Source organism: Vibrio sp. B172a (assembly GCF_030248355.1).
GTDB lineage: Bacteria > Pseudomonadota > Gammaproteobacteria > Enterobacterales > Vibrionaceae > Vibrio > Vibrio owensii.
In genome coordinates this window covers 1-57,671 of sequence record NZ_JAHGAC010000032.1, presented here as the reverse complement: position 1 = coordinate 57,671, position 57,671 = coordinate 1, and the positions used below count along the sequence as shown (strand labels likewise).

The following is a 57,671-nucleotide window of genomic DNA, read 5'->3' as shown; positions in this document are numbered from 1 at the left end:
TAAAGCAAGGCAATGTACCTGTTTTTGGTCGTCGTATTGTATGGTTAGTTCTTTTCCTAGGCTGTGCTGGTTTCATCGCTAAAGGCCTGATTCAGCTCAGTTGGGAAGGCACAGGGCTAGGTTAAGCTCCTCTCCCCATCGCCAGTAACAAACAATGTAAAGGTATAGACTCTATGGCAAGTGTAGGTATCTTCTTCGGTAGCGACACAGGTAATACTGAAGCCGTTGCAAAGATGATTCAAAAGCAACTAGGTAAACAACTAGTTCACGTTCAAGACATCGCAAAAAGCAGCAAAGAAGACATTGATAACTTTGATCTTCTACTTCTAGGTATCCCAACTTGGTACTACGGTGAAGCACAATGTGATTGGGACGATTTCTTCCCAGAGCTTGAGCAAGTAGACTTCTCTACGAAGCTTGTTGCTATCTTCGGTTGTGGTGACCAAGAAGATTACGCAGAGTACTTCTGTGACGCAATGGGCACAGTACGTGACATCGTTGAAGCAAAAGGCGGCACTATCCTGGGCCACACTTCAACTGAAGGTTACGAGTTCGAAGCGTCTAAAGCACTCGTAGAAGGTGACGATAGCCAGTTTGTTGGTCTATGTATTGACGAAGACCGTCAACCAGAATTGACTGACGAGCGCGTTGAAAACTGGGTTAAGCAAATCTACGAAGAGATGTGCCTAGCTGAGCTTGAAGGCTAATAACGTATTCATTAAAAAGACCTCCTGTTGGAGGTCTTTTTGTATCTGTCTATCAAGAAGCTTGCGTAGCTACCTCTTCCTCTCTGTATTGAGGTTTCTTCCTCACATACAACTTGCGCTGCACTTCGGATACAACATTGCCGTCTTTGTCTTTCACATGGGTAATAAATTCCGGAAAGCACTTTTCGCCATTACGAGTCATTTGGTAAATATCGTCTAACATGCCTTCGGTTACTTCAAACTCGGCAAACAAATCACTCTGTCCAGGTTTAATGAAATTGATGCTGGCTTCTTTGTCCCAGACGTAATATTCCTCACGCAGAATCCCCATCAACATCAGTGAGTAGATCGGGTCGGTCAACGAGAAAATGCTGCCACCATATTGGGTTCGATTGGCGTTTTTGTTCCACCAGCGAAGCTTCAAGCGGACTTTAACCGTTCGAAAATCTTCAGAAATATGTAAGATTTTGATACCTGCGCCCCAAAATGGCGGCCAAATATTGAGCGCAAACTTCACAAATCCCGGTTTATATATCTTAGCAAGTCGCTTATTCATAACTATCCGTAGTCTTTGCGTTCTAATGTTATCAATTTGTAACTGGTCTGATCTGTAATATAATCGACCTGTTTCCAATTTACAAAAAGAATCTATTAACCCTTTGAAGTTCGTGGTTTAATGTTCAGTACGCTTCGCCTATAATGGTAGGAATATTGAATTCTGTTAAATCGCTGCAGATGATCCAACGGGAAAGTATATGTCAGATAATAATCAGGCGCTGAAGGATGCGGGCTTAAAAGTAACCCTTCCAAGGCTAAAAATTCTAGAAGTACTTCAGCAGCCAGACTGCCAGCACATCAGTGCTGAAGATTTGTACAAAAAGCTGATTGATCTAGGTGAAGAGATCGGTCTAGCAACCGTTTATCGTGTACTAAACCAGTTCGATGATGCTGGTATTGTAACTCGCCACCACTTCGAAGGTGGTAAGTCAGTATTTGAACTGTCTACTCAACACCACCACGATCACCTAGTGTGTCTAGACTGTGGTGAAGTGATTGAATTCTCTGACGATGTGATTGAACAGCGTCAAAAAGAAATCGCAGCTAAGTACAACGTGACGTTAACTAACCACAGCTTGTACCTATACGGCAAATGCACGGACAGTTCTTGTAAAGACAATCCAAACGCGCACAAGCCAACAAAGTAAGAAGTATTTCTTTTTACTCATAAACATAGTAAAACGTCAGCTAAGGCTGGCGTTTTTTTATGGAGAAAAACGATGAAGAAAAGGAATTCTAAAGGCTTTACCCTACTTGAGCTGATTATTGCGATTGTTATTCTTGGGATACTTGCCGTATTTGTGGCCCCACGTTTTTTAAACTTACAAGACGATGCTCGCGAAGCAAAAATTGCGGAAACTTTTGGAGCCTTTGAAAGCGCTCTTAAATACGCACATTCAAAATGGCAAATCAATGGCGGCGGCTCCGCAGGAATGAACAACATGCCAGGATATGGTCCAACGGACAATAATGGCAATTACATGTTGGACATGAATGACGTAGGCTACCCACTTGGTATCAACAAGGGTGAGCCGATGGGACAACCCCATAACATAGGCCAAGGAGACCAAGGTTGTTATGAACTGTTTACCGCGATAGTTAATACTGACTATACGTTTTCAAGCAACGCAGCAGAATCAGATTCCGTCGACTTTATTACAAAGCGTAGAAATTTAACGTTTCAAGATGCAAACGGCGTAGTTCAAAGAAAGCTAGCCCTCTGCTACTTTATCTATACCAAACAAGGTTACAACAGCAACCCTGACAATGCCGAGATTGTCTATTGGTATAACTCTAGGAACGGTTCAGTGACAACATTTGAACCAAATTAAGACATAAAAAATGCCAGCAATGATGCTGGCATTTTTATTAGCGAAGAATAGAGATTATTGGTTCTCGATTTTCGCCCAAGTATCACGTAGACCAACCGTACGGTTGAATACTAGGTTATCTGCTGAAGAATCTTTTGAATCTGCACAGAAGTAACCCATACGCTCAAACTGGTAACCTGTTTCCGCTTCTGCGTTTGCTAGGCTTGGCTCAACAAAACCGTTTAGAACCACTAGTGATTCAGGATTGATTGTCGCAGCAAAGTCATCCGCAGCAGCTGGGTTTGGTACTGTGAACAAACGATCGTACATGCGGATTTCTGCAGGCAATGCTTTGTCTGCTGATACCCAGTGAATTACGCCTTTCACTTTACGGCCATCTGCTGGGTTCTTACCTAGCGTTTCAGCATCGTAAGTACAGAAGATTGTTGTGATGTTGCCTTCCGCGTCTTTCTCGATGCGTTCAGCCTTGATCACGTATGCGCCACGTAGACGAACTTCTTTACCTAGAACAAGACGCTTGTATTTCTTGTTAGCTTCTTCACGGAAGTCTTCGCGCTCGATCCAAACTTCACGAGTGAATGGCACTTCACGCTCACCCATCTCAGGTTTGTTTGGATGGTTAGCAACAGTCAGCGTCTCTACCGCGCCTTCTTCGAAGTTCTCGATAACGATCTTAACTGGATCTAAAACAGCCATCGCACGTGGTGCGTTTTCGTTTAGATCATCACGAATACAAGATTCTAGTGAACCGAACTCAATCATGTTCTCTTGCTTCGTTACGCCAATACGCTTACAGAATTCACGAATAGATGCAGATGTAAAGCCACGACGACGCAGACCAGAGACTGTTGGCATACGTGGGTCATCCCAACCATCAACCAATTTCTCAGTCACTAGTTGGTTTAGCTTACGCTTAGACATCACTGTGTATTCAAGGTTTAGGCGGCTGAATTCGTACTGGTGTGGACGACAATCAATCGTGATGTTGTCTAGAACCCAGTCGTACAGACGACGGTTATCCATGAACTCTAGAGTACAGATAGAGTGCGTAATGCCCTCTAGCGCATCAGAGATACAGTGCGTGAAGTCGTACATTGGGTAAATGCACCACTTATCACCAGTCTGGTGGTGAGTCGCGAAACGTACACGGTAAATAACTGGGTCACGCATTACCATGAATGAAGAACCCATGTCGATCTTCGCACGTAAACACGCTTTGCCTTCTTCGAATTCACCTGCGCGCATTTTTTCAAATAGCGCTAGGTTTTCTTCTACTGGACGGTCACGGTATGGGCTTGGTTTACCCGGAGCCGTTAGCGTACCGCGGTATTCACGAATCTGCTCAGGACTTAGCTCATCAACGTACGCTAAGCCTTTATTAATCAATTCAATTGCATATTCGTAAAGCTTGTCGAAGTAGTTTGATGAGTAACATACTTCACCATCCCACTCAAAGCCCAACCAGTTTACATCTTTCTTGATAGACTCAACGTATTCGATGTCTTCTTTTTCAGGGTTTGTATCGTCGAAACGTAAGTTACATTGGCCCTGGTAGTCCTGAGCAATACCGAAGTTCAAACAGATAGACTTAGCATGACCGATGTGCAGGTAGCCATTCGGCTCCGGCGGGAATCGAGTATGCACGCTAGTGTGTTTACCATCCGCTAGATCTTTATCAATGATCTGGCGAATAAAGTTTGATGGACGAGCATCAGCTTCACTCATCTATAGCACCTCAAAAATATTAGTATTGTCAGAGAAAACAGTACTCCGTAGCCTTACTCGGTTTACAGAGTGCATTGTTCCTAATGATCCACAATTCTTAGCGATTAGACAACAAGAACCGTCGTTAAAACGGCAATATTTCTCTTCTTCGCTTGAAAGCGCAGCATATTAGATCCGCACAAACAAAAAAAGACCTCCCGAGGGAGGTCTTTATAGAGAGTCAGTAAGATGTAATTAAGGAAGTTTTACATCTGATAGGTCTTCACCTGCACCGATTGCTTTCATTTCACCAGCAACGATTTCTGCAAGAGGGCCAAGGATAACTTGAAGGTTGTTTTCGCCAAGCTTAACCACACCTTTCGCGCCTAGTTTCTTAAGAACAGCTTCGTCAGCAACAGAGCGGTCTTTAAGTGTTAGACGTAGACGAGTGATACACGCGTCGATTGAAGTTAGGTTATTGTGACCACCTAGCGCTTTTAGGTATTGACGAGCTAGGTCACCTTTTGCTGCATCACCAGCTGGAGCTGCAGACGCTTCTTCGTCGTCATCTTCACGACCTGGTGATTTCAGGTTGAAAGCGCGGATTGCGAAGCTGAATGTGAAGAAGTATAGAGCACCGAAGCTTAGACCTAGAGCAAGAAGCACTAGAGGCTTAGTTGCTAGACCGTAGTTCAGTACGAAGTCGATTAGACCCGCAGAGAAACCAAAGCCGTGTAGCGTGCCAAGCATGTTTGCAAGTACTAGAGATAGACCTGTAAATACTGCGTGGATTGCGTATAGAGCAGGTGCTAGGAATACGAACATGAACTCTAGAGGCTCAGTGATACCTGTTAGGAATGAACAGAATGCTACTGAGAATAGTGCGCCACCAACTTGGCTACGTTTCTCAACTGGTGCTGCTAGGTACATAGCAAGTGCCGCACCTGGTAGACCGAACATCATTACAGGGAAGAAACCGTTCATGAATACACCAGCGCTCTTATCGCCGCCGAAGAAGCGGTGTAGGTCACCAGATTTCAGCGTTTCAGTTACTTCTTTAACTGTTGCTGTGATTTCTGGAGTTACAGAGTTAGCGAATTCGAATGTGTGAGTTTGACCAGCAACAAGAGTCTTAGCTAGAGCTGGGTCAACACAAAGCTGTTGTAGAGCAGGAAGCGCTTGACCAGCAGCAGTTGCGCCAGATACTAGAACTTCTTGACACGTGCCCATACCGAACCAGAAGTATGAGTTTAGTACGTGGTGTAGACCTACAGGGATAAGTGCACGGTTAAGAGTACCGTATACGAACTGACCGATAGCACCAGAAGTAGAAACTGCGTGCGCCAGCGCGTCAAGACCGCCTTGGATTGTTGGCCATACAACACCAGCAATTGCACCTGCAACTAGCGAGAATAGACCCGCCATGATTGGTACTAGACGTTTGCCAGAGAAGAATGCCAACCACTCAGGAAGACGAGTAGCGTGGAAAGCGTTGTAAGAGTGACCAGCGATGATACCAGCAATGATACCGCCGAAGAATGACATGTTAACGCTTGCATCGATTGTCGCTGCTGTTGCAGTAAGAACGAAGTAAGCAACTGCACCAGCTAGACCAGCAGCACCTTGACCGTCTTTAGAAAGACCGATCGCGATACCTAGACCGAATAGTAGTGGTAGTTGACTAAAGATTGCGTTACCAGCAGATGCCATAAACGCGATATCTAAAAGGTCAGGCTGACCCAAACGTAGTAAAAGCGCTGCAACTGGAAGCGTTGCGATAGGAAGCATAAGAGCTTTACCTAACTTCTGCGCGTATCCAAGAATATTCACCTTAAGTTCCCCCTATAGGATTTTATGTTTTGTTGAATAACTTATTTCAGTCGTTCAATTTAGTCGCTACCAGTTTATGATATTAATTTTGCTCCGCAAATTAAAACCTCATTGTTTGTGATCATAATCACCAGAAATTGGTCATTCAGAAGGTTTTTGCTAGCGAGATCATAAAACTTATTTTATTATACGAAAAAATGGCGTTTTAGAGATAAGATTCTCGTACTTTATGCAAGACAGAATCAGTGTTATTTTGGTATCTCTACAGATGATTCGCAGTAACTTTGCTCTGGAAAACAATCATAAAAACTAATTCATTTATTATTTTTCAGTTAGTTACTCTGATAATGACATCGATAAAACGCGACTTGCTGTATGTGACTCGTTATCTAATTCAGTGATACAAACTAAGTACCAGCCCGACTCGCAGAGTCGCCAGTTAGATAACGGAACAGAAAATGAATTCTCATCTATAAGGACTAGCTGACTATGTACGCGCTAAGTAACTGTAAAATCTATACCGGTAGTGATGTTCTTACCGATCATGCTGTCATCATCGACAATGACCAGATTCAATCAGTTGTGCCAGTAACTCAACTACCAGAAGGTATTGAAGTTAAAGATCTGGACGGTGCTAACCTAAGCCCTGGTTTTATCGACCTACAGCTAAACGGCTGTGGTGGTGTGATGCTTAACGACGAAATCACACCAGAAACAATGCAGATCATGCACGAAGCTAACCTAAAATCGGGTTGTACAAGCTTCCTACCAACTCTTATCACTTCTTCAGACGAAGACATGCGCGCTGCAATCTCAGCGGCTCGCGAGTACCACAACAAATACCAAAACCAATCGCTAGGTCTGCATCTTGAAGGTCCGTACCTTAACGTAGCGAAAAAAGGTATTCACAGCGTTGACTTCATCCGCCCTTCTGACGACGGCATGATTGACTTGATCTGCGCGAACGCTGACATCATCGCAAAAGTTACACTTGCACCAGAACAAAATGACCCTGAGCACATCTCTCGTTTGAAAGCAGCTGGCATTGTGGTTTCTATCGGTCACACCAACGCAACATACGCAGAAGCTCGCCAAGGCTTTGAAGCAGGTATCTCATTTGCGACTCACCTATTCAACGCGATGACACCAATGGTTGGTCGTGAACCAGGTGTAGTTGGTGCTATTTACGATACACCAGAAGTTTATGCAGGCATCATTGCTGATGGTTTCCACGTAGACTACGCAAACATCCGAATTGCTCATAAAATCAAAGGTGAAAAGCTTGTTTTGGTGACGGATGCCACAGCTCCAGCAGGTGCTAACATTGATCACTTTATTTTTGTCGGTAAGAAAGTATATTACCGAGATGGTAAGTGTGTTGATGAAAACGGCACACTAGGCGGCTCAGCTCTGACTATGATCGAAGCAGTTCAGAACACAGTTGAGCACGCAGGCATCGCTTTAGACGAAGCTCTACGAATGGCTACACTGTACCCAGCAACCGCAATTGGTGTTGAGGAACAACTAGGCCGAGTTCGAAAAGGAATGGTAGCGAACCTGACTATTTTCGATCGTGACTTCAATGTAAAAGCGACGGTTGTTAACGGACAATACGAGCAAAATTAAGCATGAATGGCGGACAGATTGGTAATGTAGATTTAGTAAAACAGCTTAACAGCGCTGCGGTATACAGGCTGATTGACCAACAAGGTCCAATCTCCCGTATTCAGGTAGCGGATGTTAGTCAGCTCGCCCCAGCGAGTGTTACCAAAATAACCCGCCAACTTTTAGAGCGCGGCTTAATCAAAGAAGTCGCGCAACAAGCTTCTACCGGTGGTCGTCGAGCTATCTCGCTGACCACTGAAGTAAAACCCTTCCACTCTATCGCAGTTCGATTAGGTCGTGACTACGTGCAATTCTGCTTGTATGACCTAGGCGGCACAGCACTAGCTGAAGACCAGCACGAGCTTCACTACACCAACCAAGCGGACTTAATCGCCGGTTTGATTGATTTATTGAAAGACTTTGTGAATCGCTGCCAAGACAAAATCGACCAACTTATCGCTATCGGTATCACATTGCCTGGTTTGGTAAACCCAACCACTGGTGTCGTTGAATATATGCCGAATACCGACATTGATAACCTAGCGCTGGGCGAAATCATTCGCGAGAAGTTCAACACAGCATGTTTTGTCGGTAACGACGTTCGTGGTATGGCGCTGGCTGAACACTACTTTGGCGCGAGCCAAGACTGCCAAGATTCGATTCTGGTTAGTGTTCACCGTGGTACTGGTGCGGGCATCATCGTGAATGGTCAGGTATTCCTTGGCTTCAACCGCAACGTAGGTGAAATCGGTCATATCCAAATAGATCCACTTGGCGAGCAATGTCAGTGTGGAAACTTCGGCTGTCTAGAAACGGTTGCAGCAAACCCTGCCATCGTACAACGTGTGAAAAAACTGATTGCTCAGGGCTACGAATCGAGCCTGACTCAACTTGAGCACATCACTATTGATGACGTTTGTACGCACGCGATGAACGGTGACGAGCTGGCGAAGCAAAGCCTTGTGCGCGTAGGCAACCAGCTTGGTAAAGCTATCGCGATTACAATCAACTTGTTTAACCCTCAGAAGATCGTCATTGCCGGTGACATTACTGCCGCTGAAGAAATTGTGTTCCCTGCAATTCAGCGCAATGTAGAAAACCAATCTCTGAAAACTTTCCATAACGAGCTTCCAATTGTTGCCTCTCACATTGACAAGCAACCAACGATGGGCGCATTTGCGATGATCAAACGCGCTATGTTGAACGGAGTTTTGTTACAAAAGTTACTAGAAGACTAAGTTTATACAACCAATTGAGTTACAATCTCGGGCTGTGGTTTCACAGCCCGTTTTTGTATATCAGGAATATAGCTCAACAGTATGGAAATTATTCTAATTACAACGGCGTTCCTCGCCGGCTTCATCGCTCTAAAATGTAACCTGCCCCCTTTGGTCGGTTTCCTACTCGCTGGTTTCGGCCTTCACGCGTTTGGCTACCAAAGTAATGACGTCATTGTCACGCTTGCTGACCTTGGTGTGACTTTGCTGCTTTTCACCATCGGTTTAAAGCTGGATGTAAAAACGCTGCTTTCCAAAGAAATTTGGGGCGGCGCTACCGCGCACAATATTCTCTCTACTCTTTTCTTCGCGCTGGTTCTCGTTGGTCTAAAACTGCTAGGGTTGTCATCACTCTCCACGATGGATCACAGCCAGATTCTGCTTCTCGCCTTCGCCCTCTCCTTCTCCAGTACGGTATTTGCGGTTAAGACACTGCAAGAAAAAGGTGAGATGAACGCGACTTACGGCACACTAGCGATCGGTATTCTGGTTATGCAGGATATCTTTGCCGTAGTATTCCTTACTGCTTCCACCGGTAAAATTCCAGAGTGGTACGCCATTGGGTTGTTTGCCCTACCACTTGCTCGACCTCTGTTTTACAAGTTGTTGGATAAAGTAGGCCACGGGGAAATGCTGGTGCTGTTCGGCATTTTCTTCGCATTAGTAGTTGGCGCAGGCTTGTTTGAACTGGTGGGAATGAAGCCAGATTTAGGCGCGCTGATTTTAGGCATGCTTCTAGCTGGCCACCGCAAAGCGTCCGAGCTATCAAAATCGCTCTTTAATATGAAAGAGCTATTCTTAGTTTGTTTCTTCCTCAATATCGGTTTATCAGCATCCTTGAGCTTTACGGGGGTTGGCCTAGCTCTACTATTTATCTTGTTATTGCCAATCAAGGGGCTGCTGTACTTCCTAACCATCAACCACTTTAAGTTCCGTGTGCGCACTTCATTGCTGACGTCGCTATCACTTTTCAACTACAGTGAGTTCGGTCTGATTGTTGGTGGTCTAGCTTATAAGATGGGGTGGATGCCAAGTGACATGCTGGCAGCGATTGCCGTTGCCGTTTCTATCTCGTTTATCATCTCAGCACCACTTAACCGTTTGGGCCATCAGATTTACCAACATTCAGGTAAATGGCTGCAAGAAACCGCAGCAGAGAAACTGAACCAACGCGACCAGCTCATAAACCCAGGTCATGCTCAAGTACTGATCCTCGGTATGGGTCGAATTGGTACCGGCGCATACGATGAACTGCGTTCTCGTTACGGTAAGATTTCACTTGGTGTGGAGGTTCGTGAAGAAGCTGCGCATAAACATCGCTCGGAAGGTCGTAACGTGATCTCGGGAGATGCAACTGACCCAGATTTCTGGGAGCGCATTTTGGATACGGCTAACGTGAAAATGGTGCTTCTGGCAATGCCACATCACCAAGGTAACCAAACGGCACTTGAACAGCTTCAAAGCCGAAACTACAAAGGGCAGATTGCAGCGATTGCCGAGTATCCAGATCAACTTGAAGGTTTATTAGAGGCGGGGGTCGATGCCGCATTCAACATCTACAGCGAAGCTGGTAGTGGTTTCGCACGTCATGTTTGCGAGCAACTTCAACCTCAATTTACACCGATGAAATAAGCATAAAACGCAACCATCTTTATTGAGCCCTCTTCTAATAAGAGGGCTTTTTTGTGCATTTTTTAAACCAAACCTTGATCTCATTCACCAAATCAAAGTTATTTTTAAACAACATCTAACCATCAAGCCTTTTTATCATTTTTTTAATCATCAAACGTTGCTTTTTTTACTCAGAATGGCAAATTGAACCCATACCGATTAAAAATTGTTTAGTTTAAAAAGGATGTTGTATGTGTTCAGTATTTGGCATTTTAGACATTAAGAGCGATGCAGCAGCATTGCGCCCTATCGCCCTTGAGATGTCGAAAAAGCTTCGTCACCGCGGTCCAGACTGGTCTGGTATTTACTCATCAGAGCGCGCAATTCTAGCGCATGAACGTCTAGCGATCGTTGGCCTAAATAGTGGTGCGCAACCACTATACAGCCCTGATAAAAAACTCATCCTTGCTGTAAACGGTGAAATCTACAACCACAAAGAGATTCGTGCTCGCTACGAAGGCAAATACGAGTTCCAAACCGATTCAGATTGTGAAGTTATCCTAGCGCTATACCAAGACATGGGCGCAGACCTTCTTGAAGAACTAAACGGTATTTTCGCATTCGTACTTTACGATGAAGAAAAAGACGAATACTTAGTAGGTCGTGACCACATCGGTATCATTCCGCTTTACCAAGGTTACGATGAGCACGGCAACTACTACGTTGCTTCAGAAATGAAAGCACTAGTACCAGTATGTAAGACCGTGAGCGAGTTCCCTCCAGGTTGTCACTACGGCAGTGCAGATGCAGAGCCTCAACGCTACTACATCCGCGACTGGAACGAGTATGCAGCAGTACAAGGCAACAGCACTAGCAAAGAAGAATTGACTGAAGCGCTAGAAGCAGCGGTCAAGCGCCAACTGATGACTGACGTGCCTTACGGTGTACTTCTCTCAGGCGGTCTAGATTCTTCTATTACATCTGCGGTAGCAAAACGCTTTGCAGCGATGCGTATTGAAGATGATGAGAAGTCTGAAGCTTGGTGGCCACAACTGCACTCTTTTGCTGTCGGTCTAGAAGGCGCACCTGATCTGAAAGCTGCTCGTGAAGTTGCCGACCAAATTGGTACGGTTCACCACGAAATGACGTACACCATCCAAGAAGGTTTGGACGCGATTCGTGACGTGATTTACCACATTGAAACTTATGATGTAACGACGATTCGAGCTTCAACACCAATGTTCCTAATGGGTCGTAAGATCAAAGCGATGGGCATCAAGATGGTACTGTCTGGCGAAGGTGCGGATGAGATCTTCGGTGGTTACTTGTACTTCCACAAAGCACCAAACGCTCAAGAGTTTCACGAAGAGACTGTACGTAAGCTTCTAGCTCTAAACATGTTTGACTGCGCACGTGCTAACAAATCACTAGCAGCGTGGGGGGTAGAAGGCCGTGTACCTTTCCTAGATAAAGAGTTCATTGATGTAGCAATGCGCTTGAACCCAGCTGACAAGATGTGTGGCAACGGCAAGATGGAGAAACACATTCTTCGTGAGTGTTTCGAGCACTACCTGCCAGAATCGATCGCATGGCGTCAAAAAGAGCAGTTCTCTGATGGCGTAGGCTACAGCTGGATCGATACGTTGAAAGAAGTAGCAGAACAGAAAGTGACGGACCAGCAAATGGAAACAGCGCAATACCGTTTCCCTTACAACACACCAACAACAAAAGAAGGTTATGTATACCGCGAAATCTTTGAAGAGTTGTTCCCACTGCCATCTGCGGCAGAGTGTGTTCCTGGCGGCCCTTCAGTAGCGTGTTCTTCAGCGAAAGCGATTGAATGGGATGAGTCGTTCCAAAACTGTGTTGACCCATCAGGCCGTGCAGTACAGACCGTTCACAACGATTCATACTAGTTTTAAGCGACATCAATAAGGGTTGGCTCCACCAGCCCTTTATGAAAGACATAATAGATACGATCAAAAAGAGGTGCTTTCGCACCTCTTTTTTATGTTTGATGAAATTAGACTATTTTAAATCTAAATCGCTGTTGTCTATGCTGACAGGCACACGCTTGGTGATCATCTGAACCAGCATAATTGAACGTTTCTCACCATCTTGTTCTTGGAAGATGGCATCAATACCCGCAAACTGCCCGCTCTTCACACGAACCTGATCGCCAGGTTGAGGCATGCATTCATCACTTGCCTGCTCGTCTACGCATTTATCAAGCTGTTTGAGCTCATAGACCAAATCGCCCTGTATCTCTTTAGGCTGAGCGCCAAAACGAACAAAGTCTACTACACCTCGCGTAGAGCGAACTGAAGTAAAATTAGGGCCCTGTTCGTAGTCAAATCGGGCAAAAACATAACAAGGGAACAAAGGTTCTTCGACTTTCTGTCGCTTACCTCGCAAGATTTTTTCAACCTCGAAAGTTGGGTAAAAGCACTCTACGCCTTGGTTTTCAAGGTGTTGCTTAGCCCTAACTTGCTCTCCTCGTTTACAATACAATAAATACCAACGTTTCATTTTATTACTAGCCAATTATGTTTTTGTTTCATCCTAGCATTAAGGCCAAGATGAGTCATGGATATTCAAGCAACCTATCAATAAGCCACTTTATATTGCACATACAACTTACACCTTTTCATAAGGTTAAGAAAATAAGTCTATAGACAAAAATGAAAAGTAAGTTTGTAACACGACCAATTCACCGACGAAAAGCCCACCAAATCAACGCAGAACCATCATTTAATAAGGCAAACGAATCGTCACATAAAATTTTATTGTTTGTAAGTCATCAAAATGACATGTATACGTAGATTTCGTTAAAAAATGTAATAACTACTATTAGAAGAGCTTATGTCAAACCAACATCAATACTTTGGTCACCCACGTGGCTTGTTCCTTCTGTTCGGTACAGAACTATGGGAACGCTTTTCTTACTACGCAATGCGCGCCATTCTAGTACTGTATTTAACTGACACAACAATGAATGGTGGTCTTGGCTGGTCGACTAAAGATGCCCTAGACCTTTACGGCATCTATACTGGACTTGTCTACATCACGCCTCTTATCGGTGGTTACCTTGCGGATAACTACTTGGGTCAACGCCGTTCAATCCTGATTGGTGGTGCGTTAATGGCTATTGGCCAGTTCACACTAGCAATGCCAGCAGATGCACTAGGTCTTGGCTCTCTACACACTTTCTACCTAGGTCTTGCTCTGCTTATCTGTGGTAACGGCCTATTTAAGCCAAACATTTCAACCATGGTTGGTGACCTTTACAACGAAGGCGATAACCGTCGTGATGGCGCGTTCACTATCTTCTATATGGGTATCAACCTAGGTGCGCTACTTGCTGGTGTCGTTTCAGGTTCAGTAACCAATGAATTTGGTTGGAAAGCAGGTTTCATTGCCGCTGGTGTTGGTATGATTATCAGCCTTGTGATGCAAATGACTATGGCGCAATCTTGGTTAGGTGACATTGGCCGCGTACCTGCAGCTAAACGTGACTTAGCAATTAAGAAATCTGCGAAAAAAGAGCCTCTAACGAAAGAAGAAGTCGACCGTATCAAGGTTATCCTTGTGATGAGCCTATTTACTATCGTTTTCTGGGCAGGCTTCGAGCAGGCTGGCGGTCTAATGAACATCTACACGCAACAATACACAGATCGTATGATCGGTGGCTTTGAAGTTCCTGCTGCGTGGTTCCAATCACTAAACCCATTCTTCATTATTACTCTTGCACCTGTATTAGCCGTTCTATGGGTGAAACTGGGTAAGCGTGAACCTAACTCACCAATGAAGTTCGCTTTTGCGATGTTCTTCCTAGCACTGGGCTTCCTATGTATGGTTGGTGCTGTTATGGAGCAAGGTGGTGATACTGCGGTTAAAACATCAATGCTATGGCTAGTAGGTGCGTTCTTCTTCCATACGTTGGGTGAACTGTGCCTATCTCCTATTGGTCTATCTCTAGTAACTAAGCTAGCTCCGCTACGTCTTGCATCACTAATGATGGGTGCATGGTTCGGTTGTAACGCAATCGCAAACTACGTTGCTGGTTATGTTGGTTCTCACGTAGGTGAACTAGGCGCACTAGCAATCTTCAGCGGTATCGCAGTAACAGCGACTGTATCTGGTGTGATTCTATTGTTGTTCTCTAACACACTCGTTCGTTGGATGCATGGCGCTGAAAATACGCACAGCACAGCGGAACAAATTGAAGAGCAACAAACTCAAATCGCTTAATATAAAGTGCAAATAAAAACAAAGGGTCGCAATCGCGACCCTTTTTGTTGTCTTTTATCCGCGCCACTTGAAGACGCGTTCGAATCAACGGTTACAGCTTAGAGCGAACTAACTCTACCATCATTTCGATGTGGTCATCGTTGTCGTTCAGACATGGAATGTAGCTGAAGCTCTCGCCCCCAGCTTCTAGGTAAATCTCTCGGCACTCTTCTGAGATCTCTTCTAACGTTTCTAAACAGTCTGCAGAGAACGCAGGAGTCAGCACGTTGAGCTTCTTCTTACCCTGACTTGGTAGCACTTCTAGTGTCTTGTCCGTGTATGGTTGTAGCCACTCTTCTCGACCAAAGCGAGACTGGTAAGTCATGCCGATCTGGTCGTCACTCAAACCTAGCGCTTCTCCAAGCAAGCGTGTTGTCTCTGCACAATGCTTAGGATAGATATCTCCGTTGTCTGCATAGCGCTTAGGGATACCGTGGTAAGAACAAAGCAGGTAATCACCTTGACCATGCTCTGCCCAATGATCACGAACTGATTGAGCGAGTGCAGCGATGTACTTAGGATGATTGTGGTAGTCGCGGATAAAGCTAAACTCTGGCATTACTGGTATGTTTTTGAATGCTTTCGTCATGCCATCAGAAACAGCCGCTGTCGTAGTACCTGAGTATTGCGGATAAAGCGGCAATACAATCACTTCTTCTACGCCTTGAGCTTGCAACGCTTCAAAGCCTGATTGCAGACTTGGGTTGCCATAAGTCATGCCCAACTCAACCGGCATATCAAGAGCTGCAGCAAGCTTCTGAGCTTGTCGTTTTGAATACACCATCAAAGGTGAGCCCTCTTCCAGCCATACCGATTGATAAAGCTTGGCTACTTTTGGAGAGCGGATTGGTAGAATGACACCGTGAAGAATTGGACACCAAAGCCAACGCGTCATATCAACGACACGGTGATCATGAAGAAACTGACTTAGAAAGCGTTTAACGGCCGGTGCGGTTGGCTCATCAGGCGTACCTAAGTTAACCAGTAACACGCCCTGTTTATTATTGTTGTTTTTCATAACATCCTATTCATGGTAAACGGCTTGGTTTGTACGGCGCATCGAACCAAATGGTTCAGCGTACTTACAGGCTAAATAAAAAAGCGACCCGAGGGTCGCTTTTAAATATATCAAAATATTAAATTTTGCCGTTAGCAAATTATGCTAGCGCTTTCTCAATATCTGCGCTTACTTCTGCAACTTGCTTAGTACCGTCGAATTTAAGGTACTTAGTGTTACCTGCTTCAGCTTCTTTACCGTAGTAGTTGATAAGCGGAGCAGTTTGCTCGTGGTAAACACCTAGACGTGCACGTACTGTTTCTTCTTTGTCGTCATCACGAACAACAAGGTCTTCACCAGTAACGTCATCTTTACCTTCCACTTTAGGTGGGTTGTAAACTACGTGGTAAGTACGACCTGAAGGAAGGTGAGCACGACGACCAGCCATACGCTCAACGATTACATCGTCAGCTACGTCGAATTCGATAACGTAATCTACGTCAACGCCCATTTCTTTTAGGCCATCAGCCTGAGGGATAGTGCGTGGGAAACCATCTAGTAGGAAACCTTTTTCGCAATCGTCTTGAGCGATACGCTCTTTGATTAGGCCAAGGATGATTTCATCAGAAACTAGCTGACCAGCGTCGATAACAGCTTTAGCTTGTTTGCCAAGTTCTGTACCTGCTTTGATAGCAGCACGAAGCATATCACCAGTAGAGATTTGTGGAATACCGTATTTATCCATGATGAAGTTTGCTTGTGTGCCTTTACCTGCACCTGGAGCACCTAGAAGAATGATGCGCATGATTTATCCTCTTTAATATTTAAGATTTATACCGAAGCTCACAATAACTGGACTTCTAGGTCATTAACCCTACGAAGTGCTCACAACGATAAGTTTCGGTATAACGTTTAGGCGAGCCAAAATACACGCCTTATTACTCACATTCAAGTGTTGCGATTCTAACACAGGTTCACTGCGCAATGAGCAGATTAAGACTAAAGAATGTTAGCAATGCCTGCTTTCGAGCTTTATTGATTACTAACTCAACACTCAAAGTGTGAATCTATGCGTTTACAAACAAAAAGCTCGCATTTCGCGAGCTTTTTATTGATGTTTGGTTATTAAACCTTAGTCAAAAGCTTGTTGATGGCACCAACAAATTGCGTTGGATCTTCCATCGAACCGCGCTCTGCTAACATCGCTTGGCCTAGTAGCACTTCAACCCAACGTCCGAATGCTTCTTCATCCGCTTCGTCCGCCATGCGCTTCACTAGCTCATGCTCTGGGTTGATTTCAAAGATGTATTTCACTTCTGGTACCGCTTGACCCGCAGCTTCAAGAAGCTTCGCCATCTGCGTGCCCATTTCGAAATCATCCGTCACGACAACGGCTGGCGTAGTCGCAAGCTTGAACGTCGTACGAACCTCTTTTACTCGGTCACCTAGGTAAGACTGGGTGCGCTCAACAACAGATTTGAACTCTTCTTCCGTTTCTTTCTGCTTTTCTTTTTCCGCTTCGTCTTCAAACTTACTTAGGTCTAAGCCTGCTTTAGTAATCGACTGGAACTGCTTACCATCAAACTCAGTCAGGTAGTTCATCAACCACTCATCAATGCGGTCAAACATCAAGATAACTTCGATGCCTTTCGCTTTAAACTGCTCTAGGTGAGGGCTATTCTTCGCGGCTGCGTAACTGTCTGCCGTTAGGTAGTAAATCTTATCTTGGCCTTCTTTCATGCGTTCAATGTAAGAAGCCAAACCAACGGTTTGTTCAGCAGAGTCCACTTCAGTAGACGCAAAGCGCAATAGACCAGCAACTTTCTCCTTATTTGCCATGTCTTCTGCAACGCCTTCCTTCATGACAAGGCCGAACTCTTTCCAGAATGATTGGTATTTCTCTTCATCATTCTTCGCCATACGCTCAAGCATAGTAAGTACACGTTTGGTACATGCGTTGCGAAGTGACTGAGTGACCTTGTTATCTTGCAGAATTTCGCGTGATACGTTCAAAGGCAGATCGTTTGAATCAATCAAACCACGAATAAAGCGCAAGTAAGAAGGCATAAACTGCTCAGCGTCATCCATGATGAATACGCGTTGTACATACAGTTTTAAGCCTGATTTATGATCGCGGTTCATCATGTCCCATGGTGCTTTCGCAGGGATGTAAAGCAAGCTCGTGTAATCGTTCTTACCTTCTACACGGTTATGACTCCAAGTAAGAGGATCAGCGAAATCATGAGAAACGTGTTTGTAGAACTCTTGGTACTCTTCATCCGAGATATCGGATTTATTGCGTGTCCAAAGTGCTTGAGCTTTGTTGATTTGCTCCCACTTCTTCTCACCCGTTTCTTTGCCTTCGTCATCGCGAACCGCAGTTTGGATAGAAACAGGGATACCAATATGGTCAGAGTATTTGCTGATCACATCACGTAGACGCCATTCGTTTAGGAACTCTTTGCCCTCTTCACGCATGTGAAGCACGATGTCAGTACCACGAGAGTCTTTGGTGATAGTCTCGATGGTGTAATCACCTTCGCCAGCTGAATGCCATTGAACGGCTTCTTCAGCAGGAAGACCAGCCGCACGAGTGCGAACCGTTACGGCATCTGCAACGATGAATGCAGAGTAGAAACCCACACCGAACTGACCGATAAGTTGAGAGTCTTTGCTCTGCTCATCCGACAGCTTTGAGAAAAATTCTGCTGTCCCTGATTTTGCGATCGTACCTAAATGTTCAATCACATCATCACGGCTCATACCGATGCCGTTATCAGAGATGGTTAATGTGTTAGCATTTTCATCAAACGCTAGCTTAACGCCAAGGTCAGCATTACCCTCGTATAAATCTGGAGTAGATAGCGCTTTGAAACGAAGCTTATCTGATGCGTCAGACGCGTTTGAGATCAACTCACGTAGGAAAATCTCTTTGTTGGAATAAAGAGAGTGAATCATCAGGTGAAGTAGTTGTTTTACTTCTGATTGAAAGCCACGAGTTTCTTTGTTTTGAGATACGGTTTCGCTCATGTTTGCTCCATAACATCTAAACTAAATAGACTTTTAATGACAAAGCCCTAACCGCCGCCTCATAAAAGCGACATTACTAAGATGTCATTTAACATGTGGCTGACAAATGTAAATTCAAGGTCAATATTGCTAAAAACGGTGTTTTTTTAGAAAATTTTAATTATCCTACGTCCCTAAAAGCATCTAAAACGTAGCACATGTCTTTTTGCGCACGCCTTGTTATGTGACGCAAATCACTATAATTACAGAATCATCCATCTAAGAAGAACTAAATGACTAACATAGGCACCAAATTTCTGCTTGCTCAAAGATTTGTCTTTGACCCAAATAGTAATTCGCTCGCTGACCAACAAAATGGCAACGAAGTTGTACGATTAGGAAGCAACGAAAGCCGTATTCTCCTCATGTTGGCAGAGAGACCTAACGAAGTGATAACGCGTAACGAGCTGCACGAGTTCGTTTGGCGTGAGCAAGGCTTTGAGGTGGATGATTCAAGCTTAACTCAAGCTATCTCGACGCTGCGTAAAATGTTGAAGGACTCAACAAAATCACCAGAGTTCGTAAAAACCGTGCCAAAACGCGGCTACCAACTTATCAGTACAGTTGAGCGTTTAAGCCCACTTTCTTCCGATTCAATCTCTGAACTTGATGAACAAGAAGAAGAGAACGAAGCACCCGTTGTCGACCTAGAGCAATTTGCAGAATCTGCGGTTGAGACTCCGGTAGACAAGACAACAGAAGCTGAAGTGACGGTTGAAAAACCTAAAACAGCCCCATCACAAAAGAACGCAAACTGGCTGTTTCGTATTTTAGTTGTGGTTGCAGTGTTACTGCCTGTTTGTGTACTGATGCTGACTAACCCTGCGGAATCTCAATTCCGTCAAATTGGTGAATACCACAACGTTCCAGTAATGACACCGGTTAACCACCCTCAGTTAAACGATTGGATGCCTTCGATTGAGCAGTGCATCAAACGCTACGTGGAGCACCACGCAGAAGAGTCCTCTCCGGTAGAAGTGATCGCAACTGGTGGTCAAAACAACCAACTGATACTGAACTACATTCACGACAGCGAGCATTCCTACGAGAACGTGACGCTGCGTATTTTCGCTGGTCGTAATGACCCAACAGACATCTGCAATTAAAGGAGGCTGAAATGAAGATTAAAATAGCATCTGCGATTTTGGCCGTATCAATCCTTTTTAGTGGTTGGTTATACTGGGGAAGTGACCTGAAGATAGAACAGGTTCTCACATCAAACGAATGGCAATCGACCATGGTGACACTGATCACCGATAACTTGCCAGACGATACAGTTGGTCCTCTACGTAAAGTCAATGTGGAATCGAATGTGAAGTACTTGCCTAATGGTGATTACATTCGCGTGGCAAACATTCGCCTGTTTGCTCAAGGTTCTAATACAGAATCCACGATCAATATTTCTGAAAAAGGCCGTTGGGAAGTGAGCGACAACTACTTGCTTGTCTCACCAGCTGAATTCAAAGATATTTCAGCTTCTCAATCTAAAGATTTTTCTGAGTCACAACTTCGTCTCATCACACAAATCTTTAAGTTGGATGCAGAGCAAAGCCGTCGCATTGACGTAGTGAACGAAAAAACGTTACTACTGACTAGCCTGAACCACGGTTCTACGGTACTGTTTAGAAACTGATTTTGATTCGATGATAAGGGGGCAAGATGCCCCCTTTTATTTTGCACATGGACTGGCTAGATACCCTCACTCTCTTCTTTGGTTCTCTTATCGCAAATACGCTCGCTTCCCTCTCTGGTGGTGGCGCTGGGTTACTGCAATTTCCGTTATTGATCTTTCTTGGTTTGCCTTTCTCCGTCGCACTAGGAACGCATAAAGTCGCTTCCGTTGCCCTGGGACTTGGTGCTGCGAGTACGCATCTAAAAGCCGGGACTATAAAACCTAAAGTCGCGCTTTATCTGATTCTGGTGGGCAGCATTGGAGTAGTGATTGGCGCTAACCTGATTGTCCAAATTCCCGATAACATCGCTGAGAAAATGCTCGGGGCGATGATCCTTGCTCTTGGAATTTACTCTCGCTTTAAGAAACAGTTGGGGCAGACAGAGATACCAACTCATCGTGATACTTTTGGTTGGATAGTCGGCGGATTAGGTTTGATGTTCATTGGTGTAGTGAATGGCTCGTTGACTGCAGGTTCTGGCTTACTTGTTACCCTCTTCCTTGTTCGTTGGTTTGGCTACGACTACAAGCAAGCGGTGGCCTACACAATGATTTGTGTTGGTTTGTTTTGGAACGGTATTGGTGGCGTGGCAGTGGTGCAAGCCGGAGCGCCAATTCATTGGGCCTGGTTACCGGTTTTATTAGTGAGTTCATTTTTAGGCGGTAGCTTAGGTGCATGGGCGGCGACAAAGTACAGCAATCGAGTTATCAAAATCGCGTTTGAGATCCTCACCTTTGCGGTGGGAATAAAGCTACTGCTCTAGTGTTTAAAAAAAGGAAATAAGAAATGGATAAAGCCATCATAGACATTCACTACTGTCGTCAGTGCAATTGGATGTTGCGTTCAACTTGGCTATCACAAGAATTGCTTCACACGTTCAGTGAAGAGATTGAAACCGTCAGCTTACATCCTGATACGGGTGGCCGTTTTGAGATTTTTTGTAATGGCGTCCAGATTTGGGAACGTAAAAAAGACGGAGGTTTCCCCGAAGCCAAAATCCTAAAACAACGCGTAAGAGACATTATCGATCCAGAGCGCGATTTAGGTCATTCTGATACAAAATAGGGAGCCAATTGGCTCCCTTGCTTCTTTATTCAATTCACGATTTTTTCGATAACTCGATCGTTAAATCGTGGTCTGAGCTAGCACTTCACCTTCTGGTGTTTGCACTGTCAGCGTATTGCCTTCCATCAAACCATAACTGCGTGGTAATCCGTTTCTTGGGAAGGTCATAGAACCAGGATTGAAAATCACTGCCCCTTCTTGTATCTCTGCCACTGGAACATGAGTATGACCATGAGCAATGATATCGCCTTCACGTAGTGGTGGACGTTTCGCACTGTTGTACAAGTGACCATGAGTGAGGAACACACGCTTGCCTGACTCTAATAGCAGCCAAGCGTAGTCTGTCATCATTGGGAAGTTCAGTAGCATTTGGTCTACTTCGCTGTCACAGTTACCGCGCACCGAAATGATCTGCTCACTGTACTGGTTAAGCAACTCCGCTACTTGTGGGGGATTGTAACCTTCTGGAACCGGGTTTCTTGGCCCATGGTTGAGCGTATCACCCAACAAGATAAGATGATCGGCACCAGAGGCTAAATAAAGCTGAATGGTTTCTTCGGTTGCTGGCAAAGAGCCGTGCAAGTCTGAGGCAAAAAATAATTTCACGACATCGTCTCCTCAAAAGTAATGAGGGTATTCTACGGCATTCTTATAGAAGCTCAACCGAAGTAAGAAACTAGTGGTTACGAAGCATTTCAACCAACATTGGCACCAAGTAGAACCACGCAAAGTAACCGGCACCGACCAAGACCACCGCCCAAAAGATCATCGATAGGAACTTAGACTTGGCTAAATGATTTAATGGATCGGGTTCTCCACACCCTGGACAGGTATGAGCTCGTTTTGAAATTTGTTTCTCACATACAGGACAAGCGACTAGCGGCATGACATGACATCCTCAATTATTTCTTTAATTCTCAAAGAATAAGCCTCAGATTGCGGATATGCAATGGCACAGATAAGCAATTCGAATGGGGTTTGCTAAATGTCGCTCACCTGAGAAACCTTCTTGCCCGAATTAAGGGTGAGCCTCACAACGCACACGTCTATAACTCTTCTCGTGCCATGCCGTTAATCACGATGTTGTTGTAACTCACCATGCCAATAACCTCACCATTTTCAATCACGGGTGCACGACTAATACCGAAGCGCTCAAATAAACGCGCACAATATTTCACGTTCATATTAGGATCGACAGAGAGCGCAGGCTTGGTCATGATTTCATAAAGATTGGTTCGTTGTGGCGAGCGGTTTTTCGCTAACACTTTTTTCGCGATATCATTCATTAATACAATTCCGTATTCATCATCCTCATCGCGTTTTTTCACCACAAGCGCTTTCACTTCACTCTTTCTTGCTAGGGTTATCCCTTCATGGACCGTAATTAACCCATCAACAATGATGTAGGTCGCTGCCATTACGTCTCTAACTCGAATCAACTCATGATGGCTCATAATTCGTCCTCTACTACTTTGGTCAGTTTCTCTACTTGGTGTGCGACGCCCACTGCATCTTCCACATCAATCTGCACCGCGATGCCTTGACCAGACTCTTGATCAAACTCCCCGACCTCACTGATGGTCTCCAAAATGTGCCTCGATAAATGCTCTTCCACCACAAACAACAACACGTCTTTTTGTACTTCTAGAGTCAGACCAAAGAAGGTCCTTTTTTGGTTTAAACCTTGCCCCCGAGCATTGTTGATTACGGTTGCCCCTGTCGCACCTGCATCGCGAGCAGCATCGAGCACTTTGTCGGTTTTGCTGTCTTCAACAAAGGCCAGAATCAATTTAAAGCGCATTTTCTTTCTCCTCCGCGGTCTCTTTGTTCAACCACTGGGTGATTTGGGCATAGCCCATGACGGAAATCATTGGGAATAAACTGGCAAAGGCGATCAAACCAAAACCATCAATCATTGGGTTTCGTCCCGGAACCGTTGACGCCAACCCCAAGCCAAGTGCAGTCACCAAGGGGACGGTCACCGTCGACGTTGTCACACCACCAGAATCGTAGGCCAAAGGCACAATCAGCTTTGGCGCATAAAAGGTTTGAATCACCACCACGATGTAACCCGCGATGATGTAGTAATGAATCGGGTCGCCCACCACAATCCGGTAGCTTCCAAGTGCAATACCCGCCGCAACACCTAATGCGACGGCAACACGTAACCCATTCACACTAATACTGCCGCCAGATACTTGATTGGCCTTGATGGCGACCGCGATGAGAGAAGGCTCCGCAATCGTAGTGCTAAAACCGATAAAGAAAGCAAAAATGTACACCCAGTAGTAATCAACCCAACTTAAAGCTTGGCCAATTGAAACTTTAAACTCCCGAAGGAAATCAGGTGCGGTCAATTGAGTCGCCATGGTTTCACCAAGTGGAAACAGCGCCATCTCCAAACCAAGCAAAAACAACGATAACCCTAAAATAACGTAACCAAAGCCAAGTATTACTTTGGGTAAGTTTGAAACTGGACGGCGCAGCACTGCCAACTGAAAACCGAAGATAATGGTCGCGATAGGAACCACATCACTGATGGTTGAGATAAAAGTATCGATGAAATGCGCAAAGGAAATCATGCCACCACCATCCCGTAAACCATCACAAACATCATCGGTAACAAAGAGGCAAAAGCGATAAGTCCAAACCCATCAATCATAGGATTTCGACCTTTAATCGCCGATGCCAGTCCAACCCCAAGCGCGGTCACCAATGGCACCGTTATAGTAGAAGTCGTCACTCCGCCAGAATCGTAAGCCACACCGATGATGGATTCCGGCGCAAATCCGGTCAGGATCACAACGCCGATGTAGCCACCGATGATCATATATTGAATCGGCCAACCTTTAAGAATCCGAAGCACGCCTAATACAATCGCCACGCCCACCGACAAAGCAACCGTTAAGCGCAAGCCATCTGCGTATTCCTCCATTGATTGCTCAGTATTGGCGATCATCCCTCCCTCAGCCGCTACCTCCGAAGCTTCTTCCGCTACAGCTGTCAATGCCGGTTCAGCAATGGTTGTCCCAAAGCCTAAACAGAATGCGAAAATCAGCAGCCAAAACACGCTACCTTTGTTGGCAAAAGCTTGCGCCATGTTTTCACCAATCGGGAATAAGCCAAGCTGTAAGCCAAAAATGAAAAAGGTTAAACCCAGAATAACCAGTAAGAGGCCAAATAAAATCGAGACCAGATTAGGAAGTGGCTCTTGAAGCACCACAAGTTGGAAGAAGGTAATAACAAGGACAATCGGCAGCAAATCACGGGCGCTACTTAGCAAGGCTCGAAACAGAGCAACAAATGCTTCCATATTCCCCTCCTAGCAACGCTTCATCCTTTCTAAATTCAGCATGACACAGTTTGCTGAAGCTAAGTGTGAGCAACGCTCAATGCTTGATAACATTCTGTTACATTTACTCAAACTGTGAGCTTTGCATCGCTTGGTAAGAAATCGCTACTAAACCATTAGGAACTAATAATAAAATCGACATCGCAAGTCATTGAAATGATCATGCAAGGCGGTTAACGACTATAATGTTTGAATGGTTTTACAATCAAAGGGATGACATGAAGATATTACTGACTGGCGGTACGGGCTTTATTGGTTCAGAGCTCCTTAAGCTCCTGACTACGCACCAAGTAATTTTGTTGACGCGTAACCCTGCGCAGGCAAAACAGCGATTACAGCATGCCGATGTCGGTAACATTCAATATCTAGACTCCCTAGATTCGATTGAAGATCTCAATGACGTCGATGCGGTGATTAACCTTGCAGGCGAACCGATTGCAGATAAACGCTGGAGCAAGGAGCAGAAAGAGGTCATTTGTAACAGCCGTTGGAAAGTGACCGAGCGGATCGTTGAATTGATTCACGCCAGTACCGAGCCACCAGCGGTATTTATTAGCGGCTCTGCGGTTGGCTATTACGGCGATCAACAAGACCACCCTTTTGACGAATGCTTACACGTAAATAGTGAGGCGTTTGCGCACTATGTTTGTGCTCGTTGGGAGCAAATTGCCAAGCGTGCAGAATCCGAGCAAACTCGAGTTTGCATACTTCGAACGGGCTTAGTGCTTGGACAAAATGGTGGAGCACTTGCCAAAATGCTTCTCCCCTATAAGCTCGGTTTAGGCGGCCCACTAGGAAGCGGTAAACAGTACATGCCTTGGATTCATATTTTGGATATGGTTCGAGCCATTATGTACTTACTCGAAACACCGCATGCTCATGGCGAGTTCAACTTGTGTGCCCCGCACCCTGTCAGCAACCGAATCTTCAGCGGCACATTGGCGAAAACTCTCAAACGACCACATATCCTGTTTACCCCTAAATGGGTCATGAACATGGCAATGGGCGAATCGTCTTGTTTGCTGTTTGATAGCGTTCGAGCCAAACCTAAAAAGCTCACCGAGCTTGGCTTCAAGTTCAGCTATTCTCGCGTCGAGCCAGCACTCAAGAACTTGCTTCAAGACAGAAGTTGTTGAATCATAACGCTCACTACCTCCTTTTGTGAGCCCTAATATGAAAAAGTCAGTTCTGATCACCGGATGCTCCACAGGCATCGGATACGTATGTGCCCATGCTTTACAAAAAGAGGGCTTTCACGTTATTGCCTCTTGTCGCAACGAGCAAGATGTTCAACGCTTAACCAGTGAAGGCTTAACCTGCATTCAGTTAGATCTTAATGATCCTCAAAGTATTTCTGCCGGAGTTTCAACAGCTCTGGAACTGGCCGAGGGAAAGCTCTATGCCGTATTTAATAATGGCGCTTACGGACAACCTGGCGCATTAGAAGATCTGCCAACAGAAGCACTTCAAGCACAATTTCAGACCAACTTTTTTGGCTGGCACCAACTCGTTAGAGAAGTGTTGCCACACATGCGCAAACAGGGTGAAGGAAGAATCATCCAAAACAGCTCTGTGCTAGGGTTTGCTGCGATGAAATATCGTGGTGCCTATAACGCCTCTAAATTCGCACTTGAAGGCTGGACAGACACGCTACGTTTAGAATTGATGGACACTAACATCAAAGTTGCACTGATCGAACCCGGCCCAATAGAAACCCAGTTTAGACAAAATGCCTTAAAAGCGTTTGAGCAGTGGATTGATGTGGAAAACAGTGCCCACAGAGCAGCTTACGAAGGGCAAAAGCAGCGTTTAGATAACGACAAGTCGAACAACAAATTTGTCCTTCCTGCTGAGTCTTGTATTGAACCAGTGCTTCACGCACTCACCAGTGATAAACCAAAAATTCGCTACCGAATCACCACACCGACTAAAGTTTTTGCGGTATTGAAGCGCCTGTTACCAACTCGTGTTCTTGATAAGATTTTGCGACAAGCAGCATAAAAAATTTTTATCACGATGTAATTTTACCGTAACAATGTGATGTCATTATGAGCATGTAGGTTAAGAAAACCTCAATGTTCGAATCAATTTCTAAGTCAGTATCTTCATCCATCGAGCCTGAACGTGATGTGGATACTCACTATAGATTTGGTATCGCCACCCTTTCTGTTTTGTATTTTCGCGAGACAATAATGACATTAAATCAGCTTAACTGGCTTAGTGTGGGTGTAGTGTTGACCATGTTCATCCTATTTTGATACCACACCCAGCACACCACTATAACGTCTAACAAGACTCTCTAAACCGTGCTGGACTAGCCAAATTTAATAGCACTTTCGCTTGCTATCAGGAATACGCTGCTTCGGCAGCGTTTTTCCTTTCTATCGCTTGAATTTCCCAAATATCAACTCCATATCTACAATCAACGACAAGAAACAAAAAGCAAGGATACTCTGATGCAATCCCCATTTATCGTTGAGTTAACAGAACAAAATTTCCGTGAAACGCTTGAAGGATCAATGAACACGCCTGTATTGATTCACTTTTGGGCGGGCGCTCAACCAGAAAGCGCACAAGTGATTCCTGATCTACAAATGCTGACTCAGCAATACAACGGCGCATTTACCCTTGCTCTATTGAACTGTGAACAGCAACCTGCTCTTGCTTCTCAATTTGGAGTGCAGGTGCTACCAACCATCGCATTATTCATGAACGGCCAAGCCGTCGATGGTATGGGTGGCCCTCAGCCTATTGATGCGATTACAGCAATGCTGCAAAAGCATCTACCAAGCCAAGATGAGATGCAATTGAAGCAAGCAAGTGAATTGCTCCAACAAGGTGAGCATGCTCAGGCGTTAGCGATTCTTCAAACGCTATCGGAAGAGCTTCAAAACCGTGGCGACGTGAAACTGGCGATGGCAGATTGCTTGCTGGAAACCAAACAGTTTGAATTGGCACAAACGCTGTTAAGCGCGATTCCACTGGAATACCAAGACAACTACTACAAAGGTTTGATCGCGAAGTTAGACCTGCACCTTCAAGCAGCAGAAAGCCCAGAGCTTCAGCGTCTTGAACAAGAACTAGCAGCAAACCCTGACAACATTGAATTGGCGTGTGAACTTGCAGTTCAGTACAACCAAGTGGGTCGCGATGAAGAAGCGTTAGAGCTACTTTGGAACATTCTTAAGACCAACCTAGGCGCACAAGATGGTGAAGTGAAGAAAGTCTTTATGGATATCTTGAGCGCACTTGGCCAAGGCAACGCACTGGCAAGTAAGTACCGCCGTCAACTTTACTCGATTTTGTACTAAGCGAATCGATTTAAAGCAGGACAACTTAAATAGAAAAGGCCGGAAAACTCCGGCCTTTGTTGTTTCTACCATTCTTAAAACACTCGTCGCGAGAAAGACGAGGGCTAAAAATCACTGTACAGCGTAGGTACCGCAGGTGGGTATTCAATCGGCTGCCAGCGGTCATTGAAGGTGTATTTTCCGTACAGCATGAAATGGTTTGGCGTATAAAACTCTGAACGCTGCAGATCCACCAGCGCACCGATATACCAACGTTTACTCACTCGCTTCTCAACGGCGGCTTGCAGCGATGCACCAAAACCGCCACCGCGCTCAGAACTATCACCAGAAGATAGATAAGGCGCATCTTCTTCTGTCCATGAGTTAGAAATGGAAGCACTCAATTGATACGACCATGTGCTGTCGTAGCGACCGTAATAGTTGACTGGCAATGACACAGAGAAATAACTTTGCGGGCTGTAGTAGCCACCATGACCAAGTGTGTATTCACCCAAGTTTTTGTCATAGTCGAGGTACATCAAGTTAGTGCCAATGCTCAGGCGCTGATCATCCGTTGCGATCAGTTTGTAGTAAGCCCCACCAAGCACACCGAGGCGAGTATTGTCTTCAACGTTTTCACCCGTCAGTGCATGGTATTGCAGGCTGCTCCAAAAACCGTAAGGGCCACCTATATCCCAGCTCGAATTGAGCTTAACGCCTGTTCGAACTACACCACCCCATTTTTTGCCTTGAGGATCACTGGTTCCACTCGGTACTGTCATTCCAGCGTAAGAGAGTGTGCTGCTGGTTTCAGGTCGACGCGACGCTTCTGCTGTCCACCCAAAGTCCCCGAGATCACCATCCACACTGATCCCACCTACCCAAGTAGTATGGTCAAAACCAATCGGTGTAGTGCCGATATCCACTTGCCAATCTTTGGCTTGCCAACCCACACCAAGCGCCATACCCGACGCATCATCTTGGAATGAGGTACTGTCAGAGCCGTTTGTCTTCTCGTAGTAATCTAGCTCGCCGGAATCGATTGACACGTAATCCGCTCTCAGCAACAGATGCCCATCGAGTGATTCAATCGGAATACGCGCTTCGATTGGGACTTGGTTAGATGAGTTACGCCCATCACGCGCACTGTAATCCCAACCAATAAGTACATGACCATCACTGCGATCATGGAGCGTATCGATGTCCGACTTAACATTGCGCGTTAGCCAGTAGTCATCTGCTGTGTCATACAACTCACGCAAAGTAAGCGTCTCTAGACTTGCTTCATCTGGTTGTGCACTTTTTTCAATTCGATCACTGTTCAGTGCCTGACGTCCGCGCTCTTCCGCTAACGTCCATTGCTGATTGTCCATCGCAATAGACATGCTGTTTCGATACGCTAGAGCGTCGGCGTCCTGTGTATCATCGAGCAAGCGGTTCAGGGTGTTCGCATCATTGCGGTAACCAAGTTGATTGAATACCGAAGCAACCGTCATCAACTGAGCAGCATTCAGCGTGTCGCGCTTCTTATTCAAGATCAGATGCAAGTCGTGATAGGTTGCCTCATCTCCACTCTGTGCGCTAGCTTGCAGCAAGCCGACCTGAGCTTGCGTCTTGAATGGTTCAGGTTTTGATGAGATACGTTCATACAAAGCCATTGCTTGCTCTGGCTGTTGATTCGCGAGTAACAAATCCGCTTGCGCTAAAGTACGACGTGTTTTGAGTTCATCAAATTGCAGCGCTTCAGATGCACTGACTGCTTGCTGGTCTTTACTCAACGCCAAGCCTTCGTACCATTGGTCGAAATCGTCAAACTGATTCAAGCTCACCATCATACTGCCGTAAGCGAGTTTTTCGTCGGTAGTCCATTTGCTTGAGGGGCGAATACTTTGATAAATACGCTGCGCTTCATCGACCTTTTCAATCTCTACCCAAGCACTCACAAGCCTTGCTAGAGGTTGAACTTGCCCAGCATATTGAGACTCAAGCGACGTCAACATGGTAGTGACAGCCTTCGGTGAGGCCTGATAACGCGCGGGTAAATCTTGTAAATCAGCATTGAGCTTTAAGCGTGTGAGGTTACGCTCCATGGCAGGGGTAACTTCGCGCTTCGGCACACTCTCTAACTCAGAAATCGCCGCATCTACTTTAAAATCTTGAGCAAGATACAAGGCATAAGCGAACTTCATTTCCGGATCAGTGCTGTTCGTCGCCCATTCAGACATCAGTTTGTCGGCACGACGTTTATCCCCCATAGAGCGAACAACATCAGCAATATCCAGTCTCAACCACGGCGATGTTGGTTTTAGCTCAATCAATTCTTCCACTGCAGATTGCATACCTGCTTGGTCATCTTTCGCTATCGCAATGCGCAATCTCGCCAGAATGATCTCAGATTGAATACCATTGATTTTCTGGGACACCACCTGTTTTTGTGCTGGAGAAAAACGCTGTGCAAGTGAAGCCGCGCCATTCCAATCCTGCTGCTCAATACGAACATCGAGTCGTCCACGTAAGGCAGATCCGTTCAGCGCTTCAAGTTGTAGTGCTTGGATATAAGCTTTATCTGCTGCGGCATAATTCTTTTGTGCTAAGTAAAGCGCCCCTAAAGAGGTAAAGGCATAAGGCTGTGTTTTATCAGACTGAATGGCTTTACGGTAAAGGCTTTCAGCTTGTTTAAACTGCCCTTTCTCAGCCAGTGCATCACCTTGATCCAAATAAGCCCAATATTGCGAGGTTTCAATCAGAGTGGCCCACTTCGAAGCACTATCTGGGTCTTTGTCTAGCTGCTGTGCTCGTTCAAAGTACTCAAGCGCCTTTTGTTGCTGACCTTTACGCAGATAGACCTTGCCCATACCACCCAATATTTCTGGGTCGTTCGGACGCGTCGTCATCGCATAACGCAACTGCTTCTCGGCTTGCAAGGTTTTGTCTTCATCCAGCAGTTTGAGACCTTTCAATTTGGCAAGATAGGTTGGGTCCTTACGTAGATCTTGCTCGGTTTCCCAGCGTTTCTTCGCACCTTGGTTGGCACGTTGAATCTCAAGGTCCGAAGGATAGTAACTCGCTAGAATCGCGTATTGTTGAACTACTTGTTCTGAAATCGGCAGTTGATCAAGAGCGCGCAACCAAGATGTCGCCGCACTGCTGCCAATCACTGGCGCTAAAGCGAGCTTTTTGTAGGTATCCAAAATCCATGGGTCAGCTGGATTCTCTTTACGGATATGATTCGCCAATGCGAGTTGAAACTGAGGCACACCTGGGTAATCTGCATTTAAGCGCTCTAAACCTTGTTTTACCGCCTGCCAACTTCCATCAAGATTGCTTTGCAGCTGAAGAAACTCTAACTGCAATGCAGCAGAAGGCATGCCGTTTGGAAAAATGACTTTATACGCTTGGATGGCTTCTTCGTAACGGCCAGATTTAGCTAGCAACTTAGCTCGTTGGTAATCGCCTTTCTTATCGCCTTGAAGAGACATGATGGCAGCCAAGTCTTTGGCTTGTGGAGAATTTGGCGATTGTTTGGTTAAACGCTGAAACGTCTGCTTCGCCAACTCAGGTTGCTTACGCTTTAAGTACATATTGGCTTGGTAATACAAGCCAATCGGGTTGCCTTCCTCAATAGCAAACAAACGCTCTAACGTACTTTCAACAATGTCGTCGCGTCCTATTGCATCCGCCAGTTTCAGTTGTTCAACCAGCCACTCCACCGAGTTTACCCGAGCAAGAGATGTCGAGAACTGAACCGTTTCAACTGGTTGGTATACTGCGGCTAACTGCGCTTTGCTAAGCGGTTTTGAGCTAAAACTTTGAGCATAAACAGGAGCAATCCCGCTCGCCATCATGGCCAGCGAGATCAACCACGAAGCACGTCTTGTTATTGGCATTGCTCGCTCCATGCAGGCAACAGTTCACCTTGCTCGCCAAAGCGATAGCGCGCCTGATGCCAGCCTAGGCCAAACAAGCTCAAAACATTGTCGTAGTAGTGGTCGTTTCTGTCCGAGATAAGCTCTTGCTGCGCTCGGCTTGCTTGTGCTTTGAGCAGCTCAGACTCACCAGATGCCGCCAACAAAGGCAAAGCAGCGGCAGAAAATCCTGCACTGCCAACTTGAGTGTATTCACCCGTTTCTGTATTCACTTCTCGTGGTGGTGCGCCGAGCGCTTTAGTCGCTGCGACAAAGGGCTGCATTTGCTGAATCAGCTGAGCTTTTTCTGCGACTTGGTCATCAAGCATACCCGCCCATAAGTAGGTACGAATGGCGTTGTAACTGCCAATTGGCCCAGTCACCGAGTCGCCACTGTACTGGCCTTGGCTGAGCGTTGCCCAATCAGGGCTGAAACCTTTTGGCATGGTTTGCGTTAGCATTTGCGCGCTTGCTTTATACATATCATCCCATGAATATTGCGGATACAGAGCTTCCATTCGCGCAATCAGCTGTAACGGCACATAGCTCGGGTTCAAACGGTAACGATCACCAAACTCAAACCCTGTTGGTGCAGGCAGTAACACGGTGCCCACACCGTCAATAGTTACAGTCTCTTCTCGTAGAATACGACTAGCAAGCAGATGACCAAGCGATTGGTAGTAATAGTTATCCCACAGTCGACCCGCTTCCACTAAAGCGTAAGCAATCCAAAGATCGGAATCCGATGCTGCATTGGTATCTAACACACCAAAACTGCCGTTCGCTTTTCGACCCCATAACCAAGCTGGCAATCTTGCCGTAAGGTCACCACCAGCTAAATGCACTTGAGTCCAGTTTAATACTTCGGCAAACGCTTTTTGATCATTGGCAACCAAAGCAAAAAACAACGCATAGGACTGGCCTTCCGATGTGGTGATCATGCGTTCATCGCTGCCATCCACGACTCGACCTTGTTCGATATAAACCGACTTAAATGTGTCCCATTGTGGCCAGTCACAGGTGTTTGCCCACAGCTGAGGAGAAGTCAGTAGCATGATAAGTGCAATCAGCTTTTTCATTCCTCTTCCTCCTCAGTTTTCTCTAGACGTTTTGCAGAGACCTGACGCAGAACACGCCAAAGCACAATAGTCACGATCACCATCAACAACGCAGCGAAGCATGCCACGATGATTGGGTGATTTGAGAAGTGGAACCAAACTAATTGCCACACTGGCAGCTCACCCACAAAGTAGTGAGAACCAACGTTATAGCTCGCGACTTCATCGTTTCTGAATGTCACCACAGAGCCAAACATATGCTCCACTTTGCCCGAATCCGCAAGTGCTTCATCAACCGTAGCAAAATCAGCAGGATGAGCAGCCATGATAGACACTAAACTGCGATTATTTGTGTAAGGTGATTCCATACCATAAATCGCAGCAAAGGAGCCGCCTGCTTCCACTGAAACATAATCAGCTGGCACTTGGTTAGCATCGCTTGGGTTCATCCAGTTCATACCAAGCTGCCGTTCATTCTTGCTCGGTAGACGAATTTGGCGCTCGCCTGCTTCAACCACCAGATTCACTTGGTCTGGGTCGTTCGCCGCTTCTTCTAATGAACGCACCACACCAATGCTCAAGATATCTTTGTCTTTTAGCGCTTGTGCATCCCACTTATCGGTCAACAATACTTGGATGCCTGGGTAGCCAGAATCACCGCCCAAAGAGCCCATCACATTCAAGAAGGTTTGCAGTGCTTCTTTTGGTGCGTTTTTTGGCACCACAACAGCAGTTTCAGACAGATCCGCCATGCGTGTGTACGGGAAGCCAGATGTTGCGAACGCACGCATGTTTGGCATTTCGATGTAATGCGGGAAGCCGCTAAAGTCGATCGTCGAGTCGCCATCAACCACTGCATATTGCTTGCTTGGTTGAGTCACCTGACACAAGCCATCAGTGACAGAGGCAAAGCCAAATTCAAAATCGATCTGGTTTTTGCTGCCCACTTTGAATGCTGGAATACGTACACGGTCGTCGCTGCTAAGAATGCTGTCATCCAACAATGGCACACGAACGCGGTTAGAGTCGCCACCTTGGCCAGCAGTGGTCAGGTTAAAGGCTTCGATGAACTGGTCGTTAATGCTCAATGTCAGACGGGAGCCAGAATGGTCTTCCGTCGGCGGTGAGTAACGGTAGTTCAGATCCATTGGAATACCGCGGCTCTGCCAAGTAAACAGATCTGGTGGTAAACGTAGGCTCACGCTGATAGGCGGTGGTGTGCGACCTTCTACTTGCAGCATGCTCTTTTGCTCAACCAATTCAGACAACGCAACCGGTCGATCTGTGCTCACCCAGTTTGGCGCATCGTAAGGCACGCGAGGTTTGATTTGCTTCACCTCGTTGATCTTGGCAATGGGGCCGGTGAGAATTTGGTTACCCAATGCCAAGCCTCGTACCGCGGTGTTTAGGTCAGCACTATCACGACCAATCACCAGCAATAACTTCACGTAGGGGTCGGTTGGGTGGGTAATCACCTGTACACGCGGGCCATCCGTATCTGGGAAGTCTTTTAGGAATTCAGGTTTGTTGTCGTTGGTGATAAACACCACAGCGTTGCGCTCTGGCAAAGTGTCGAAACTCAGAGGGAACTGCGCACCGCGCCAAGCCGCTAAAGAGCCGAAGTAGGAACTCAAAACACCCGCGGCTTTCACTTCGTCTAAGTCATATTTATCGCCCATCACAACAGGCAGATTAAGTTGGCTAAAGTCACGAACATCAAAGAAAGGCGCTGGCAGTAAGCTCAAATCGCTTTCTAGCTGCGTTTTTTGCACAAACATTTCGATGCGGCTGCTTTGGCTGATCTCGGCCCAAATACTGGAATCATTCGGGTTGGCACAGTCTTTTTGAGTATTGCCAATCAGCTCAAAACGAATTTGGTTGTAGTTACTGAAGTAACGCGTATCCAGTGGCATAGAAAGACTGAGCTTTTTACCCTGCTGACCATCAACGATAGACGCCACGCCCATCAACTCGTTGTTCAAGTACACTTTGACGTGCGATACCAAAGCAAGTAACGCTGGCGAAGGCGTAATATCAAAGTACAACGTGGCTTTTGAAACCACCTCATCAAGGCGAGAGCCAAAGCCGACATAAGCGTTCGCTTCACTGCCTTGAATCGCAATTGAGCCGCTGTAGCCCAATTGAGTAAATGGAACGACTCGCTTAAAGACGGTGGCATTTTCCGCGTCTTGTTGCTGAGCTTGAGGTTCCGACAATTGCTGTTTTACTTCTTGTGCCGCGAGACTGCCCGACATACACATCAGAGTGATTGCCGTCGTCAACGCTGTTAGTTTTTTATTATTTAGCATGACTTGTGGTCCTGATTGGGACATAGCGAGGTCGAAGTGACCAAATAAATTCGATACAAAATAAAAGTGCATCCACACTGACCACGACAAATTTCGGGCAGTGTTGTAGCAAGCGCTTGTATCCATTAAAGCCGACTTGTAGAACGGCTTGCATACTCGATAGTGGCTTATCTGCTTGATAGCCTTGTTGCCATTTCGCCCATGTATCTGCTCGTGCAAATGTACATTGGACGTATTGGATTTGTTGTTGATGCGACAATTCGTTGAGTTGCATACCGAACATGCCTTTATGAGCATAGGCAACCGTCATCGGGAACACGAATTCTTGTCCACCACGATTCAGAATCACTTCGAGTGACTGACCGAGTAAGTACTGGCAAGTTTGTTCGTCAACGCCATCGATTTCGATGCGGACGCCCCCCAATGAAAAGTCTTTCATCTGAGCTTGAATCAAATGCCCAGAGTGCAATCTCACCGCAACAGGAATTGCCACCTCGACGCGGTGATCTTTTCGTACCTGTTTCGCTTCTACCGCAACCGCGACCGCTGCACCTAAGATCAGTAAGTTGTACATCGTCCATACTAAGTTAACGATGACAGTACCAACCTCATCTTGGGGCCCCCACCCCATTCGATACAGACCCACGGCAAAACCAAGAATATTCAGTGCCACGAGCACCAAATACGGTCGAGAGATCACCCAGTCGTAATGCGATTTTTCAACTAGGCCCCCTTTCGCCGTTACATTGAATGTCCCTTTATGAGGCGCAAACAAAGCGACGGTGGTTGGTCTTGCGATGTACCAAGCAAGCACGGTTTCATACACTTCTCCCCAGAAGGAGTAACGATAGTCACCCTGCATGCGTGAGTTGGTCATACTGGCGTGGATCATGTGCGGCAAAACGTACAGGATGATCGCCAATGCTGGTGCGTAAATGACGTAAGAGTGCAGCAACAAAAACGCCAGAGGTGCAATCAAAAACACAATACGCGGTATACCGGATAAGAAATGCAGCATGGCATTGACGTAACAAAGCCGCTGCGACAACTTCAGCCCCTTACCGGTGAGCGGGTTGTCGACCCTGAAGATCTGCGCCATGCCCCTCGCCCAGCGAATACGTTGCCCTACGTGTGCCGATAAGGTTTCTGTCGCTAAACCCGCTGATATTGGCTGCTTAAGGTAAGCAGAGCGATAGCCCAATCGGTGCATGCGCAGTGACGTATGTGCGTCTTCCGTTACGGTTTCAACTGCAATACCACCCACTTCTTCAAGCGGTTCACGGCGCAAAATGGCGCACGATCCACAGAAGAAAGTCGCGTCCCACAAATCGTTACCATCTTGAATTAACCCATAAAACAAGTTGCCTTCGTTAGGCACATTGCGGAAGTTCGATAAGTTACGTTCAAACGGATCCGGAGAGAAGAAGTGGTGTGGAGTTTGAATCAGCGCCAGCTTCGGATCTTTGAGGAACATCCCCATCGTAAGCTGGAAGAATGCTCGAGTTGGAATGTGGTCACAGTCGAAGATCGCCACAAACTCACCATCCGTCTGCTTTAACGCATAGTTGATGTTACCGGCTTTGGCGTGCTCGTTAGTCGGCCTGCGAATGTAGTTAACGCCAACACTCTTTGCGAAATCACGGAAGCTGTCTCGTTTACCATCATCGAGAATGTGAATTTTTAATTTGTCTTTTGGCCAGTCCACACCCATTGAGGCGTACACCGTCGCTTTAACCACGTCGAGATCTTCGTTGTAAGTCGGAATCATCAAATCGATGGTTGGCCAAATCGATTGATCTTGTGGCATCGAAACCGGCTTACGGTTAAGCGGCCATATATTCTGGAAGTAACCCAGCATCAACACGATCCAAGAATAGGTTTCTGCCAAAAGCAAAATACCCCCTAAGATCAGTGCAATAGGATCGTCCCAGTTTAAGGTTGATGAGTAACGCCACCAGAGATAACGGCAAGATGCTGTCACCGAAAGAATGATGAGCAACATGGTCGGAAAGCGCCCCGGCATGCGTCGCACCATCATGGCAAGTGCCCACAATAAAAGCACAAATACAGTCTGTGCCTGATAACCGAATGGCACGGTAAAACAGAGCAACGCGAGCAACACCACGAGGAACAGCAATGCATAGTTCAACACCATCGCGGACTTGCTGGCTTTCATGCGTTCACGAACTTCAGGATCTTTAACTTGGTTGGCCGTTTGCTCTAACCAACGAACACTTTTCGCCACCAGCTCGAACGGCAAGTAGAAAGCATTACGGATTTTCTCAGCAAGATGCATCACGACGCCACTGGCTTGATGAGACCAAGCAGACGCCACACTTTGCTTAAAACACAGTAACCAAACGCTCTGGACAACAAATCGAATCGGGTCGAACAAGCGAGGAGCGGCGTAGTTAACTTGTGGGAAATAGACCAGTGGCAGTTTCCAAGAAGGAACACCGGAAATCACAGGTTTTAGGAAAACAAAGCTCAATGAAAACCAAACAGAAAGCACAATGTTACCCAACCAATTGGTTTTGCACTCCCAAGCTTGCTCATACGCCTGCTTGTGCGACTGAAATTGATCGACTATCCAACTCTGGAAGATAAGATTGAGGCTACGCATGCACTAGCCCTGAGAAGTTGCAGCGGCAAGCGTTGAAACGCACCAAAATGCCAAAGACTGGTAATCTTTCGCTGCTTGGCTCGTCGGAGAGTAATGCTGAACGGTTGTCAAATTGGCGGCGCATTCAGCCAATGCCGTATCACGGTGCATGAGAACAGGCACTAACGACGCTTGAAGTTCCTTCTTAAACACCAGCATGAAATCTCGACCAATCTCAGTCTCAGGCTGATATTGATTAAGAATGTAACGCAGCTTACCAGACTCAACTAGGTTGCTGATTTTAGACGAGTGTCTAAGCGCCGTTTGTAACGTTGCGTAGTTCATTGCATCAGCGTTAATAACCACAAACACCATGTCCATCGACTCAACAAACGCGTTCATTTCTGGAGTCATGAGGTAAGACATATCACCGTGGAACAACTGCCATTGCTCTGCATCTGTGACTTGCAAGGTTGAACGACCAAGCGCTTTAAGGAATTGATAAGATTGAGCGAACAGCCCCTTTTGGTCGGCATCCAATTCGCCAAATGGCAGCAACAGGGCGCCTTGCGGGCTTTGATACCCAGCCTTTACCCAAGCATCGCCAGACAACACACGTGCAGCCCAACCGTCTCGCTCTTCATAAGGAAGACCAAGGTGAAGGCGTAACAGATTCTCAGGCACTGCGTCGATCGCAAGAACCTGCTTGTTAATTTTGACTAAAGCTTGAGCCAAGTTTGCGGTTACCGTGGTTGCTCCACACCCGCCCCTCAGGCTAACAAAAAGAAGGCGCTTCATATCGCTTCCGTTTCAAGACCTGCTTGTTTGTTTTTGATCCCAGTTCCACTGTCTTTGGTCGATTGAGATTGAAAAACCAACCATTTACTTTTCACATTGAGATACGACTCGTTTTCTGTCGTCTCAACATATTGATGCTGAGTTAAGTCATATGAAGAGTAGATCGAATTAATGTCTTTTGCTGGCTCTGTCACGACATCTTTCCACGTTATCCACGCATCTGATAAAGCGCTAAGACACTCCTATCTTGCTTAAATTTTTATCAAATACGATGCTGAAAATTTGACGCACCTAACCCGTGCATCACATATTTATAGAATGAGAAAAAATGTGAACAACCTAAGTCATTGATCACATGATTATTAAATTCCTAAATGATGTTTGGCTTCAGAAACTGAGATTATGAAGATGAGTTGTAATTATCCGTTTACGACATATAAGCCAAAATTATAGTCAAACTATAAACATATTAGTTTGCAAATGCATAATTTTAAACTTATAAACATCAAGGCAGATAATGCTATATCTAATTTTATTTTTGATCAATTTCGTTTAATATCTTTGCGTCATTTTATTGTCACATTGGCATTTTTTTCTGTAACGTTTTACATACAGCGACAGCTTAAAGACAAAGAAAGATGAACATAACCAACTGATTAAAAGGCTATTTTGATGTCATTAATAAACGGTCTATCCGCAATTACCAGTGAACGAGAAAATCGATCTGTATACGTCAATTTATTTTCTCACAAACACATGACAATTGATTTCTTAATTAGTGCATCAAGCCAAAATTACAACACTTCACTTACAAGTTTCACCAATAAAGAAACTTTCCTTTCCGGTCTAAACCGCGAAGCATCACAAAAATTCAATGACTTATCTGATAGTTATCTTGATAAGATCTACTTCATAAGTAATAAAAGCCAAAAAAAGAAGTTAGACCCAATTAATCTTGCTAAAGACATTCACAAAATAAATATTAGTAAGAACTCTAACTATATTTTGTTTATTCCCGACTCGATTTTATCTCACTGCAGCGACAAAGATGCAGGCATATTCCTAAGAACAATAAATGAATTCGCCCATAAAAAATCGCTCATTATCAATATATGTATCTATGGTCATTTGGCGACATCGATACTTAAGCCTAAGTTGTTGACGAATAATCAATACCTTGCTGGTTTGGCGACGATGAGCGCATTAGATGAAACACGATACAGTTACTTTGTCGACTTTTGGTCCAGCAAACATGGGGTGAAATCAGAAGAGGAATACATCCTATCTTTTGATAAGAACGGCCACTTGCTCGCGACACCATATGAAAAGTTGCAAACGAACGAAATTACTGAAGACAAAGCCGATAGCGAACGACTTTACATTACGAAAGAAGCCTTGGGTGATAGCACAAAAGTGCCAAGAGGAATGCACCTAGCAGAAAATAACCAACAGCTATTGGAGATGTTAGACAGCCCTAGAGCATCGACGATCGTTTTCAACTGTTCAAGTCAGAGCGAAGTGCAACAGTTGGCATTGGATTGCTACCGATTGCGCACGAAAGCGGGCAGACAACTCAAGCTCGTGATCAGAGAAACACAACAATGTTTACGGTATGCGGATGAAAAATTTTTGCTTCGTGCTGGTGTAAATCTGATTTCACCAGTGCAAGTTCCTCAGATGCGCTTTATGACTCAGGTAGAGGCTATACAAGGGCAAATGCTGACGCGTGCATTGCCTCAAAGCTTAGAGGCCTTACTAAAGTACGACGTTAAATTTGGCAGCAAAGGCTACCTGCATAACAGAGACTTCAGTCAATACTGTACAGATGTGATCGCCAGTTCGAGCCGTTCTAACGTCAACTTTGCTCTAATTAAGTTGAATTTGCTGCCGGGAATGAGCCCTGAAGAATGCCTTCGTTTGTGCCACATTCGACGAGATGGTGATGTTGTCACCGCGTGTAACAAAGCACTGTACGTTTTGTTCAGTGCTATCCGTCATAACGACATCGATGTTGCACTCAACAATATTTTCGAGTTTCCACCTCGAGATTTGTTTCACTCAACGCGCACCTTCGATACCCATTACGACATCGAAGCTGAACTAAAATACATCCTAGAGGATGAAGTCAGCATCTCCGAGGAGGTATCAAGCTTGACCACGGAGAAACAGATTTTCGCGGTAACGAAAAAGCCTATGATCGAGGTACCTGCTTTGTTCGCAGTTAAAAAAGCCATCGCCATTAAGGAGCAGAAATGAACATTGATGACTTTATGCTCACCGTAGGCATTAGCCTTTGCGTAGGATTAGTCCTTGGCTACTTTCTGCGTGATGCAGTAAACGCGATAAAGCGACTCTACAATAGATACTTAAAACGCGCGCAGTACTTTGAACAAGATCTTTCTGTAAACAAAAACAAGAAGCTTAAGTGATGACTTCACACTCTAAACAGCCCGCTCAGTTCACAATTGGATTGGGTTGGTGGAACATTTATTTTATTGCCAAAGTTGCCCTCTTCCTCCAAGGGGTCATCGATTTCCATCCGTTAGAAAACTTTGCGCTCTTGCTCTTTATTCTGTTACCCGTGCCAGTAAGAGCATTGAATGTTCTGCGGCATGTTATCGCAGTGAGCATCGCTGCATGGCTACTGCATTATGACTCTTTCTTACCTCCGTTAGAGCGACTATGGGCTCAGGCGGGTCAGTTGATGCAGTTTGAGTTTAGCTATCTTGTCGAGCTCATGGGACGCTTCATCTCGGTGCAAGCATTGCTTGAGTTGTTTGTTTTGTGCGCAGCGTATTTCATCCTGAGTAAGTTTTTACGCGTTTCTGTTTTCGTTATCATCGCGATGATTTACGTCAGCATTCCCAAAACGCCACAGGGTTCAGTCACCGTTGAGACAACTCAGCCTGCGCCACCAACAACTACGGAAGTGGCGGAAACGACACAACCTCAAGTCACAGAAATCAACGATGAGTCGCTCAACAGTATGACAGCAGATTTCTTTGCTAAAGAAGCGTCACGACGTGTCTCGTTCAGCCCTGATAGTGCACAAGATGCTCCGTTTGATTTGCTGTTCTTGAGCATCTGTTCCGTCGCCTGGGATGACATTGAGATTGCTGGTATGGCTGATCACCCGTTGTTCAAAGAGTTTGATGTCATGTTTGATAACTTCAGCGCGGCGACATCCTACAGCGGGCCTGCCGTTGTTAGACTGCTAAGAGCGAGCTGTGGCCAGCAAGAGCACAGCAAGTTGTTCGAACCGGCTCCGAAGCAATGTTACTTGTTCGATAACCTGAAAGATCTCGGCTTCAAAGAAAATCTGTTGATGAACCATAACGGTGTGTTCGATAGCTTCTTAGAGCTGATCAAAAAAGATGGCGATCTAAAAACGAACCTGATGTCTCAAGAAGGATTCAAGCCTTACCAAAAATCATTTGATGGCTCGTCGATCTTCCGTGACAAACAGGTGCTTGATGACTGGTGGCAACAACGAATCGAAAGCGATGATGAGAAAGTGGTTGCGTTGTATAACACCATTTCTTTGCATGATGGTAACCGCATCATCAATGCCAATTCGACAACGTCTATGGTGAGTTACAAGAAACGTCTAAAGAACCTTCTTGATGATCTTTATTCATTCTTCCAAGAGCTTAAAGCCTCCAAACGCAATATCGTTGTTGCTTTAGTGCCAGAGCATGGCGCCGGTATGCGAGGAGATAGAATGCAGATTTCAGGCATGCGTGAGATTCCGGCACCAACGATCGTTCACACTCCTGTCGGAATTAAAGTCTTCGGCGAAGGTATCCAACGCCAAGGCGATACTAAGCACGTTAAAGCGCCATCAAGCTATTTAGCGCTATCGCAATTGGTATCGAATATTCTTGAGCAAAACATTTATGAGAAGAAATCCTTTAGTCCGGATGAGTTAGCAGGAAACCTACCAGAAACACAAGTGGTCGCGCAGAACTCTGGCTCAACGGTGATTGAAGTAAATGGTAAGTACTACGTCTCTTTAGATGGTTCAAGTTGGATTGAATATCCTAAGTAAATACTCGACGTAGAGTAACAATCTGAAATTAAAGTGAATAAAGGCTGGGAATTTCCGGCCTTTATTTTGTCTGGAATTTATCAAACCTCTCATTTCTACGATTGTTTCATAAGCCCAAATGAGTAAAAATGAATCAATACTATGCACTTAAGGGAATAGCACATGCCAATTGACTCATTGATCACCATCGGTATTTTCGTTGCTCTAGCCATCATCCTCCTCGCGTCTGCGATTAAAACCGTTCCTCAAGGCAACAACTGGACAGTTGAACGCTTTGGGCGCTACACCCACACTCTTAAACCAGGTTTGAACTTAATCATTCCGTTTGTCGATAGAATCGGTCAGAAGATCAATATGATGGAACGAGTTCTCGACATTCCAGCTCAAGAAGTCATTTCTAAAGATAATGCGAATGTCGTTATCGACGCAGTCGGCTTTGTTCAAGTTATCGACGCTGCCAAAGCAGCCTATGAAGTAAACGACCTAGAGCATGCAATCCGTAATCTTACGCTGACTAATATCCGTACCGTACTTGGTTCAATGGAGCTGGACGAAATGCTCAGCCAACGTGACATGATCAACACCAAGCTTCTCTCTATTGTTGACCAAGCGACTAACCCTTGGGGTGTTAAAGTGACACGTATTGAGATTAAAGACGTTCAGCCACCCGCAGATCTGACCGCAGCGATGAATGCTCAGATGAAAGCAGAGCGTAATAAACGTGCAGAAATCTTAGAAGCTGAAGGTGTGCGCCAAGCAGAAATCTTACGCGCTGAAGGTCAAAAACAATCAGAGATCTTAAAAGCGGAAGGTGAAAAGCAGTCTGCGATCTTACACGCAGAAGCCCGCGAACGTGCTGCGCAAGCGGAAGCAAAAGCAACTTACATGGTGTCAGAAGCCATTGCTAAAGGTGATGTCAAAGCAGTGAACTACTTTATTGCTCAGGGCTACACTGAAGCATTGAAGAGTATCGGCCAAGCAGAAAATGGTAAGATTATCATGTTACCGATTGAAGCAACTGGACTCATGGGCTCCGTTGCTGGTATTGCAGAGATGTTCAAACAAAGTAAAGACTAAGGTCTACTTATGGATTTATTTAGCCTATTGGAAGGCGTTACGTTCTGGCATTGGATTGCGTTTGGCTTTGCTTTGCTAGCGATCGAGCTACTCGGCACTGCTGGCTATTTCTTATGGCTTGGCATATCAGCGCTTATCGTCGGAACCATTTTGTCATTCTTGCCCATCAGTTGGCAGATGCAATGGTTAGCTTTTGCCGCTTTCAGCTTGATGACAACGTGGCTGTGGTGGCGAAAGCAATGGTCGAAAGATCGTAAGAGCGACAGTGCGCGCGATCTTAACCAAAAGCAGAAGCAATTAGTCGGTAGTATTGTGACGCTAGATGAAGACTTCACGGTGGGGATGAACCGCTTACGAGTGGCAGATACTACTTGGTCTGCTGAATCAGAACACGATTTACCAGCAGGAACTCGAGTCGAAATTATCGCCGTTGAGGGTATTATTCTTAAGATCAAACCAGTTTCTCGCTGACTTGTGTCAAAATAATAGGGTGCAAAGCACCCTATTTCATATCTATTCAAACTACTTCTTTTATTTCATTCACTTATTTAAATTAACCACAAAAATTAAGTGATATAAATATTATCAGCATACTCTCTTTTTCTACTCTTACTCAATTATTCAAATTAAATAATTCAGACACATAGAAAAATATAATTCCTTTTTCGAAATCTAAATTTATTTTAAAAAATAAAACACTGTTGAATTTAATTTTGATCTTTCTAGGTCTCTATACATACTTAACGCATAAGCATGTCAATTAGGTGCTTATATTTTTTAAGGTAAGTAAGAGGAAGTACTATGAAAAAGACAATGATGTTGTTCGCTGTGGTGTTGTTCTCATCAAGCGTGTTTGCCTACTCAGGCTCAAACGGTAACAGCGCTACAGGGCCTAACGTGCAATGCTATCTACCAGACGGGACAAGCGATTATATGCCAATCGTCTTATGCCAACATCAAAATGGTACGATAAAGAAATAAAACAATTCTAACTTTAAATTGAAAGATCAATTAATTATTCAGCCTAAGCTGGAAATTTAATGAGTGAGAGGATTCACCATGAAAAAGATTGCTGCTTTATTTATCGCGTGCTTTATTTTTGCATCTCCAATTTCTTTAGCACAAAACTCAGCGGGACATGCATTTGGTGCCGGCGTAGATTGCACATTTAGTGATGGTACAGTAAAACACTTACCACGTGAATTATGCACAATGTACGGTGGTACATTTAAATAAGTAACATTATCAATGGTTTTAACGAAGTTTATCTATTTTTACGTTGATAAACTTCGTTGGCCATTAAATTAAAAAACTTAGAACTTGTAGAAGTCAGAACCGATAAATGCATCCCACCCTCTTTGCCATTCCGCTTTGATCATGACTTCTTTAGGCTGACCTGCACATTGGTCAGTATAACGAGTACCTTGGATACCTTTTTCAAACGCTTTGAAAGGATCACAGTACTCTGCTTTACCTGCTTCATAGCCCGCCTTGTAGGATGCTTCGTCAAAAGAAACACTCTCTTTTAAGTTCGCTAAAACATCGTTGTCGTAGCGGTAGCCATTTGAGCCAAAACGTTCGCCTTGCCCATACCAATACTCGGCTGGAGTTTTAGGGGCAGTGCTGCAAGCTTGAAGGGAGAACAATACAAATGGAATGATCAGTGCTTTCTTCATGGTTAGCTCCTTGGTCTCTGAGACAAAAAAAGCTGAGCATTTGCTCAGCTTTTACCAGTCTAACTATTCCTAATTATTTTACACCAAATGGCATAGTTAAGATTAGTTTAAAGTCTGTCTCATCGTTAAATGCGTTTGAGTATGGACCCCAATCTGGCGCATCAGTGTCATTGTAGAAGTTGGTGTAGTAGAAGCTAATGTTAGCGTCTTTAAGTGCACCACCTTGGATAGCGTAGTTAGCAAAGAAGCTGTAAGCGTATTCTACCAACTCATCGTAACCCGCAGCTTTTGCACCTGCACCATATGCACCACTTAGACCAGCACTAAAGCCGTTACCACCGATGTCAGCAAAGTCACGAGAAGCAGAAAGGAAGAATGCATATTCGCCATCGTGGTTAAAGTCTGAACGGTTGTTCCACCAAACTTCATACGCACCATTTGAACCACCGTATTGTTCCGTCAAGCGGTAAGACATATTACCCACTTGGCCACGCTTATCATCAGAATCAGCTGATGTGTAAGTCGCTTCAGCACGGTATGAGTACTGACCAGAAGAGAAGCTTGTTAATAGAGCTGCCTGGAACGCTGTGCTATCAAACTGGTTGTCGTCATCAACTACATAAAGTTGTGGAGACCAGTATAAGCCACCGTCAGTTGTACCTTTCACTTTTACGTGGAAGTTTTTACGATCACCATCTGTCAAACCACCGTAGCCAGCGTCTAGAGAGATGCCATTTTCAAATGCGTAGCGAGCACCGAATGAGTAAACATCACCAACATCTTTGCCTTTACCACCCCAGAAAGAACCTTCGTTGAACTCGTAAGTTTCTTTAAACCAAGGAGCTTTGTACTGATCTGCGTATACAAAACCAAGAGCTAGAGCACCAAAGTTTGCACCGATTTCACCGCCACGGTAAGTACCAGGAGCAAACGACCAGTTCACACCTAAAGTGCTAGGAACCGATGGTTGGAAGTAACCTAGTTTAGCATTGAAGTTTTCGCCAAACTTAAACTTAGCAGCAGCTGTAGCGAAAGAAACACCGTTATCAGTTTCAAACGAATCACATGAATCAGAAGCGCCGTACGGAGAATCACAATCAAAGAAGTTCATCTCGTGCTCAAATGATGCGTTATTCCACATGTCGAATGTTGAATAGATAACTGCGTCAAAGCCCACAGTATCTGCAACGTAGCCAGAGTGGAAACCGAGGTTAGCAAAAATAGAACCGTGGTCTAGGTTTGCAACTTTAGCAGTATCGTTACCATTTGCATCTTTACCAGCACGGTCACGAGCTCGCATGAAGAAGTTGACGTTACCACTGATAGTTGACTCAGAGAAAAACTCTGACACTTGGCTTGCGTACTCTGGTCCAACTGGGTCATTAGCCATTGCAGGAGCAGCAGCAACTGCGCCCATCATAGCTGCAGTAATAGCAGATACTTTAAAAAATTTGTCCATGGAAAAAACTCCTAAAAATGGATATAGCTGTATTTTTCTATCTCACCTTAAGTTGGCCGCCGAAGGAGAGAAGTAAATTCCTGAGTGAACCTCAATATTTCTAAATTGGTTCTTTTTAGTTCCTGCATACACACCGTGTATCCACGCTTCTAAGACTAACTTCGCATCTAAAAACATCCAAATGGAACTTATTTTTTTTCTAAAAAAATATGACCAACGCCAAAGTTCCATATAAGTTGTTGATCCAGATCTTATTTTTAACACCAAAGACACAACAAGCAATTAAGCACTTAAAATACAATCACTTAGATAAAAACAACAAAGCTCAATTTGAAGTTGATCGCAGACTTTGGCCTATAGGAGATGAATCGTTGAAGGGTCGATCCTGATCACTGAAATCACTAAACAGCGGAATTAAGAGGTTATTGAGTGACTTTTTAATTGCAAAGAAAAAGCCCCAACTGACTGGCAATTGGGGCTTTTAGGTATTTTTTAGCTTTTTTGAGAGAAGTTAATTCATTAAGTTGAGTAAGTCTTGCTCAGTTTGAATCTCAATACCGAGCTCTTGCGCTTTTGCAAGCTTAGAACCCGCGTTCTCACCAGCAAACAGAATGTCTGTTTTCTTCGATACACTCCCCGTTACTTTCGCACCTAGGTTCTGTAATGCTTCTTTCGCTTCTGAGCGACCTAGTTGAGAAAGCGTGCCTGTTAATACGACCGTCTTGCCTTCCAATGGTAATTCAACACCTTCTTGTGGTGCTGCAATCTCTGGCCAGTTGATACCTTGTTCTAGCAAGTCACGAACAACAGCTTGGTTTTTCTCTTCGCCAAAGAAAGTCGTAATGTGTTTTGCCACGATCACACCAATGTCCTGAACTTCAATCAATTGCTCTTCTGTCGCTTGCTGAATAGCATCCAGATTCTTGAAGTGTTGTGCTAGGTTGGCTGCTGTTGCCTCCCCTACTTCACGAATGCCGAGTGAGTACAAAAAGCGTGGCAATGTGGTGAGTTTTGATTTCTCAAGCGCATTGACAACGTTGGTTGCCGATTTAGGACCCATTCGCTCTAGAACCGTCAGAACACCCGCAGAAAGCTTAAATAGATCAGCAGGCGTTTCCACCATCTCACGATCCACTAGCTGTTCAATCACCTTGTCACCCAGGCCATCTACGTCTAACGCTTTGCGGGAAACAAAATGCTTTAACGCTTCTTTACGTTGTGCCTGACATACTAAGCCACCAGTACAACGTGTTACCGCTTCACCTTCGATACGCTCAACGTGAGAGCCACATACCGGACAAGCATCTGGGAAAAGGATTTCACGAGCCGTTTCAGGGCGACGCTCTTTGATAACAGACACCACTTGTGGAATCACGTCACCAGCACGACGAATCACGACTTGGTCACCGACCATCACTTGCAAACGCTCAATCTCGTCTGCGTTATGAAGCGTAGCGTTAGAGACTGTTACACCACCAACAAATACTGGTTCAAGTTTGGCTACTGGAGTAATCGCGCCAGTACGACCAACTTGGAACTCAACTTCATTCAGTGTAGTGATTTCTTCCTGAGCCGGGAATTTGTAGGCAATAGCCCAACGAGGAGCACGAGCAACAAAACCTAAACGCTCTTGAATCGCAATGTCATCCACTTTGATAACGACACCGTCAATTTCGTAAGCCAAAGCTTCACGACGAGTAAGAATATCTTGGTAGTACGCTTTAACCTCTTCCAAGCTATCGACACGCTTGGTTTCTGGACACATTGGCAAGCCCCACGATTTGATTTGTAAGAATCGTTCGTAGTGACTGTTAGCAAGGGATGCCCCCTCCACAACGCCAACACTGTATGCGTAAAAGCTTAGAGGACGTGATGCCGTGATACGGGAATCTAACTGGCGTAAGCTACCTGCTGCCGCGTTACGTGGGTTAACAAAAACTTTCTCGCCTTTTTTTCGTGCGTTCTCGTTAAGTTTGTCAAAACCCGCTTTTGGCATAAACACTTCACCGCGCACTTCTAGACGTGTCGGCCAGTCTTTGCCTTGTAACTTTAATGGAATAGCGCTGATAGTACGTACGTTTTCAGTGATGTTCTCACCCGTCGTACCGTCACCACGCGTTGCCGCTTGCACCAAAACGCCGTTTTCATACAGCAGGCTCACAGCTAAGCCATCAAGCTTAGGCTCGCAGCAGTATTGTTTAATGGTATGGCCAACGACACGGTCTTGAGCACGTTTATGAAAACCATCTAGTTCAGCATCATCAAACGCGTTGTCCAAAGACAGCATTGGCACTTCGTGAGTGACTTGGCTGAATTCAGACAGTGGCTGACCACCAACACGTTGGCTTGGAGAGTCGACAGTCACCAACTCTGGGTGCTCGGCTTCAATATCCAATAGTTCACGCATCATACGGTCGTATTCTGCGTCTGGAATCTCTGGGTTATCTTCCACGTAGTAACGAACAGCGTGGTAATGCAACGACTCTTTTAATTCTTCTAGTCGCTGAAGTACTGATTCAGACATATTAAAGCCCCGTGTATATTGTTCAATGAGGTTGGGAATCTAAGAAAAAGGGCTCCTAACGGAGCCCTATCATTATTTGGTGTTAAGGTTATGCGCTAGCAGCATTAAACTCAACTATTTGACGTCGATATGAGGCCAATCGATCTGGTGTCATCAAGTTACGTTGATCATCCAAAACGTTACCGCCCATATCGTCAGCGATTTGTTGTGCAATACGCAGCATAAGGTTGAAGTTTTGGTCTGCTTCACCATAGCAAGGTAGCGTCATAAAGAACGAAATACCTTTAGTACTGAATTCAGCTGGGTCACCGTGTTCTAGCGTACCTGGGTGCATCATGTTGGCCACGCTAAACAGCACTTTACCATTGCCTGATAAATCAACATGACGATGGAAGATATTCATCTCACCATAAATCAATCCATTTTGCTGCATGCTATCGAACAGCTTAGTGCCGATGAAAGGCTCATCGCCAGCGCAATGAACGTTCAAAACAATCACTTGCATTTCAGGTTCAGGTTTTGGCTCTTCAATCACTTCTTCAGCCATTACCGGTGTCGCCTCGACTTGTGGCATAACTGGCGCTTCTGGTACTTCAGGAGCTTCAAAGACTGGTTCAATAATTTCTTCTTCAACAACCGACGACTGTACTGGCTCTTGCAGAATAGGCTCTAGTTCGTCTTCGGTTTTCTTCGTTGCGACAAAAGCAGGGATTTCGCGCTCTTCTTTGTGTTCTTTTTCTCTAACATCAAGAACATCATCGATTAGAGGATCAGAGGCAAATTTGTTGTCGAAAGAACTTTCCATCCCAAAGTCAGGCTCTTTACGATCTTTGCGGATGATTTCGAAATCGTCTTCTGGAGCAGGAGCGATTTCACGCTCTTGTTCTAGGGAGTCTTTATCCTCTTGGTCAACGTCCAACTTACCAAGCGGCTTGTTACCAAATTTCGCTTTGCCTTCTTTTTTGCTTGTCCACAAACCGTGAAATAGCAATGCGGCGATGGCTAATGCGCCAACAACAATGAGTACGAATCGCAATTCCTGCATTATTTACTCTCAATCTACTTGTTCTTACTACTCGCACATCCTTGAGCAGTAACCCAAGTGCAATAAATCCGAATGATGCTTTTACTTTACCAAAACTATATGTAGGTTTAGAACAACTTAATGCAAGAAGTTCCGCTTTTTGTTGTGATTCTTGCCACGATTCCACTTTACAAGACCCAAATTGTTAGGGCATTGAAAGAAAAGCATCCACAGGTACAATGAGTTTTCACTTACAAGAAACAAAATGGATATGAAGTCGAATAATCAGCCTAGAACCGGATTCGGTTACTTCCTATACGGAATTCAAATAGCTCTCTCCCCAGAGATCCGACGTTTTGTCGTCTTGCCGCTGCTTGCCAACATTTTGCTTGTTGGTGGCGCTATCTTCTATTTATTTTCCCATCTCGATGTTTGGATCGAGAATTGGATTGGTAAGCTGCCAGAGTTCCTCTCTTGGCTCACCTACATCTTATGGCCAATATTGGTGTTGACCATTCTGGCCACGTTCTCCTACTTCTTTAGTACATTAGCCAACTTCATTGCTGCGCCTTTTAATGGGTTGTTGGCAGAGAAAGTAGAAGAATCTCTTACAGGACAAAAGGTCAATGACGACGGCTTTGCGGCACTCATCAAAGATGTACCTCGCGTGATGGCCCGTGAATGGCGCAAACTACTTTACGTGTTACCAAAAGCGATAGGTCTGTTTTTACTCTTGCTCATACCAGCATTAGGTCAAACCGTTGGACCTTTTCTATGGTTTATTTTCACCGCATGGATGTTAGCGATTCAATATTGTGACTATCCATTTGATAACCACAAAGTCCCTTTCAACGACATGCGTTACAAATTGAAACAAAAGCAAGGTAAGGCCTATGGGTTTGGTGTGCTGGTTTCTGTATTCACGACTATCCCAATTCTCAATCTTATCGTTATGCCTGTTGCTGTCTGTGGCGCAACCGCGATGTGGGTAACCGAATTTAAGCATCAATAATAGGTGGCTTTTTAAACAATTGAGGAGGACGAATGCGCCTCCTCAGTTATTTTGTGGATTTCTTGACCAACCTCATAAGATATAACTTTTTAATCCTTTTCCCTTTTTTTTATACCGCATATTCTTCTATCCATATTCACAAAACGTGTAATGAAGGAACATCACTATGAGCAAGATCTACGAAGACAACTCTCTTACCATTGGTAATACTCCTCTAGTTCGCCTAAACAAAGTGAGCAAGGGTAAAGTTCTAGCGAAAATCGAAGCGCGCAACCCAAGCTTCAGCGTTAAGTGCCGTATTGGTGCAAACATGATTTGGGAAGCTGAAAAAGCAGGCACGCTCAAGCCAGGCGTTGAGCTAGTAGAGCCAACCAGTGGTAACACAGGTGTTGCGCTTGCATTCGTAGCAGCAGCTCGCGGTTACAAGCTAACACTAACGATGCCTGAATCAATGAGCCTTGAGCGTCGTAAACTTCTTAAAGCGCTAGGTGCAAACCTAGAACTAACAGAAGCAGCAAAAGGCATGAAAGGCGCGATTGCGAAAGCAGAAGAAATCGTAGCAAGCAACCCAGACAAATACCTGCTTCTACAACAGTTCAACAACCCTGCAAACCCAGAGATCCACGAGAAGACAACTGGTCCTGAAATTTGGGAAGCAACAGACGGTGAAATCGACGTATTCGTAGCAGGTGTTGGTACGGGCGGTACTATCACTGGTACAAGCCGTTACATCAAAGGTGAAAAAGGCAAAGCCATCACTTCTGTGGCAGTAGAGCCAGCTGAATCACCAGTGATTGCACAAGCGCTAGCAGGCGAAGAGATCCAACCTGCTCCTCATAAAATCCAAGGTATCGGCGCTGGTTTCATCCCTGGTAACTTAGATTTAGAACTTCTAGACCGTGTTGAACAAGTAACGTCTGAAGAAGCGATTGAGATGGCTCGTCGCCTAATGGAAGAAGAAGGTATCCTAGCGGGTATTTCTTCAGGTGCCGCAGTCGTTGCGGCAAACCGCCTTGCAGAACTACCTGAATTTGAAGGAAAAACGATTGTGACTGTTCTTCCAAGCTCTGGTGAACGTTACCTAAGTACGGCACTATTTGCCGGCATCTTTACCGAGAAAGAGAACCAACAGTAATATGTGGTCAAATCAATTTTTCGTTTAAAAAAGCCCCGTTCAGGGGCTTTTTTGTTGATCCCTGCCCCACCTTTGGTAATATCAGGGTGTTTTATTTTTAGGTTCAAAATAAAGAATCTAAACCAAAAAGGTTTCAGAGTGATTACGCACGCAAACAGTTGCGCAATCACCAAACTTTTGACTAGTATCAGTTCTGACACGCTTTGAACTCTCCCGTGCTAGCGCACAAGGTGTAAAGCAGTTAAGCTAAAACTCAGTCACAAACTAACAAAAAAATACATTTATTGGGGTATATCACATGTACGAGAAGCAAGTAGAAATCACAGCAGAAAACGGTCTTCACACTCGTCCAGCTGCACAGTTCGTTAAAGAAGCTAAAGCATTCGACGCGGACATCACTGTGACTTCTAACGGTAAAAGCGCTAGCGCTAAGAGCCTATTCAAGCTACAAACACTAGGCCTAGTAAAAGGTACTCTAGTTACTATCTCAGCTGAAGGCCCACAAGCTCAGCAAGCAGTTGACCACCTAGTTGCTCTAATGGACCAACTACACTAATTCGGTCTCCTATTTCAGAAGCCATTTTGTGAAAGCAAAATGGCTTCGTTGGAAATAGGCTCAAAACTAAGCTAATACTATTCGTTAGCGCACCCATTATTCTCCCGTTTTATAAAGTTGACCAACTTAAGGTAAGGCTATGATTTCAGGCATCCTAGCATCTCCAGGTATTGCAATCGGTAAAGCACTACTACTTCAAGAAGATGAAATTGTCCTAAACACAAACACTATTTCTGATGATCAAGTAGAAGCAGAAGTTGCACGTTTCTTTGAAGCTCGTAACAAATCTTCTGCTCAACTAGAAACTATCAAGCAAAAAGCGCTTGAAACGTTTGGCGAAGAAAAAGAAGCGATCTTTGAAGGTCACATCATGCTTCTTGAAGACGAAGAGCTAGAAGAAGAAATCCTAGCACTTATCAAAAACGACAAAATGTCTGCTGACCACGCGATCCACTCTGTGATCGAAGAGCAAGCAACGGCTCTTGAGTCTCTAGACGACGAATACCTGAAAGAACGTGCAACTGACATCCGTGACATCGGTTCTCGTTTCGTTAAGAACGCTCTAGGCATCAACATTGTTTCGCTAAGCGACATCAATGAAGAAGTTATCCTAGTAGCTTACGACCTAACGCCATCTGAAACTGCACAAATCAACCTAGATTACGTTCTTGGTTTTGCTTGTGACATCGGCGGTCGTACTTCTCACACTTCAATCATGGCTCGCTCTCTTGAGCTTCCAGCTATCGTTGGTACTAACGACATCACTAAGCAAGTTAAGAACGGCGACATGCTGATTCTTGATGCGATGAACAACAAGATCGTTATCAACCCTTCAGAAGCTGAACTAGAAGAAGCGAAAGCAGTTAAAGCTGCATTCCTTGCTGAAAAAGAAGAGCTAGCGAAGCTTAAAGACCTACACGCAGAAACAACTGACGGTCACCGCGTAGAAGTTTGCGGTAACATCGGTACAGTTAAAGACTGTGACGGTATCATCCGCAACGGTGGCGAAGGCGTTGGTCTGTACCGTACTGAATTCCTGTTCATGGACCGTGATGCACTTCCAACTGAAGAAGAGCAATACCAAGCTTACAAAGAAGTTGCGGAAGCAATGAATGGTGAGTCTGTGATCATCCGTACTATGGACATCGGCGGCGACAAAGATCTTCCATACATGGATCTTCCAAAAGAGATGAACCCGTTCCTAGGCTGGCGTGCAGTACGTATCAGCTTGGATCGTCGTGAAATCCTACGTGACCAGCTACGTGGTATCCTACGTGCATCTGCACACGGTAAACTACGTATCATGTTCCCAATGATCATCTCTGTTGAAGAAATCCGTGAGCTTAAGAAAGCGATCGAAGAGTACAAAGCAGAACTACGCGCTGAAGGTCATGCATTCGACGAAAACATCGAAATCGGTGTAATGGTTGAGACTCCAGCTGCAGCAGCTATCGCACACCACCTAGCGAAGGAAGTTGCTTTCTTCTCTATCGGTACAAACGACCTAACTCAGTACACACTAGCGGTTGACCGTGGTAACGAGATGATTTCTCACCTATACAACCCACTATCACCAGCTGTACTTACTGTGATCAAGCAAGTTATCGACGCTTCTCACGCTGAAGGTAAGTGGACTGGTATGTGTGGTGAGCTAGCAGGTGATGAGCGTGCGACACTTCTACTTCTAGGTATGGGTCTAGACGAGTTCTCAATGAGCGGTATCTCTATCCCTAAAGTGAAGAAAGTTATCCGTAACTCTAACTTCGCAGAAGTGAAAGCAATGGCTGAAGAAGCACTTTCTCTACCAACAGCTGCAGAAATCGAAGCAGTTGTAGAAAAGTTCATTGCAGAGAAAACTCAATAATCAACTAATTCCAATGAGATAGGCGGTTAAAAAAAGTCGTCTATCTCGAAAGATTGGTATACTATAATTCGACAGAATTAAATAAAACGTTAGGAGCATGACACAATGGGTCTGTTTGACAAACTTAAGAAGCTAGTATCTGACGACAGCGCTGACGCAGGTGCAATCGAAATCATCGCACCACTTTCTGGTGAGATCGTGAACATCGAAGATGTGCCAGATGTTGTTTTCGCTGAGAAAATCGTTGGTGATGGTATTGCTATCAAACCTGCTGGTAACAAAATGGTAGCTCCTGTAAACGGTACTATCGGTAAGATCTTCGAAACGAACCACGCGTTCTCTATCGAGTCTGACGACGGTGTTGAGCTTTTCGTTCACTTCGGTATCGATACTGTTGAACTTAAAGGCGAAGGCTTCAAGCGTATCGCTGAAGAAGGTCAAACTGTTAAAGCTGGCGACACTGTAATTGAATTCGACCTAGCTCTTCTAGAAGAGAAAGCGAAATCAACGCTAACTCCAGTTGTTATCTCTAACATGGACGAAATCAAAGAGCTGAACAAGCTTTCTGGTTCTGTTACTGTTGGTGAAACTCCAGTTCTACGTGTAACTAAGTAATTTTTACTTAGCCCAACACGAAAAAAACGCTGCCATTGGCAGCGTTTTTTATTACCTGAAACTTTTGTTCCTGAGCGATGTTCATCGCTGCAACCCATTTAACTGAGCAAGCCAAGTGCCGAGGTCGGTCTCTGCTTCGCTTGGGCTAACAATGCGGTAGTCGCGTCTTGCAACACTTGCGAACGCACCATCTCCGTCGATTCTCGAGCAAAATCCGTATCGCGTATCCGCCCTTTAGATTCAGTCACACTCCGGTTCACCGTATTAAGGTTATCCATCGTGCCACTCACCCGGTTTTGGAAGCCACCTATTTCACTTCGATGTGAATCAACATACTTAATTGCCGCGTCAATCACTCCAATTGAAAGCTGTGCCCCGCCAACAGTCGACATATCGATGTCGTCCATTGTGACTAAACCACCAGCACTAACGTCAAGCTCATCCGCTAAACTGCCCTCTAACGTTATACCTTCAGGTGCATTCAGCGTAGAGGCAAAGAATTGCAGTTCATTGTTTTCAGTCACTGAGGCACTCACTATCGATTGCTGCGCATTGATATAAGTAGCAACTTGCTCGATGCGATCTCCTAGCTTGAGCCCAATAGATTCTGTTTGGGTTTGCCCTTTACTGTCTTGGTATTCAAATTTAAGGGTTTGATTATCTTTAGTGACTCGCCAATCTTTATCGACTGCATCACCAACATAATGCTGACCTCCCATCTCCGGGATGTGACTGCGCATATTTCGCAGTGTCAGAGAGATAGAGTTGGCATTCGCACCAATATGGAAGCTTTGCGAGCCGTAAGAGCCATCAAATAGGTTTTTATCTGCAAATGTCGTCGTGATCGCGACACGATCAAGCTCATCTTGCAGCGCTACGACCTCGTATTGAATACTTTGCCGATCACTTGAGTCATTACTGCCGTTTGCCGCTTGCAGCCCCAGAGAGCGCAAGCGTTGCAATATATCGCTACTCTCATGCAAAGCCCCCTCTGCGGTTTGTGCCACCGAATACGCATCGTGCGCATTTCTCAAGGCGACATCAAGCCCTCTAGTTTGAACATTAAGAGTATTGGAGATTTGCAGCCCTGCAGCGTCATCACTGGCGGAATTAATCCGATAACCCGAGGCGAGGTTTCGCTGAGACTCTATGTTTTGCTCAGCCGCATGACTGAGGTGCCGCTGCGTCATCATCGCAGTGACATTGGTATTTAAAGAGACCATCTAATCGATACGAACTCCTTGTCACCTGCCCTATTCGGTGTACCTAATGCGTGATTTGAATAAGCAAAAAGCCAGGGGTGAGCCTGGCTTTTGTATCGCGTCGTATTAGGTTGATTAACCTAGTAGGCTTAGCGCTGAGTTAGGCGCTTGTTTCGCTTGCGCAAGGATTGAGCTTGACGCTTGCGATAGAATTTGTGACTTGGTCATTTGAGTCGTTTCTTTCGCGAAGTCGGTATCTTTGATACGGCTCTTCGACGCGTTCACGTTCTCGTTGATGTTATCCAAGTTGCTGATTGCGTGGTTGAAACGGTTTTGGAAAGCACCTAGCTCTGCACGGTGGCTGTCTACGTATTTCAATGCCGCATCAATGATAGCCACAGATTCTTGTGCGCCACCTACTGATGTTACATCGATAGTATCAACCGTT

54 protein-coding genes (1 of these 54 running past the window's edge) are annotated in these 57,671 nt (G+C 45.2%); 29 read left to right on the top strand and 25 right to left on the bottom strand.

Going from position 1 to position 57,671, the window contains the following annotated elements:
- Both KIT90_RS23760 and fldA read left to right on the top strand, forming a co-directional pair.
- On the top strand, positions 1-125 hold the 3' portion of the coding sequence (locus tag KIT90_RS23760; protein WP_005446406.1) for a DUF2788 domain-containing protein. Its footprint begins 97 nt before the window's first position; the window shows 125 of its 222 coding nt (coding positions 98-222); its start codon lies beyond the left edge, outside the window; its stop codon occupies positions 123-125.
- Between the two features lie 48 nt (positions 126-173).
- The gene (fldA, locus tag KIT90_RS23755) at positions 174-707 is read left to right on the top strand and encodes a flavodoxin FldA (protein WP_005436966.1); all 534 of its coding nucleotides are present in this window, start codon (positions 174-176) and stop codon (positions 705-707) included.
- Positions 708-759: 52 nt separating this feature from the next.
- On the opposite strand, the gene KIT90_RS23750 is transcribed toward fldA, so the two are convergent.
- Positions 760-1,263, bottom strand: a complete 504-nt coding sequence (locus KIT90_RS23750; protein WP_285379060.1) for a DUF4442 domain-containing protein — start codon at positions 1,261-1,263, stop codon at positions 760-762.
- Positions 1,264-1,462: 199 nt separating this feature from the next.
- On the opposite strand from KIT90_RS23750, the gene fcrX reads away from it, so the two are divergent.
- Together fcrX and KIT90_RS23740 are read left to right on the top strand one after the other, a co-directional pair.
- Positions 1,463-1,912 carry a ferric iron uptake transcriptional regulator FcrX gene (gene fcrX / locus KIT90_RS23745; protein WP_005436964.1) on the top strand — a complete coding sequence of 150 codons (450 nt, stop codon included), beginning with the start codon at positions 1,463-1,465 and terminating at the stop codon, positions 1,910-1,912.
- Between the two features lie 72 nt (positions 1,913-1,984).
- The gene (locus KIT90_RS23740) at positions 1,985-2,596 is read left to right on the top strand and encodes a type II secretion system protein (protein ID WP_078607740.1); all 612 of its coding nucleotides are present in this window, start codon (positions 1,985-1,987) and stop codon (positions 2,594-2,596) included.
- Positions 2,597-2,650: 54 nt separating this feature from the next.
- Here KIT90_RS23740 and glnS read toward each other — a convergent pair whose 3' ends face one another.
- Both glnS and nagE read right to left on the bottom strand, forming a co-directional pair.
- Entirely contained in the window at positions 2,651-4,321 is a 1,671-nt protein-coding gene (glnS, locus tag KIT90_RS23735; protein ID WP_005436961.1) for a glutamine--tRNA ligase, read from the bottom strand.
- Between the two features lie 234 nt (positions 4,322-4,555).
- Positions 4,556-6,130 carry an N-acetylglucosamine-specific PTS transporter subunit IIBC gene (gene nagE / locus KIT90_RS23730; RefSeq protein WP_285379059.1) on the bottom strand — a complete coding sequence of 525 codons (1,575 nt, stop codon included), beginning with the start codon at positions 6,128-6,130 and terminating at the stop codon, positions 4,556-4,558.
- Positions 6,131-6,619: 489 nt separating this feature from the next.
- Here nagE and nagA point away from each other — a divergent pair, with 489 nt between their 5' ends.
- The 4 genes from nagA to asnB all read left to right on the top strand — a co-directional run bounded on the left by nagA (position 6,620) and on the right by asnB (position 12,539).
- Positions 6,620-7,756 (top strand): N-acetylglucosamine-6-phosphate deacetylase, encoded by a 1,137-nt coding sequence (gene nagA, locus KIT90_RS23725; RefSeq protein WP_009707219.1) that lies wholly within the window; start codon positions 6,620-6,622, stop codon positions 7,754-7,756.
- A gap of 2 nt (positions 7,757-7,758) precedes the next feature.
- Positions 7,759-8,973 (top strand): ROK family protein, encoded by a 1,215-nt coding sequence (locus KIT90_RS23720; protein WP_005436955.1) that lies wholly within the window; start codon positions 7,759-7,761, stop codon positions 8,971-8,973.
- Between the two features lie 81 nt (positions 8,974-9,054).
- Positions 9,055-10,644: a cation:proton antiporter family protein gene (locus tag KIT90_RS23715; protein WP_285379058.1), complete on the top strand. Its 1,590-nt coding sequence runs from the start codon at positions 9,055-9,057 to the stop codon at positions 10,642-10,644.
- A 230-nt stretch (positions 10,645-10,874) separates the two neighbouring features.
- The gene (gene asnB, locus KIT90_RS23710) at positions 10,875-12,539 is read left to right on the top strand and encodes an asparagine synthase B (RefSeq protein WP_009707221.1); all 1,665 of its coding nucleotides are present in this window, start codon (positions 10,875-10,877) and stop codon (positions 12,537-12,539) included.
- 112 nt (positions 12,540-12,651) lie between these two features.
- Here the strand turns inward: asnB and rfaH are convergent, their stop codons facing one another.
- Entirely contained in the window at positions 12,652-13,152 is a 501-nt protein-coding gene (gene rfaH / locus KIT90_RS23705; protein WP_005436951.1) for a transcription/translation regulatory transformer protein RfaH, read from the bottom strand.
- Between the two features lie 333 nt (positions 13,153-13,485).
- On the opposite strand from rfaH, the gene KIT90_RS23700 reads away from it, so the two are divergent.
- Positions 13,486-14,874: a peptide MFS transporter gene (locus tag KIT90_RS23700; RefSeq protein ID WP_009707222.1), complete on the top strand. Its 1,389-nt coding sequence runs from the start codon at positions 13,486-13,488 to the stop codon at positions 14,872-14,874.
- Positions 14,875-14,965: 91 nt separating this feature from the next.
- Here the strand turns inward: KIT90_RS23700 and hemH are convergent, their stop codons facing one another.
- The 3 genes from hemH to htpG form a co-directional block, all read right to left on the bottom strand.
- Positions 14,966-15,931: a ferrochelatase gene (gene hemH, locus KIT90_RS23695; protein ID WP_285379053.1), complete on the bottom strand. Its 966-nt coding sequence runs from the start codon at positions 15,929-15,931 to the stop codon at positions 14,966-14,968.
- Positions 15,932-16,070: 139 nt separating this feature from the next.
- Positions 16,071-16,715, bottom strand: a complete 645-nt coding sequence (gene adk, locus KIT90_RS23690) for an adenylate kinase (RefSeq protein WP_005425498.1) — start codon at positions 16,713-16,715, stop codon at positions 16,071-16,073.
- A 320-nt stretch (positions 16,716-17,035) separates the two neighbouring features.
- Positions 17,036-18,940, bottom strand: a complete 1,905-nt coding sequence (gene htpG / locus KIT90_RS23685; RefSeq protein WP_039842860.1) for a molecular chaperone HtpG — start codon at positions 18,938-18,940, stop codon at positions 17,036-17,038.
- Between the two features lie 272 nt (positions 18,941-19,212).
- Here htpG and KIT90_RS23680 point away from each other — a divergent pair, with 272 nt between their 5' ends.
- Genes KIT90_RS23680 through KIT90_RS23665 form a run of 4 tightly spaced genes read left to right on the top strand, consistent with a single transcriptional unit; the run spans position 19,213 to position 21,717 of the window.
- Complete coding sequence (locus KIT90_RS23680; protein WP_005436944.1) at positions 19,213-20,085, top strand: transcriptional regulator; 873 nt, start codon at positions 19,213-19,215, stop codon at positions 20,083-20,085.
- Positions 20,086-20,096: 11 nt separating this feature from the next.
- Positions 20,097-20,612: a regulatory protein ToxS gene (locus KIT90_RS23675; protein WP_285379050.1), complete on the top strand. Its 516-nt coding sequence runs from the start codon at positions 20,097-20,099 to the stop codon at positions 20,610-20,612.
- A gap of 47 nt (positions 20,613-20,659) precedes the next feature.
- On the top strand, positions 20,660-21,415 hold the full coding sequence (locus tag KIT90_RS23670; RefSeq protein ID WP_122067979.1) for a sulfite exporter TauE/SafE family protein: 756 nt from the start codon (positions 20,660-20,662) through the stop codon (positions 21,413-21,415).
- 23 nt (positions 21,416-21,438) lie between these two features.
- On the top strand, positions 21,439-21,717 hold the full coding sequence (locus tag KIT90_RS23665) for a SelT/SelW/SelH family protein (RefSeq protein ID WP_005436938.1): 279 nt from the start codon (positions 21,439-21,441) through the stop codon (positions 21,715-21,717).
- A gap of 60 nt (positions 21,718-21,777) precedes the next feature.
- Here KIT90_RS23665 and yfcE read toward each other — a convergent pair whose 3' ends face one another.
- The 6 genes from yfcE to KIT90_RS23635 all read right to left on the bottom strand — a co-directional run bounded on the left by yfcE (position 21,778) and on the right by KIT90_RS23635 (position 25,030).
- Complete coding sequence (gene yfcE, locus KIT90_RS23660) at positions 21,778-22,323, bottom strand: phosphodiesterase (protein ID WP_285379048.1); 546 nt, start codon at positions 22,321-22,323, stop codon at positions 21,778-21,780.
- Between the two features lie 70 nt (positions 22,324-22,393).
- Positions 22,394-22,603 (bottom strand): hypothetical protein, encoded by a 210-nt coding sequence (locus KIT90_RS23655; RefSeq protein ID WP_009707229.1) that lies wholly within the window; start codon positions 22,601-22,603, stop codon positions 22,394-22,396.
- A 160-nt stretch (positions 22,604-22,763) separates the two neighbouring features.
- A complete protein-coding gene (locus KIT90_RS23650; RefSeq protein ID WP_009707230.1) occupies positions 22,764-23,171 on the bottom strand; it encodes a CBS domain-containing protein in 408 nt (135 codons plus the stop codon).
- Positions 23,168-23,518 (bottom strand): P-II family nitrogen regulator, encoded by a 351-nt coding sequence (locus tag KIT90_RS23645; protein WP_005436932.1) that lies wholly within the window; start codon positions 23,516-23,518, stop codon positions 23,168-23,170. Before KIT90_RS23645 ends, KIT90_RS23650 begins: the two co-directional genes overlap by 4 nt.
- Positions 23,508-24,299 (bottom strand): DUF1538 domain-containing protein, encoded by a 792-nt coding sequence (locus KIT90_RS23640; protein WP_285379045.1) that lies wholly within the window; start codon positions 24,297-24,299, stop codon positions 23,508-23,510. The genes KIT90_RS23645 and KIT90_RS23640 overlap by 11 nt, the downstream gene beginning before the upstream one ends.
- The gene (locus KIT90_RS23635) at positions 24,296-25,030 is read right to left on the bottom strand and encodes a DUF1538 domain-containing protein (RefSeq protein WP_285379043.1); all 735 of its coding nucleotides are present in this window, start codon (positions 25,028-25,030) and stop codon (positions 24,296-24,298) included. The genes KIT90_RS23640 and KIT90_RS23635 overlap by 4 nt, the downstream gene beginning before the upstream one ends.
- A 257-nt stretch (positions 25,031-25,287) precedes the next feature.
- Here KIT90_RS23635 and KIT90_RS23630 point away from each other — a divergent pair, with 257 nt between their 5' ends.
- The 4 genes from KIT90_RS23630 to KIT90_RS23615 all read left to right on the top strand — a co-directional run bounded on the left by KIT90_RS23630 (position 25,288) and on the right by KIT90_RS23615 (position 28,380).
- Positions 25,288-26,205, top strand: coding sequence for a TIGR01777 family oxidoreductase (locus tag KIT90_RS23630; protein WP_027726824.1), 918 nt, complete (start codon positions 25,288-25,290; stop codon positions 26,203-26,205).
- A gap of 37 nt (positions 26,206-26,242) precedes the next feature.
- Positions 26,243-27,070 (top strand): SDR family oxidoreductase, encoded by an 828-nt coding sequence (locus tag KIT90_RS23625; RefSeq protein ID WP_005436924.1) that lies wholly within the window; start codon positions 26,243-26,245, stop codon positions 27,068-27,070.
- A gap of 74 nt (positions 27,071-27,144) precedes the next feature.
- A complete protein-coding gene (locus KIT90_RS23620) occupies positions 27,145-27,327 on the top strand; it encodes a hypothetical protein (protein ID WP_009707234.1) in 183 nt (60 codons plus the stop codon).
- Between the two features lie 198 nt (positions 27,328-27,525).
- Positions 27,526-28,380 carry a co-chaperone YbbN gene (locus KIT90_RS23615; RefSeq protein ID WP_005436922.1) on the top strand — a complete coding sequence of 285 codons (855 nt, stop codon included), beginning with the start codon at positions 27,526-27,528 and terminating at the stop codon, positions 28,378-28,380.
- A gap of 104 nt (positions 28,381-28,484) precedes the next feature.
- On the opposite strand, the gene KIT90_RS23610 is transcribed toward KIT90_RS23615, so the two are convergent.
- From KIT90_RS23610 to KIT90_RS23585, 6 genes are read right to left on the bottom strand one after another with little or no spacing between them, the layout of a single operon-like run.
- On the bottom strand, positions 28,485-32,246 hold the full coding sequence (locus KIT90_RS23610) for a cellulose synthase subunit BcsC-related outer membrane protein (protein WP_285379040.1): 3,762 nt from the start codon (positions 32,244-32,246) through the stop codon (positions 28,485-28,487).
- Positions 32,237-33,343: a cellulose synthase complex periplasmic endoglucanase BcsZ gene (gene bcsZ / locus KIT90_RS23605; protein ID WP_285379039.1), complete on the bottom strand. Its 1,107-nt coding sequence runs from the start codon at positions 33,341-33,343 to the stop codon at positions 32,237-32,239. The genes KIT90_RS23610 and bcsZ overlap by 10 nt, the downstream gene beginning before the upstream one ends.
- On the bottom strand, positions 33,340-35,631 hold the full coding sequence (gene bcsB / locus KIT90_RS23600; RefSeq protein ID WP_285379038.1) for a cellulose biosynthesis cyclic di-GMP-binding regulatory protein BcsB: 2,292 nt from the start codon (positions 35,629-35,631) through the stop codon (positions 33,340-33,342). The genes bcsZ and bcsB overlap by 4 nt, the downstream gene beginning before the upstream one ends.
- Positions 35,621-38,254: a UDP-forming cellulose synthase catalytic subunit gene (gene bcsA, locus KIT90_RS23595; protein ID WP_285379037.1), complete on the bottom strand. Its 2,634-nt coding sequence runs from the start codon at positions 38,252-38,254 to the stop codon at positions 35,621-35,623. The genes bcsB and bcsA overlap by 11 nt, the downstream gene beginning before the upstream one ends.
- Before the next feature lie 3 nt (positions 38,255-38,257).
- Positions 38,258-39,031, bottom strand: a complete 774-nt coding sequence (gene bcsQ / locus KIT90_RS23590; RefSeq protein ID WP_285379036.1) for a cellulose biosynthesis protein BcsQ — start codon at positions 39,029-39,031, stop codon at positions 38,258-38,260.
- The gene (locus KIT90_RS23585; protein ID WP_009707241.1) at positions 39,028-39,225 is read right to left on the bottom strand and encodes a hypothetical protein; all 198 of its coding nucleotides are present in this window, start codon (positions 39,223-39,225) and stop codon (positions 39,028-39,030) included. Before KIT90_RS23585 ends, bcsQ begins: the two co-directional genes overlap by 4 nt.
- Before the next feature lie 478 nt (positions 39,226-39,703).
- Between KIT90_RS23585 and bcsE the strand changes: the two genes are divergently transcribed.
- From bcsE to KIT90_RS23550, 7 genes are all read left to right on the top strand, one after another.
- Positions 39,704-41,287: a cellulose biosynthesis protein BcsE gene (gene bcsE, locus KIT90_RS23580; RefSeq protein ID WP_285379035.1), complete on the top strand. Its 1,584-nt coding sequence runs from the start codon at positions 39,704-39,706 to the stop codon at positions 41,285-41,287.
- Positions 41,284-41,460 carry a hypothetical protein gene (locus KIT90_RS23575; protein ID WP_171371766.1) on the top strand — a complete coding sequence of 59 codons (177 nt, stop codon included), beginning with the start codon at positions 41,284-41,286 and terminating at the stop codon, positions 41,458-41,460. Before bcsE ends, KIT90_RS23575 begins: the two co-directional genes overlap by 4 nt.
- The gene (gene bcsG / locus KIT90_RS23570) at positions 41,460-43,079 is read left to right on the top strand and encodes a cellulose biosynthesis protein BcsG (protein WP_285379067.1); all 1,620 of its coding nucleotides are present in this window, start codon (positions 41,460-41,462) and stop codon (positions 43,077-43,079) included. Before KIT90_RS23575 ends, bcsG begins: the two co-directional genes overlap by 1 nt.
- A 162-nt stretch (positions 43,080-43,241) precedes the next feature.
- Positions 43,242-44,156 (top strand): SPFH domain-containing protein, encoded by a 915-nt coding sequence (locus KIT90_RS23565; protein ID WP_005436910.1) that lies wholly within the window; start codon positions 43,242-43,244, stop codon positions 44,154-44,156.
- 9 nt (positions 44,157-44,165) lie between these two features.
- Positions 44,166-44,627 carry an NfeD family protein gene (locus KIT90_RS23560; RefSeq protein WP_270050508.1) on the top strand — a complete coding sequence of 154 codons (462 nt, stop codon included), beginning with the start codon at positions 44,166-44,168 and terminating at the stop codon, positions 44,625-44,627.
- A 330-nt stretch (positions 44,628-44,957) separates the two neighbouring features.
- A complete protein-coding gene (locus tag KIT90_RS23555) occupies positions 44,958-45,137 on the top strand; it encodes a hypothetical protein (RefSeq protein ID WP_009707247.1) in 180 nt (59 codons plus the stop codon).
- 78 nt (positions 45,138-45,215) lie between these two features.
- The gene (locus KIT90_RS23550; protein WP_020197694.1) at positions 45,216-45,392 is read left to right on the top strand and encodes a hypothetical protein; all 177 of its coding nucleotides are present in this window, start codon (positions 45,216-45,218) and stop codon (positions 45,390-45,392) included.
- A 77-nt stretch (positions 45,393-45,469) separates the two neighbouring features.
- Here KIT90_RS23550 and KIT90_RS23545 read toward each other — a convergent pair whose 3' ends face one another.
- The 4 genes from KIT90_RS23545 to zipA all read right to left on the bottom strand — a co-directional run bounded on the left by KIT90_RS23545 (position 45,470) and on the right by zipA (position 50,860).
- Complete coding sequence (locus KIT90_RS23545; RefSeq protein ID WP_285379031.1) at positions 45,470-45,832, bottom strand: DUF2799 domain-containing protein; 363 nt, start codon at positions 45,830-45,832, stop codon at positions 45,470-45,472.
- A gap of 73 nt (positions 45,833-45,905) precedes the next feature.
- Positions 45,906-47,291 (bottom strand): hypothetical protein, encoded by a 1,386-nt coding sequence (locus KIT90_RS23540; RefSeq protein ID WP_045415572.1) that lies wholly within the window; start codon positions 47,289-47,291, stop codon positions 45,906-45,908.
- Positions 47,292-47,802: 511 nt separating this feature from the next.
- Positions 47,803-49,815, bottom strand: coding sequence for an NAD-dependent DNA ligase LigA (gene ligA / locus KIT90_RS23535; RefSeq protein WP_285379028.1), 2,013 nt, complete (start codon positions 49,813-49,815; stop codon positions 47,803-47,805).
- A gap of 88 nt (positions 49,816-49,903) precedes the next feature.
- Entirely contained in the window at positions 49,904-50,860 is a 957-nt protein-coding gene (gene zipA / locus KIT90_RS23530; RefSeq protein ID WP_285379027.1) for a cell division protein ZipA, read from the bottom strand.
- Positions 50,861-51,110: 250 nt separating this feature from the next.
- Here zipA and cysZ point away from each other — a divergent pair, with 250 nt between their 5' ends.
- The 5 genes from cysZ (at position 51,111) to crr (ending at position 56,021) form a co-directional block, all read left to right on the top strand.
- A complete protein-coding gene (cysZ, locus tag KIT90_RS23525; protein WP_009707253.1) occupies positions 51,111-51,851 on the top strand; it encodes a sulfate transporter CysZ in 741 nt (246 codons plus the stop codon).
- A 166-nt stretch (positions 51,852-52,017) separates the two neighbouring features.
- On the top strand, positions 52,018-52,986 hold the full coding sequence (cysK, locus tag KIT90_RS23520; RefSeq protein WP_005436896.1) for a cysteine synthase A: 969 nt from the start codon (positions 52,018-52,020) through the stop codon (positions 52,984-52,986).
- A 298-nt stretch (positions 52,987-53,284) separates the two neighbouring features.
- The gene (locus KIT90_RS23515) at positions 53,285-53,542 is read left to right on the top strand and encodes an HPr family phosphocarrier protein (protein WP_005436894.1); all 258 of its coding nucleotides are present in this window, start codon (positions 53,285-53,287) and stop codon (positions 53,540-53,542) included.
- A 139-nt stretch (positions 53,543-53,681) separates the two neighbouring features.
- Complete coding sequence (ptsI, locus tag KIT90_RS23510) at positions 53,682-55,406, top strand: phosphoenolpyruvate-protein phosphotransferase PtsI (RefSeq protein WP_285379026.1); 1,725 nt, start codon at positions 53,682-53,684, stop codon at positions 55,404-55,406.
- Positions 55,407-55,511: 105 nt separating this feature from the next.
- On the top strand, positions 55,512-56,021 hold the full coding sequence (gene crr / locus KIT90_RS23505; protein WP_005425608.1) for a PTS glucose transporter subunit IIA: 510 nt from the start codon (positions 55,512-55,514) through the stop codon (positions 56,019-56,021).
- A 98-nt stretch (positions 56,022-56,119) separates the two neighbouring features.
- Here crr and KIT90_RS23500 read toward each other — a convergent pair whose 3' ends face one another.
- Together KIT90_RS23500 and KIT90_RS23495 are read right to left on the bottom strand one after the other, a co-directional pair.
- Positions 56,120-57,244: a flagellin gene (locus KIT90_RS23500; protein ID WP_285379025.1), complete on the bottom strand. Its 1,125-nt coding sequence runs from the start codon at positions 57,242-57,244 to the stop codon at positions 56,120-56,122.
- 114 nt (positions 57,245-57,358) lie between these two features.
- The coding region (locus KIT90_RS23495; RefSeq protein ID WP_046874277.1) for a flagellin at positions 57,359-57,671 on the bottom strand (313 nt) is incomplete at its 5' end.

What these genes read in the sequence shown, in the direction of transcription:
- fldA (WP_005436966.1), top strand. Translation starts at nt 174, where the DNA reads ATGGCAAGTGTAGGTATCTTCTTCGGTAGCGACACAGGTAATACTGAA.
- KIT90_RS23750 (WP_285379060.1), bottom strand. Translation starts at nt 1,263, where the DNA reads ATGAATAAGCGACTTGCTAAGATATATAAACCGGGATTTGTGAAGTTT.
- fcrX (WP_005436964.1), top strand. Translation starts at nt 1,463, where the DNA reads ATGTCAGATAATAATCAGGCGCTGAAGGATGCGGGCTTAAAAGTAACC.
- KIT90_RS23740 (WP_078607740.1), top strand. Translation starts at nt 1,985, where the DNA reads ATGAAGAAAAGGAATTCTAAAGGCTTTACCCTACTTGAGCTGATTATT.
- glnS (WP_005436961.1), bottom strand. Translation starts at nt 4,321, where the DNA reads ATGAGTGAAGCTGATGCTCGTCCATCAAACTTTATTCGCCAGATCATT.
- nagA (WP_009707219.1), top strand. Translation starts at nt 6,620, where the DNA reads ATGTACGCGCTAAGTAACTGTAAAATCTATACCGGTAGTGATGTTCTT.
- KIT90_RS23720 (WP_005436955.1), top strand. Translation starts at nt 7,759, where the DNA reads ATGAATGGCGGACAGATTGGTAATGTAGATTTAGTAAAACAGCTTAAC.
- KIT90_RS23715 (WP_285379058.1), top strand. Translation starts at nt 9,055, where the DNA reads ATGGAAATTATTCTAATTACAACGGCGTTCCTCGCCGGCTTCATCGCT.
- asnB (WP_009707221.1), top strand. Translation starts at nt 10,875, where the DNA reads ATGTGTTCAGTATTTGGCATTTTAGACATTAAGAGCGATGCAGCAGCA.
- rfaH (WP_005436951.1), bottom strand. Translation starts at nt 13,152, where the DNA reads ATGAAACGTTGGTATTTATTGTATTGTAAACGAGGAGAGCAAGTTAGG.
- KIT90_RS23700 (WP_009707222.1), top strand. Translation starts at nt 13,486, where the DNA reads ATGTCAAACCAACATCAATACTTTGGTCACCCACGTGGCTTGTTCCTT.
- hemH (WP_285379053.1), bottom strand. Translation starts at nt 15,931, where the DNA reads ATGAAAAACAACAATAATAAACAGGGCGTGTTACTGGTTAACTTAGGT.
- adk (WP_005425498.1), bottom strand. Translation starts at nt 16,715, where the DNA reads ATGCGCATCATTCTTCTAGGTGCTCCAGGTGCAGGTAAAGGCACACAA.
- htpG (WP_039842860.1), bottom strand. Translation starts at nt 18,940, where the DNA reads ATGAGCGAAACCGTATCTCAAAACAAAGAAACTCGTGGCTTTCAATCA.
- KIT90_RS23680 (WP_005436944.1), top strand. Translation starts at nt 19,213, where the DNA reads ATGACTAACATAGGCACCAAATTTCTGCTTGCTCAAAGATTTGTCTTT.
- KIT90_RS23675 (WP_285379050.1), top strand. Translation starts at nt 20,097, where the DNA reads ATGAAGATTAAAATAGCATCTGCGATTTTGGCCGTATCAATCCTTTTT.
- KIT90_RS23670 (WP_122067979.1), top strand. Translation starts at nt 20,660, where the DNA reads ATGGACTGGCTAGATACCCTCACTCTCTTCTTTGGTTCTCTTATCGCA.
- KIT90_RS23665 (WP_005436938.1), top strand. Translation starts at nt 21,439, where the DNA reads ATGGATAAAGCCATCATAGACATTCACTACTGTCGTCAGTGCAATTGG.
- KIT90_RS23655 (WP_009707229.1), bottom strand. Translation starts at nt 22,603, where the DNA reads ATGCCGCTAGTCGCTTGTCCTGTATGTGAGAAACAAATTTCAAAACGA.
- KIT90_RS23650 (WP_009707230.1), bottom strand. Translation starts at nt 23,171, where the DNA reads ATGAGCCATCATGAGTTGATTCGAGTTAGAGACGTAATGGCAGCGACC.
- KIT90_RS23645 (WP_005436932.1), bottom strand. Translation starts at nt 23,518, where the DNA reads ATGCGCTTTAAATTGATTCTGGCCTTTGTTGAAGACAGCAAAACCGAC.
- KIT90_RS23640 (WP_285379045.1), bottom strand. Translation starts at nt 24,299, where the DNA reads ATGATTTCCTTTGCGCATTTCATCGATACTTTTATCTCAACCATCAGT.
- KIT90_RS23635 (WP_285379043.1), bottom strand. Translation starts at nt 25,030, where the DNA reads ATGGAAGCATTTGTTGCTCTGTTTCGAGCCTTGCTAAGTAGCGCCCGT.
- KIT90_RS23630 (WP_027726824.1), top strand. Translation starts at nt 25,288, where the DNA reads ATGAAGATATTACTGACTGGCGGTACGGGCTTTATTGGTTCAGAGCTC.
- KIT90_RS23625 (WP_005436924.1), top strand. Translation starts at nt 26,243, where the DNA reads ATGAAAAAGTCAGTTCTGATCACCGGATGCTCCACAGGCATCGGATAC.
- KIT90_RS23620 (WP_009707234.1), top strand. Translation starts at nt 27,145, where the DNA reads ATGTTCGAATCAATTTCTAAGTCAGTATCTTCATCCATCGAGCCTGAA.
- KIT90_RS23615 (WP_005436922.1), top strand. Translation starts at nt 27,526, where the DNA reads ATGCAATCCCCATTTATCGTTGAGTTAACAGAACAAAATTTCCGTGAA.
- KIT90_RS23610 (WP_285379040.1), bottom strand. Translation starts at nt 32,246, where the DNA reads ATGCCAATAACAAGACGTGCTTCGTGGTTGATCTCGCTGGCCATGATG.
- bcsZ (WP_285379039.1), bottom strand. Translation starts at nt 33,343, where the DNA reads ATGAAAAAGCTGATTGCACTTATCATGCTACTGACTTCTCCTCAGCTG.
- bcsB (WP_285379038.1), bottom strand. Translation starts at nt 35,631, where the DNA reads ATGCTAAATAATAAAAAACTAACAGCGTTGACGACGGCAATCACTCTG.
- bcsA (WP_285379037.1), bottom strand. Translation starts at nt 38,254, where the DNA reads ATGCGTAGCCTCAATCTTATCTTCCAGAGTTGGATAGTCGATCAATTT.
- bcsQ (WP_285379036.1), bottom strand. Translation starts at nt 39,031, where the DNA reads ATGAAGCGCCTTCTTTTTGTTAGCCTGAGGGGCGGGTGTGGAGCAACC.
- bcsE (WP_285379035.1), top strand. Translation starts at nt 39,704, where the DNA reads ATGTCATTAATAAACGGTCTATCCGCAATTACCAGTGAACGAGAAAAT.
- KIT90_RS23575 (WP_171371766.1), top strand. Translation starts at nt 41,284, where the DNA reads ATGAACATTGATGACTTTATGCTCACCGTAGGCATTAGCCTTTGCGTA.
- bcsG (WP_285379067.1), top strand. Translation starts at nt 41,460, where the DNA reads ATGACTTCACACTCTAAACAGCCCGCTCAGTTCACAATTGGATTGGGT.
- KIT90_RS23565 (WP_005436910.1), top strand. Translation starts at nt 43,242, where the DNA reads ATGCCAATTGACTCATTGATCACCATCGGTATTTTCGTTGCTCTAGCC.
- KIT90_RS23560 (WP_270050508.1), top strand. Translation starts at nt 44,166, where the DNA reads ATGGATTTATTTAGCCTATTGGAAGGCGTTACGTTCTGGCATTGGATT.
- KIT90_RS23555 (WP_009707247.1), top strand. Translation starts at nt 44,958, where the DNA reads ATGAAAAAGACAATGATGTTGTTCGCTGTGGTGTTGTTCTCATCAAGC.
- KIT90_RS23550 (WP_020197694.1), top strand. Translation starts at nt 45,216, where the DNA reads ATGAAAAAGATTGCTGCTTTATTTATCGCGTGCTTTATTTTTGCATCT.
- KIT90_RS23545 (WP_285379031.1), bottom strand. Translation starts at nt 45,832, where the DNA reads ATGAAGAAAGCACTGATCATTCCATTTGTATTGTTCTCCCTTCAAGCT.
- KIT90_RS23540 (WP_045415572.1), bottom strand. Translation starts at nt 47,291, where the DNA reads ATGGACAAATTTTTTAAAGTATCTGCTATTACTGCAGCTATGATGGGC.
- ligA (WP_285379028.1), bottom strand. Translation starts at nt 49,815, where the DNA reads ATGTCTGAATCAGTACTTCAGCGACTAGAAGAATTAAAAGAGTCGTTG.
- zipA (WP_285379027.1), bottom strand. Translation starts at nt 50,860, where the DNA reads ATGCAGGAATTGCGATTCGTACTCATTGTTGTTGGCGCATTAGCCATC.
- cysZ (WP_009707253.1), top strand. Translation starts at nt 51,111, where the DNA reads ATGAAGTCGAATAATCAGCCTAGAACCGGATTCGGTTACTTCCTATAC.
- cysK (WP_005436896.1), top strand. Translation starts at nt 52,018, where the DNA reads ATGAGCAAGATCTACGAAGACAACTCTCTTACCATTGGTAATACTCCT.
- KIT90_RS23515 (WP_005436894.1), top strand. Translation starts at nt 53,285, where the DNA reads ATGTACGAGAAGCAAGTAGAAATCACAGCAGAAAACGGTCTTCACACT.
- ptsI (WP_285379026.1), top strand. Translation starts at nt 53,682, where the DNA reads ATGATTTCAGGCATCCTAGCATCTCCAGGTATTGCAATCGGTAAAGCA.
- crr (WP_005425608.1), top strand. Translation starts at nt 55,512, where the DNA reads ATGGGTCTGTTTGACAAACTTAAGAAGCTAGTATCTGACGACAGCGCT.
- KIT90_RS23500 (WP_285379025.1), bottom strand. Translation starts at nt 57,244, where the DNA reads ATGGTCTCTTTAAATACCAATGTCACTGCGATGATGACGCAGCGGCAC.